The organism is Streptomyces sp. NPDC048506 (assembly GCF_040651315.1).
GTDB lineage: Bacteria > Actinomycetota > Actinomycetes > Streptomycetales > Streptomycetaceae > Streptomyces.
Map to the genome: position 1 here is coordinate 1 of NZ_JBEZIX010000056.1, position 57,671 is coordinate 57,671.

43 protein-coding genes and 6 pseudogenes (1 of these 49 running past the window's edge) are annotated in these 57,671 nt (G+C 69.5%); 27 read left to right on the plus strand and 22 right to left on the minus strand.

Annotated elements, in window-relative coordinates:
• Window positions 1–128: 128 nt before the first annotated feature.
• Together AB0C96_RS34560 and AB0C96_RS34565 are read right to left on the minus strand one after the other, a co-directional pair.
• Entirely contained in the window at window positions 129–950 is an 822-nt protein-coding gene (locus tag AB0C96_RS34560) for a polyphosphate polymerase domain-containing protein (RefSeq protein WP_362923080.1), read from the minus strand.
• Entirely contained in the window at window positions 947–1,579 is a 633-nt protein-coding gene (locus tag AB0C96_RS34565) for a DUF4956 domain-containing protein (RefSeq protein WP_362923082.1), read from the minus strand. Before AB0C96_RS34565 ends, AB0C96_RS34560 begins: the two co-directional genes overlap by 4 nt.
• Before the next feature lie 260 nt (window positions 1,580–1,839).
• Here AB0C96_RS34565 and AB0C96_RS34570 point away from each other — a divergent pair.
• Window positions 1,840–1,929, plus strand: a pseudogene (locus AB0C96_RS34570) (IS630 family transposase); the annotation flags it as partial.
• Between the two features lie 3 nt (window positions 1,930–1,932).
• On the opposite strand, the gene AB0C96_RS34575 reads toward AB0C96_RS34570, so the two are convergent.
• Window positions 1,933–2,586 (minus strand): methyltransferase domain-containing protein, encoded by a 654-nt coding sequence (locus AB0C96_RS34575; RefSeq protein ID WP_362923083.1) that lies wholly within the window; start codon window positions 2,584–2,586, stop codon window positions 1,933–1,935.
• Between the two features lie 322 nt (window positions 2,587–2,908).
• Window positions 2,909–3,760 (minus strand): class I SAM-dependent methyltransferase, encoded by an 852-nt coding sequence (locus AB0C96_RS34580; protein ID WP_362923084.1) that lies wholly within the window; start codon window positions 3,758–3,760, stop codon window positions 2,909–2,911.
• Window positions 3,761–4,128: 368 nt separating this feature from the next.
• Between AB0C96_RS34580 and AB0C96_RS34585 the strand changes: the two genes are divergently transcribed.
• The 3 genes from AB0C96_RS34585 (at window position 4,129) to AB0C96_RS34595 (ending at window position 7,716) form a co-directional block, all read left to right on the plus strand.
• On the plus strand, window positions 4,129–4,833 hold the full coding sequence (locus AB0C96_RS34585; RefSeq protein ID WP_362923085.1) for a response regulator transcription factor: 705 nt from the start codon (window positions 4,129–4,131) through the stop codon (window positions 4,831–4,833).
• A gap of 136 nt (window positions 4,834–4,969) precedes the next feature.
• Entirely contained in the window at window positions 4,970–5,629 is a 660-nt protein-coding gene (locus AB0C96_RS34590; RefSeq protein WP_362923086.1) for a DUF4255 domain-containing protein, read from the plus strand.
• Window positions 5,626–7,716 carry an ATP-binding protein gene (locus AB0C96_RS34595; protein ID WP_362923088.1) on the plus strand — a complete coding sequence of 697 codons (2,091 nt, stop codon included), beginning with the start codon at window positions 5,626–5,628 and terminating at the stop codon, window positions 7,714–7,716. The genes AB0C96_RS34590 and AB0C96_RS34595 overlap by 4 nt, the downstream gene beginning before the upstream one ends.
• Before the next feature lie 56 nt (window positions 7,717–7,772).
• Here AB0C96_RS34595 and AB0C96_RS34600 read toward each other — a convergent pair whose 3' ends face one another.
• Entirely contained in the window at window positions 7,773–9,119 is a 1,347-nt protein-coding gene (locus AB0C96_RS34600; protein WP_362923089.1) for a hydrogenase expression protein, read from the minus strand.
• Between the two features lie 205 nt (window positions 9,120–9,324).
• Entirely contained in the window at window positions 9,325–12,201 is a 2,877-nt protein-coding gene (locus AB0C96_RS34605; RefSeq protein WP_362923090.1) for a BTAD domain-containing putative transcriptional regulator, read from the minus strand.
• Window positions 12,202–12,493: 292 nt separating this feature from the next.
• On the opposite strand from AB0C96_RS34605, the gene AB0C96_RS34610 reads away from it, so the two are divergent.
• The 13 genes from AB0C96_RS34610 to AB0C96_RS34670 all read left to right on the plus strand — a co-directional run bounded on the left by AB0C96_RS34610 (window position 12,494) and on the right by AB0C96_RS34670 (window position 29,354).
• Entirely contained in the window at window positions 12,494–13,762 is a 1,269-nt protein-coding gene (locus AB0C96_RS34610; protein ID WP_362923092.1) for a hypothetical protein, read from the plus strand.
• Between the two features lie 287 nt (window positions 13,763–14,049).
• On the plus strand, window positions 14,050–15,633 hold the full coding sequence (locus AB0C96_RS34615) for a DUF4157 domain-containing protein (protein WP_362923161.1): 1,584 nt from the start codon (window positions 14,050–14,052) through the stop codon (window positions 15,631–15,633).
• Window positions 15,634–15,723: 90 nt separating this feature from the next.
• Entirely contained in the window at window positions 15,724–17,301 is a 1,578-nt protein-coding gene (locus AB0C96_RS34620; protein WP_362923094.1) for a phage tail sheath subtilisin-like domain-containing protein, read from the plus strand.
• A 109-nt stretch (window positions 17,302–17,410) separates the two neighbouring features.
• A complete protein-coding gene (locus tag AB0C96_RS34625; protein ID WP_018087540.1) occupies window positions 17,411–17,854 on the plus strand; it encodes a phage tail protein in 444 nt (147 codons plus the stop codon).
• Window positions 17,854–18,267 carry a hypothetical protein gene (locus AB0C96_RS34630; protein ID WP_362923096.1) on the plus strand — a complete coding sequence of 138 codons (414 nt, stop codon included), beginning with the start codon at window positions 17,854–17,856 and terminating at the stop codon, window positions 18,265–18,267. Before AB0C96_RS34625 ends, AB0C96_RS34630 begins: the two co-directional genes overlap by 1 nt.
• Window positions 18,264–18,422: a DUF6760 family protein gene (locus AB0C96_RS34635; protein WP_164764585.1), complete on the plus strand. Its 159-nt coding sequence runs from the start codon at window positions 18,264–18,266 to the stop codon at window positions 18,420–18,422. Before AB0C96_RS34630 ends, AB0C96_RS34635 begins: the two co-directional genes overlap by 4 nt.
• A 3,330-nt stretch (window positions 18,423–21,752) precedes the next feature.
• Window positions 21,753–22,190 (plus strand): phage tail protein, encoded by a 438-nt coding sequence (locus AB0C96_RS34640; RefSeq protein ID WP_362923098.1) that lies wholly within the window; start codon window positions 21,753–21,755, stop codon window positions 22,188–22,190.
• A gap of 1 nt (window position 22,191) precedes the next feature.
• Complete coding sequence (locus AB0C96_RS34645) at window positions 22,192–22,998, plus strand: LysM peptidoglycan-binding domain-containing protein (protein ID WP_362923100.1); 807 nt, start codon at window positions 22,192–22,194, stop codon at window positions 22,996–22,998.
• A 29-nt stretch (window positions 22,999–23,027) separates the two neighbouring features.
• Window positions 23,028–24,947: a VgrG-related protein gene (locus AB0C96_RS34650; protein WP_362923102.1), complete on the plus strand. Its 1,920-nt coding sequence runs from the start codon at window positions 23,028–23,030 to the stop codon at window positions 24,945–24,947.
• Between the two features lie 74 nt (window positions 24,948–25,021).
• Window positions 25,022–25,462 carry a GPW/gp25 family protein gene (locus AB0C96_RS34655; protein ID WP_362923103.1) on the plus strand — a complete coding sequence of 147 codons (441 nt, stop codon included), beginning with the start codon at window positions 25,022–25,024 and terminating at the stop codon, window positions 25,460–25,462.
• Window positions 25,462–27,480: a putative baseplate assembly protein gene (locus AB0C96_RS34660; RefSeq protein ID WP_362923105.1), complete on the plus strand. Its 2,019-nt coding sequence runs from the start codon at window positions 25,462–25,464 to the stop codon at window positions 27,478–27,480. The genes AB0C96_RS34655 and AB0C96_RS34660 overlap by 1 nt, the downstream gene beginning before the upstream one ends.
• Entirely contained in the window at window positions 27,477–28,034 is a 558-nt protein-coding gene (locus AB0C96_RS34665) for a phage tail protein (RefSeq protein WP_362923107.1), read from the plus strand. The genes AB0C96_RS34660 and AB0C96_RS34665 overlap by 4 nt, the downstream gene beginning before the upstream one ends.
• Before the next feature lie 3 nt (window positions 28,035–28,037).
• Window positions 28,038–29,354 carry a hypothetical protein gene (locus AB0C96_RS34670; protein WP_362923109.1) on the plus strand — a complete coding sequence of 439 codons (1,317 nt, stop codon included), beginning with the start codon at window positions 28,038–28,040 and terminating at the stop codon, window positions 29,352–29,354.
• A gap of 187 nt (window positions 29,355–29,541) precedes the next feature.
• On the opposite strand, the gene panD is transcribed toward AB0C96_RS34670, so the two are convergent.
• Complete coding sequence (gene panD, locus AB0C96_RS34675) at window positions 29,542–29,961, minus strand: aspartate 1-decarboxylase (protein ID WP_362923111.1); 420 nt, start codon at window positions 29,959–29,961, stop codon at window positions 29,542–29,544.
• A 481-nt stretch (window positions 29,962–30,442) separates the two neighbouring features.
• On the opposite strand from panD, the gene AB0C96_RS34680 reads away from it, so the two are divergent.
• On the plus strand, window positions 30,443–31,003 hold the full coding sequence (locus tag AB0C96_RS34680; protein ID WP_362923112.1) for a TetR family transcriptional regulator: 561 nt from the start codon (window positions 30,443–30,445) through the stop codon (window positions 31,001–31,003).
• A gap of 32 nt (window positions 31,004–31,035) precedes the next feature.
• Complete coding sequence (locus AB0C96_RS34685; RefSeq protein ID WP_362923114.1) at window positions 31,036–31,302, plus strand: DUF3703 domain-containing protein; 267 nt, start codon at window positions 31,036–31,038, stop codon at window positions 31,300–31,302.
• A gap of 266 nt (window positions 31,303–31,568) precedes the next feature.
• Here AB0C96_RS34685 and AB0C96_RS34690 read toward each other — a convergent pair whose 3' ends face one another.
• Window positions 31,569–31,826: a transposase gene (locus AB0C96_RS34690; protein ID WP_362923116.1), complete on the minus strand. Its 258-nt coding sequence runs from the start codon at window positions 31,824–31,826 to the stop codon at window positions 31,569–31,571.
• 531 nt (window positions 31,827–32,357) lie between these two features.
• On the opposite strand from AB0C96_RS34690, the gene AB0C96_RS34695 reads away from it, so the two are divergent.
• Together AB0C96_RS34695 and AB0C96_RS34700 are read left to right on the plus strand one after the other, a co-directional pair.
• The gene (locus AB0C96_RS34695; protein WP_362923118.1) at window positions 32,358–33,752 is read left to right on the plus strand and encodes an FAD-dependent oxidoreductase; all 1,395 of its coding nucleotides are present in this window, start codon (window positions 32,358–32,360) and stop codon (window positions 33,750–33,752) included.
• A 259-nt stretch (window positions 33,753–34,011) separates the two neighbouring features.
• Window positions 34,012–34,131: a DUF6004 family protein gene (locus tag AB0C96_RS34700; protein WP_362923120.1), complete on the plus strand. Its 120-nt coding sequence runs from the start codon at window positions 34,012–34,014 to the stop codon at window positions 34,129–34,131.
• Window positions 34,132–34,375: 244 nt separating this feature from the next.
• On the opposite strand, the gene AB0C96_RS34705 is transcribed toward AB0C96_RS34700, so the two are convergent.
• Entirely contained in the window at window positions 34,376–35,962 is a 1,587-nt protein-coding gene (locus tag AB0C96_RS34705; RefSeq protein WP_362923122.1) for a serine/threonine-protein kinase, read from the minus strand.
• 354 nt (window positions 35,963–36,316) lie between these two features.
• Window positions 36,317–36,442 (minus strand): hypothetical protein, encoded by a 126-nt coding sequence (locus AB0C96_RS34710; protein WP_362923124.1) that lies wholly within the window; start codon window positions 36,440–36,442, stop codon window positions 36,317–36,319.
• 227 nt (window positions 36,443–36,669) lie between these two features.
• On the opposite strand from AB0C96_RS34710, the gene AB0C96_RS34715 reads away from it, so the two are divergent.
• Entirely contained in the window at window positions 36,670–37,215 is a 546-nt protein-coding gene (locus AB0C96_RS34715) for a GNAT family N-acetyltransferase (protein WP_362923126.1), read from the plus strand.
• A 177-nt stretch (window positions 37,216–37,392) separates the two neighbouring features.
• On the opposite strand, the pseudogene AB0C96_RS34720 reads toward AB0C96_RS34715, so the two are convergent.
• From AB0C96_RS34720 to AB0C96_RS34730, 3 genes and pseudogenes are all read right to left on the minus strand, one after another.
• Window positions 37,393–37,602, minus strand: a pseudogene (locus AB0C96_RS34720) (transposase); the annotation flags it as partial.
• Between the two features lie 207 nt (window positions 37,603–37,809).
• On the minus strand, window positions 37,810–39,309 hold the full coding sequence (locus tag AB0C96_RS34725; protein ID WP_362923128.1) for an MFS transporter: 1,500 nt from the start codon (window positions 39,307–39,309) through the stop codon (window positions 37,810–37,812).
• A 158-nt stretch (window positions 39,310–39,467) separates the two neighbouring features.
• Window positions 39,468–41,021 (minus strand): FAD-dependent oxidoreductase, encoded by a 1,554-nt coding sequence (locus AB0C96_RS34730; RefSeq protein ID WP_362923130.1) that lies wholly within the window; start codon window positions 41,019–41,021, stop codon window positions 39,468–39,470.
• A gap of 307 nt (window positions 41,022–41,328) precedes the next feature.
• Between AB0C96_RS34730 and AB0C96_RS34735 the strand changes: the two genes are divergently transcribed.
• Window positions 41,329–42,762, plus strand: a complete 1,434-nt coding sequence (locus tag AB0C96_RS34735) for an aminotransferase class V-fold PLP-dependent enzyme (protein WP_362923132.1) — start codon at window positions 41,329–41,331, stop codon at window positions 42,760–42,762.
• An 18-nt stretch (window positions 42,763–42,780) separates the two neighbouring features.
• On the opposite strand, the gene AB0C96_RS34740 is transcribed toward AB0C96_RS34735, so the two are convergent.
• Window positions 42,781–43,212 carry a CRISPR-associated endonuclease Cas2 gene (locus AB0C96_RS34740; protein WP_362923134.1) on the minus strand — a complete coding sequence of 144 codons (432 nt, stop codon included), beginning with the start codon at window positions 43,210–43,212 and terminating at the stop codon, window positions 42,781–42,783.
• 573 nt (window positions 43,213–43,785) lie between these two features.
• On the opposite strand from AB0C96_RS34740, the pseudogene AB0C96_RS34745 reads away from it, so the two are divergent.
• A pseudogene (locus tag AB0C96_RS34745) lies at window positions 43,786–44,163 on the plus strand (transposase); the annotation flags it as partial.
• A gap of 91 nt (window positions 44,164–44,254) precedes the next feature.
• On the opposite strand, the gene AB0C96_RS34750 reads toward AB0C96_RS34745, so the two are convergent.
• Window positions 44,255–45,001, minus strand: coding sequence for a phosphotransferase (locus AB0C96_RS34750; protein ID WP_362923136.1), 747 nt, complete (start codon window positions 44,999–45,001; stop codon window positions 44,255–44,257).
• A gap of 730 nt (window positions 45,002–45,731) precedes the next feature.
• Between AB0C96_RS34750 and AB0C96_RS34755 the strand changes: the two genes are divergently transcribed.
• Complete coding sequence (locus tag AB0C96_RS34755; protein ID WP_362923138.1) at window positions 45,732–47,276, plus strand: FMN-binding glutamate synthase family protein; 1,545 nt, start codon at window positions 45,732–45,734, stop codon at window positions 47,274–47,276.
• Window positions 47,277–47,398: 122 nt separating this feature from the next.
• A complete protein-coding gene (locus tag AB0C96_RS34760) occupies window positions 47,399–48,205 on the plus strand; it encodes an alpha/beta fold hydrolase (RefSeq protein ID WP_362923140.1) in 807 nt (268 codons plus the stop codon).
• Between the two features lie 487 nt (window positions 48,206–48,692).
• Here the strand turns inward: AB0C96_RS34760 and AB0C96_RS34765 are convergent.
• Window positions 48,693–48,901, minus strand: a pseudogene (locus AB0C96_RS34765) (IS110 family transposase); the annotation flags it as partial.
• A 320-nt stretch (window positions 48,902–49,221) separates the two neighbouring features.
• The gene (locus AB0C96_RS34770; protein ID WP_362923142.1) at window positions 49,222–49,815 is read right to left on the minus strand and encodes a TetR/AcrR family transcriptional regulator; all 594 of its coding nucleotides are present in this window, start codon (window positions 49,813–49,815) and stop codon (window positions 49,222–49,224) included.
• Between the two features lie 100 nt (window positions 49,816–49,915).
• Between AB0C96_RS34770 and AB0C96_RS34775 the strand changes: the two genes are divergently transcribed.
• Window positions 49,916–51,139: an alpha/beta fold hydrolase gene (locus tag AB0C96_RS34775; protein WP_362923144.1), complete on the plus strand. Its 1,224-nt coding sequence runs from the start codon at window positions 49,916–49,918 to the stop codon at window positions 51,137–51,139.
• A 193-nt stretch (window positions 51,140–51,332) separates the two neighbouring features.
• On the opposite strand, the gene AB0C96_RS34780 is transcribed toward AB0C96_RS34775, so the two are convergent.
• From AB0C96_RS34780 to AB0C96_RS34800, 5 genes and pseudogenes are all read right to left on the minus strand, one after another.
• Window positions 51,333–52,949 (minus strand): metallophosphoesterase family protein, encoded by a 1,617-nt coding sequence (locus AB0C96_RS34780; protein WP_362923146.1) that lies wholly within the window; start codon window positions 52,947–52,949, stop codon window positions 51,333–51,335.
• Between the two features lie 152 nt (window positions 52,950–53,101).
• Window positions 53,102–53,743 (minus strand): annotated as a pseudogene (locus AB0C96_RS34785) (response regulator transcription factor); the annotation flags it as partial.
• A gap of 170 nt (window positions 53,744–53,913) precedes the next feature.
• Entirely contained in the window at window positions 53,914–54,720 is an 807-nt protein-coding gene (locus tag AB0C96_RS34790; protein ID WP_362923148.1) for a hypothetical protein, read from the minus strand.
• A gap of 648 nt (window positions 54,721–55,368) precedes the next feature.
• A pseudogene (locus AB0C96_RS34795) lies at window positions 55,369–55,471 on the minus strand (IS5/IS1182 family transposase); the annotation flags it as partial.
• Between the two features lie 289 nt (window positions 55,472–55,760).
• Window positions 55,761–57,671, minus strand: the 3' portion of a protein-coding gene (locus AB0C96_RS34800; protein WP_362923150.1) for a phosphocholine-specific phospholipase C. 123 nt of this gene lie beyond the right edge of the window; 1,911 of the gene's 2,034 nt are visible here — the last part of the coding sequence; its start codon lies beyond the right edge, outside the window; its stop codon occupies window positions 55,761–55,763.

The window sequence follows — 57,671 nt, forward strand, 5'->3', positions numbered from 1 at the left end:
TTTTTGCCCCACCCCCGGGTCTAGTTTGCGCGGGGGTACGGGGGCTTGTCGCGGGGGGGGCGGCGGTGGGGGATGGGGGCCGCCCCGCACGCGCCCGTCAGCCGCCGCCACTACGGGAGGGGGGACGGCTACCTTGCTCCAGCCTCGAACGCCCGGCGCGCCGCGCGGCGCCAGCGGTTGGCGGGGAGAGACGGATGTAGCGCGGCGAGTGCGCCGCAGTACTTGGTGAAGACGGCCGGGTGCAGACCGTGGGTGTGCAGGACCCGGTCCGCGTCAGTCAGGTGCCCGGTCGATTTCGTCTCTACCAGTACGAGGTCCGTGTCACAGTGCACGGCCTGTTGCGTCCTCAGGTCGATGCAGACCAGTCCCGCGTCGCAGGTGATGCGCTCGCCGTCGCCCACGAAGGTCGCACGGAGGTAGTCCGTGCTCAGGGAGGGATGCAGTGTGGCGGGCGCGGCGATCGCATAGGCCCGGTCGAGGGTTGTTGCGAGGAATGCCTGGTGGGCGGCGTCGAGCGGGGTGTCCGATCCGGTGAGGGGTCGACGGTGCTTGACAGTGTCGCCGCGGCGGCCCTTGAGCTTGATCTCGTACTGCCGCTCGCCGGTGTCCTCGTAGACGCGCTCGCGGATCTTGAAGCGGAGGCGGCGGCCCTGGCGGTGGTCGTGGAAGGACCGGAGGCCGGGGGTGTCGTAGTAGACCGAGTGATAGCGGAAGACGCGACGGCCGTCGATGGCCAGCGCGCGTAGCGGCCGGCCGCGGCGCTGTGGCGCAGTGAGCCGGCCGACCACGTGCGCGAACGTCTCTGCCGGTACCAGATAGCTGCGGTCGAAGCGCGCGAGCAGGGCGGACCGCTCGTTGACCTCTGCGAGGGACATGGGGTCGGCGTCGTGGGCCGCCTCGTTGATGGCCTGTACGGCCGCGGGGGCGAGCACCGCCGTCCCGGCCGTCATGCCGCGTCCAGGACGGGCGCGGTCGGACGCACGAGGTCGGCCCCGGCCGTCTGCTGGCCGACGGCCCTCGTCGCGGCCTCGCGGTAACGGACGTCGACGACCATCAGATCGCGCACGAAGTCCACCTCCACGACCGCCCACTTCACTGGTTCGCCCAGGCGCCGCGCGAGGTCGGCTCGGAGCGGGGCGGGGTCGCTGTGGACGGTGTCGAGGGTGACGACCGTGCGACAGGCTCGGGCGAACAGCCGCGGGTGATCCGCTGCGTAGACGACCAGCAGGAGCACGGCGCTCAACACGGCGGCGAGGCCGAACGCCAGGTGCGGCAGCCCGCAGATGAGTCCGAGGACGAGCGTGGTGAAGTAGTAGGCGACTTCCTCGTGCTGGACGGAGTCGGAGCGGAGCCTGATGATCGACAGGACTCCGAAGAGGCCGAAGCCGACCGCCATGCCTCCGCTGCCGCCCACTGCGGCGAGCGCCACGACGACGGTGAACAGGGCGACGTTCAGGGCCAGATACGCCGGCACGAGGTCACGGCGTCGGTGCCTCGGATAGTAGATCGCGAACGTCAACAGGCAGATGGCGGCGAGGTCGAGCCCCAGATGGGCGACGATGTGACGCATCGAATCCATGGTTCCACTCTCTGTGAAGAACGGAGGAGAGCCAGACCCTAGGGAAACTCCAGGTGAACAGTCACCCCCTCCTTGAGGAATGTTGGCGGATCTTGGCAGTTACTGTTGGTAAGTGTCCGAATGCACATCACGGCTTGCCCGTTCGGCGCTCGCCGCCGCGGACGGCGCCCCCCTCTGCGGCCGGGACGACCCACCGCCTGCACGGCGCCCAACGGTCAAATCGACGCGGTGGTCGATGTGTTCCGCGCGCTTGCCCGGTCCGGCGGGCGATGATGCTGCAGCGGACCAAGACGTGGAAGGAGTCCACCGACCCCGACTTCGACGCCAAGCTGGACCGGATCGAGTACGCCCCTTCAGGGCCTTTCGGGCTTGCGGGCCAGGAGGCAGGCGCGCGGCCTGTTCACCCGTCCGCCGGGCTCCTGCTCCAGTCTCGCGGTGACGACGAGTCCGGCCTGCTCCAGCAGCTCGACCATGCGGTCCAGGGGCAGGAGGTACGACTCGTAGGACACCGGACGGCCATAGCCGTGGGTCGGCTGCAGCCGCTCATTGCCGACATAGTCTCCCCAGAGCAGACAACCACCGGGCGCGAGCGTGCGGTGGAACTCGGCGAACACATCCGGCAGCCACTGCGGGGGCGTGTGATGGGTGGAGTACCAGGCCAGGATGCCGCCGAGCTCGTCGTCCCTCGTCTCCAGCGCGGTCATCGAGCCCTCCGTGAACCGCAGGTTCGGATAGGCGTGCCGGGCCAGCCCGACCATCTTCGGCGACAGATCGACGCCGAAGACGGACACCCCCAGCCCGGCCAGGTGCGCCGTCACGCGTCCGGGACCGCACCCCAGGTCCGCGACCGGCCCCAGACCGGCCGTCCGCACCAGTTCGGCAAACCCCGCCAGCATCGCGCGTGACAGCGGGTCCATCTCGGATGGAGGCGGGACGCGTTCGACGTAATCGGCGGCGACCGTGTCGTACGACTCGCGGACGGCGGTCAGAAAGGAGAGCTCAGCCATGCGGGCGACCCTAGACCAGGCAACTGACAGGCCGTGGCACGACCTTCAGCTGATCTGCGCGACATCCACCGCTGTAGACGCCCAGCCGTCACACCACGCCGGTGATCGTTTACGGTCACGGCACGATGTGCCGTGACCGGACCTCGTGGAGTTGGTCCGCCACCTCGCCGATTCCGACCCCGTGGACCACGTACGGCACGACGCCCGGGCCCTTCTTGAAGGGCTCAAGCTGCACGGCGAAACCGACTGACGGGGCGGCATGGAACATCTCCCCTACATGCCCCTGTGCTGGAGCCGATAACGCTCAGAGCTCGTAACACTTTCACAACCGCCGGACGCGCAGCACGCCGGTCAGCATCGGGAGGGTGAACTCGCCGTCGGCGGTCTCCAGTCGGCTCGCGAGATAGGCGCGGGTCCGGCCCAGCGCGGCCTCCCGTTCCTGCTCCGGCATGACCAGCATTCCCGCCTTGGTCGCGAGGGTCGCGACGAGGGAGTCGGCGGTCCGACGCTGCCCATGCGGGAACTCCGCTTGTTCCGGCGAGTCGAACCGGGCGTCCCCGCCCGTCTTGGGGAGGTGCATGCCGGCTGTCTCGGCACGCCAACTGGTGGGCACGTCGCGCGGGCCGATGGACGCGCTCCCGCTGACCCGTGCGAGCCCGGCCACCCAGTCGACTCGGTCGTCGAAGACGTTCCACAGGCCCGCCAGAACCCCGCCGGGTGCCAGGACCCTGGCGATCTCGGGTCCCGCGACGTCCATGTCGAACCAGTGCATGGCGTTGCCGGACAGCACGGCGTCGACGGACGCGTCCGGGAGCGGTATCGCCTCGGCGCTGCCCGGCAGGGCGCGCACGGCCGGGAGACCGCGGCGCAGTTCGGCCAGCATCGCCGGGTCGGGCTCGACCGCCACGACGTCGACGCCCAGCGCGACCAGCGTGCCGGTGAGCTTGCCGGTCCCGGCGCCGAGGTCGAGTACCCGCGGGCCGGGCGCGGGTTCGAGTGCCCAGCACACCGCGGCCTGCGCGTAGTCAGGGCGGTGCTCGGCGTAGGCGCCCGCCGCCGCGCCGAACGACGAACTGTGAAGCAGCCGTTCGTCTTTCTGCAACTTCTGCTCCATGAGCGCGCGGCCACGCGTGTGGTCCTGGTGTTGCTCCGTGCCGTCGTCGGTCCGCCTCAACACAGCTCCTGTTGTCAGCGATCCGTGTCAGGTGCACGGACCGCGGATGGCCGGCCAGGGTTGACATGACCGGGGCGGCACAAGCTATCGGCTCGATGTATCGAACCGATACATCATCAAGGTATGTACTGGGGCGCTTCGGCGCAAGGGTCCACCTCTGCTGACCAAGGATCAGAGCGAGCGCGCAGGCGGTTGGCCGGCGAGTCGGCCACCGCGAACCCGATGGGGGGCGATTCGGTGGGCGTGACTCTCTTTGCCTGGGGCGCTCAGGGTGTTCGTTTCCGGCGTTGATCACCCGGTAAGCGTCTGTTGATTACCTTCGCGCATTCTGCGGCAGTCGGTAAAACGGGGCGAGACGAGGGATTTAAGTGCTGGATACACGTGTCACGGTGTCGGTGCACGCCTCCGACCCGCTCAGTCGGGCCGGAGTCGTCAGTCACCTACAGCACCAGCCCACCGTCGAGATCGTCCAGGACCAGGGCGGCGCGGCGGTCAGACGGGCGGAACAGGCGGAACGTGGGAGGGAGAAGGAGAAGGAAGGTGATGGGGAGGCGGTCGGGAATGTGGCGATCATGCCGATCGACCAGTTCGACGAGATCGCAGCGACCGAACTGAGACGGCTCGTACGGGGTGGTGAGCAGCGGGTGGTGCTGATTGCCCGGGATCTGCGCGAGCCGGAGCTGATGGCGGTCGTGGAGTACGGCGTACGGGCCATCCTCTGGCGTCATCAGACCACCCCGCAGCGGTTGTTACGGGCGGTGCAGAGCGCGGCGCGCGGTGAGGGAGACCTCCCGCCGGACCTCATCAGCAGGCTGCTCACACAGGTGGGGCAGTTGCGACGATCGGCGGAGACATCCGCCCCCGCGGGGCTCGTGCCGACGCTCGGTATGGCGCCGCGCGAGGTCGATGTGCTGCGGCTGGTCGCCGAGGGGATGGACACCCGGCAGATCTCCCAGAAGCTCGCCTACTCCGAACGCACCGTCAAGAACATTCTGCACGCCCTGATGACGCGGCTTCAGTTGCACAACCGCGCGCACGCTGTCGCGTACGCGCTGCGAGAGGGATACATCTGATGGGGGCGGAAGCCGACACGCAAGTGGGTGCGGTGGCAGAGACAGGTATGGATGCGAGAGCCGATGGCGAAGCAGCGGTGACGGAATTGGTGGAAGAAGTTCAGGCAGCGGCGGGTCGTCGGGCGGGGGAACGGGCGTGATTCACGAAGTCGATGAGGCGATGCGGTCCGTGCTGCGCGGCGGAGTACTGCCGGACGGCGCCGGGGACGTCGCGTTCGAGGCGCCGACCCGCGACTGGGCGGCGCGGCGCAACGCGCCCACGCTCAATGCGTATCTGTACGACATACGCGAGGACGTCGCACGCCGTGAGCGCGGGGCGATCTCGGAACGCGGCGCCGATGGTGTGGTCGTGCGCAGACATCAGCCGCGACGCTGGTTCCGGCTGTCCTACCTGGTCACGGCGTGGACCACACGCCCGGAGGACGAGCACCGGCTGCTCTCCGCCACGCTGGGGTGCCTGCTCTCGCACGAGATCCTGCCGGTGGCCGCGCTGTCGAACGCGCTCCGCGCACTGGAGGTGAGCATCCCGCTCACCGCGGCGGTGCCGCCGCCCGAGTCCCGCTCGATCGCCGACATCTGGTCCGCGCTCGGCGGCGAACTCAAGCCGTCCCTGGACGTGGTGATCACCGTGCCCTTCCCGGTCTCGCCCGCGTACGAGGTGGCGCCGCCGGTCACGGAGGGCGCGGTCACGGTCGTCCGCGGACTCGACGGCGTCCCGGGCGACTCCCGGCCCCGGATGCTCCGGTCCGCTCCAGGTGCCCGGCCGTCCGCAAGGGGCAGCGAGGAGGAACGGTGAGCGGCACAACGGTGATCGAGAGCGCCGGCGGCGCGCTGATCGGCCGGCTGGCGGGGTTGCGGGAGCGGGTGGCCGGACTGGTCGAGCGGCGCAGCGCCGACGATCCGACGGCTTCGGACCCGCTGCGCGGGCTGTATGTGACCCCGGATACGGCCAGAAGGCTGGCCGCGCGGTCGCCGGCGGAGGGCATGGGCGCGGCGTACTCGGGCGAGGGGTGTGCGCGGGGGGCGTATGCGGGCGGACCGGAGGGCGAGGCCTCGGGCCCCTGGGACCCATCGGATCGGGCGGCCGCGCTCGCCGAGCGGTTCGGGTTGTCGAGCTTGGACATGCATGTCCTCCTGGCCGCGCTCGCGCCCGATGTGGACCGGAGCTTCGAGCCGCTGTACGGCTACCTCAACGACGATGTCGGGCGTCGCCGTGCCACCGTCTCTCTGGCGCTGGACCTCGCGGGCACCGGCCCGTACGACCCCGCGGCCCGCGCCCGTTTCCACCCTTCCGCGCCGCTGCTGTCCGGTGGGCTGCTGGTCGTCGAGGACGAGGACCGACCGCTGCCGGGACGGGCGCTGCGGGTACCGGAACGGGTGGTGGCCCATCTACTGGGGGACAACGGCCTTGATCCTGAACTCAGCGGCGACGAGGTCGAGTTGCTGGAGGTGAGGCAGCGAGCGGCCGGCTGTGCCGGCAGCGGAGCCCGCACCGAAGCGCAGGCGTTCGCCGGGCGACTCGCCGTGCTCGCGAGCGAGCGGCCGCTCGCCGTACATCTCCGGGAGCGCCGGCCCGGTACCGCCGCCGAACCGGTGACCGACGGGCTGCGGAGCGCCGGCCTGCCCGTGCTGCGGTATCGACCGAATGGTCACCATGGTGACGGTGCGGGCCCGGCGGGTGCGCTGCTGCGGGAGGCACGGCTGCGGCGGGCCGCGGTCGTCGTGGGACCGCTGCCGGAGCGGCCCCACGCGCTCGTCAGGGCGCTCGCGGGCGGGGACGTGCCGGTGGTCTTCTTCGGAAGCGAGCCGTACGACCCGGGCTGGGCCCCGGATTCGGAGCTGTTCGCGCTGGACGCACCGGACGACGGGGCGGCGACCGGCGAGGCCTGGAGCACCGAACTCGGCTCCGTGGGCGGCGGCTTCGACCTCGCTGCGGCCGTTGCCCCGTACCGGCTGGGCGCCGCCCAGATCCGACGGGCGGCCCGGGCGGCCTCCGCCCTCGCCGCCTTCGACGGGACGCCGGTGACCGCCGCCCACATCCAGCACAGTGCGCGACAGCAGTCCGCGCCGCTGCTGGACCGGCACGCCCGGCGCGTACGGCCCGCCGTCGGCTTCGACGGTCTCGTCCTGCCGCCCGAACCGCTGGCCCTGCTGCACGAATTGGTGCAGCGGGCGCGGCATCGGGAGAAGGTGCTGGGCGAGTGGCGACTGCGCACCGGCGGTGGGCGCGGCAGGGGCGTGGTGGCCCTGTTCGCCGGGGAATCCGGTACCGGAAAGACGCTGTCCGCCGAGGTCGTGGCCGGCGAACTGGGTCTGGATCTCTATGTGGTGGAGCTTTCGGCGGTGGTGGACAAATACGTCGGGGAGACGGAGAAGAACCTGGAGCGGATCTTCTCCGAGGCCGACCGCACCGACGCGGTGCTGCTCTTCGACGAGGCCGACGCCGTCTTCGGCAAACGCTCGGAGGTCAAGAGCTCGCACGACCGGTACGCGAACCTCGAAAGCGCGTACCTGCTGCAACGGCTGGAGGCGTTCGACGGGATCGCCGTACTGACCACCAATCTGCGCGCCAACATCGACGATGCGTTCACCCGGCGGCTGGACCTGGTGGTCGATTTCCCGTTCCCGGATGCCGGGCAGCGGATCGCCTTGTGGCGTTCCTGTCTTGCGGCCACCCCCTGCGTGGACGACCTCGAACTCGATGCATGCGCCGGCGAGTTCGAGCTGTCCGGCGGCGCGATCCGGTCGGCCGCGGTGACCGCGGGCTATCTCGCGGCGGGGCGCGGCGGGCCGGTGACGGCGGCGGATGTACGGGCCGGGGCGCGGCGCGAGTACCGCAAGATGGGGCGGCTGGTGCCGCACGCGTCGCCGGTGTGGAACTGAACCTCCTGGTGTGGCCGGGGCCGGCCGGGCGATGTCCCGGCCGGCCCCGGCCTGCCTCACGGCCCTTCGGCGATCTTCCAGTCCTGCCGGTCATCGGACCCGTCGGTGCACTTCCAGGACACCGCGCCCTTGTCGTTCTGTAGGTCGGTCAGGCATTCCTCGTTGCGCATGTTGACGATGCGGGTGCGGCCGTTGCCCGCGTCCACCAGCCGCCACTTCTGCTGGGGCGGCAGCTGGCCCGACTTGAGCTGCTCGGGGTCGGCCTTCCAGAGCTCGACCTCGTTGGTGTTCTCCTTCAGTTGGGCAACGCTGCCCGGGGCGCTGCCCGGCTCCAGGGCGACCGTGTTGTCCTCGGCGTAGTGGTGGATGATCCACCACTGGTTGCGGCCGAACTGGTCACCCGTCCACTGGGGGCTCTGGCCGATCTGCGTGCCGTCCGCCTGGCTGCCCCGGTTGGCCTGGAGGTACCAGCCACCGTTGGCGTTGGACCGGATGGTCTGCGCCTTCGGGCCCTTGTCCCCGCCTTCGTCCTTGGGGGGCTCCTTCTGAGGCTCCTCGGGCTTCTCCTCCGGGGCCTTGGACGGCGGCGGTGGCGGTGGCGTTGGCGGCTTCTGCTGCTTCTCCGGGAGTTTGCGGGACACACCGGGCTTCTCCCGTGCGCTCGTCGACACATTGGGCACCGATTTGAACCAGAGCGCCACAAAGGCCAGCGCCGCCACGAGCAGCAGCGAGAGCACCGCCATCGCCCAGCGCGGCAGCACGGACGGCTGGAGATAGGTGCCGCGCAGGTCGGTCGGCTCCGGGGCCCCGGCTCGCAGCACGGAGACGGTGAAGGGGTGCTTGCTGGTTCCGCCGACCCAACTCACCCTGCCGGGCCGGATGTTGAGCTGGGCGAAGGCCGCGCGGCCCGGCACGGCCTGGACCGATGTCGGCTCGGGCACAACGGTGAGGGCGTCGCCGTTCTCACGGCCGGACAGGGAGACCGTCAGCGGCTGGTTGCCGAGGTTGTCGACGGCGACCGCCGCTGTGGCACGCCATCGGCCGCGTACGGCCAACGGCACCAGCTCACAGCGGAGTTCGGTGAACGGCCCCACCGTGACCTGTCCCTCGGCGACATCGCGGATCTCGGGGTGCTCGGCCGGCTCGACGCGTATGCCGAAGGGCGTGGGACCGGCCACGGCGTCCGACGTGCGCGGTGGCGCGAAGGCGACCTCCGCCGTGCCCTCGGCCCCGGGATACAGCCGCAGCACGTCCGGCTCCACTCGTGTCCAGCCCGCCGCGGCGCCGACCGGTTGCAACCGGTACTCCTCGACGGTGTCGCCCGTGTTGCGTACCCGCAGCCTTACCCTCGCGACGGAACCGGGGTCGACGGTGATCGCGGCCGGTTCCAGTGAAGTCCACATGCTCACCAGGGCAGTCAACCGGTGGCGCCGGGCCCGGGTCAGCGTGCGCAAGGGCAGAGCCGGGGGCAGAGCCGGATGTCCTTACGGCTCCCTACGGCTCCTTACGGCCCCGTGCGCATGCACGAGCAGCCGGCGCGCGGCGGCACGGGCCGCTGGTCGAATCCGCCCGGCAGCTCGTACGCGCGGCGTCAGCTCCGCCGTCCTCTCACTGCCGGAGTACGGCCGCAGGGTCGCGGGCTCGATGCGGGACCGGCCCTACGGTGCCCCGTCGAACGAGCCCAGGCGCTCCTCGACCGTGTCCCTCGTAGTGCGCACACTCGGCCGGGCGGTGGCACGGGAGCCGGGATCCACCGTCACAGCGGCCCGGTCCGGAGCGGGCCACGACGTCATACCCGCAGGCTAGGGCCGCTTCCGTCGTCTCTGGTGGTACGGAGGTGCCGCCCCAGGGGCACCGGCTCGTGCCTCGCCGGCCATCCCTGGGGTGGCCTCTGGGGTGGCCTCTGGAGCGGATCGCGCCCTGCGGGAACGCGGACCGGATGCCGGAGCAGATTCCGGAGCGGAAACCGAATGCCATCCGGGATCGGTTCCCGGGGCGGATCCTGGAACGGCGCCTCCTCGACGTTCCGCAGGGGCCGGGCTTCTTTCGTCGCCTCGGCGCGGCCCCTCGCCGTTCCAGCAGGAGGTGCAGGGCGCGCGCCGTGGCCTCGTCGTCGCCGTGCCGCCGGGCGCTGTCCACGGCGCGGTGAACGAGTGGTTCGAGGTCGCGGTGGAGCGTGGTGCCGCTGAGCGCATGCGACCAGGCGGTGAGGAGATCCACCGCGGACCCCAGCAGCCCGGGTGCCGCGTCCAGGGCCCGTTCCACGGCCGTGTACAGCCGCGTGTGGGCGCGGCGCAGCCACTCCCGCGCGGTGTCGGCGTCGGCCAGCGGCCGGCCCGGGGAGTCCGGGCGGCGCGGCTGATCGGGCGGGACGCCGTGCGGCCTGATCAGCCGCACCGCGTGCTGCGCGGTGGCCAGCAGATGGTCGAGGAGACGATGCTGCGCTGCCTCCCGCTCCCCCTGGCTGTCATGCCGCTCGCCCAGCCGCCGGGCGAAGAGACCGACCAGATCGTGGTACCGGTAGCAGTCGTCGCCGTACAGCTCCACGAGCCCGGCATCGACCAGCGTCTCGACCGCAGCCTCCGCCTCGTCCTCGGTCGTGTCCAGCACCGCGGCCGCGGCACCCCGGCAGAAGGTCGGCATGCCGCACAGGGCGAAGGCCCGGAAGGCGTGCGCGAGGCCGGGACCCAGCGCCTCGTAGTCGGCCCGGAAGGCCGCCTCCACGCCCAGGTCACCCAGCCGTAGCTCATCCAGCCGCCGCTCATCGCCCAGCCGGGCCACGAGGTCGGCCATGGCCCGGCCCGGCCGGGACGCCAGGCGGGCGGCGGCGATGCGCACGGCGAGCGGCAACCCACCACAGGCGGCGACCAGTTCGCGCGCGGCAACCGGCTCGGCGGCCGTCCACTCCGCCCCCACGATCGCACCGAGCAGTCCCAGTGCCTCCCCTTCGTCCATCACCTCCACGTCGACTCGGTGGGCACCGGGCAGCGCGAGCGTCCGCCCGCGGGTGGTGACCAGCACCGCGCACCCCGGTGCCCCGGGCAGCAGCGGCCGCACCTGGGTGCTGTCGCGGGCATTGTCGAGAAGGACGAGGACCCCGCGGTCGGCGATCAGCGAGCGGTACAGGGCGGCCTTCTGTTCCACCCCATCCGGTACGGCGCACTCCGCGACGCCGAAGGCGCGCAGGAAGTGCGTCAGAACGGCGCCGCTGTCGGCCGGAGCCGGGCCGGTGCCCTGTAGGTCCACATACAGCTGCCCGTCCGGGAAGTGGGCCCGCACGGACTGCGCGACATGCACGGCCAGCGCCGTCTTGCCGACCCCGCCGAGCCCGTTGAGCGTGGCGACCACCGGTGCCCGTCCGCCGGATGCCGCGCGCAGCGCCGAGGCCAGGTGGGCGACGGTCTCCGTACGCCCCACGAAATCGGCGATGTCGGGCGGGAGCTGGGCCGGTACGGGAGACGGTGTGCCGGTGTGTGAGGTGTCCCGGGTAGGGCGGGGCGGGCGAGGCCGGGGGTTACGGCCATCACCTGCACGGTCATGATCCGGGCGGACGCGATCAACGGGAGGGCCGGCACCGGGCCCGGACCTCGGACCGGGATCAGGCCCACGGCCTCCCGACCCAGTACGCAACTCCGCGTACAGCACGTGGAGTTCGCTGCCGGGCTCGGCGTCGAGTTCGGCGGCGAGGGTGCGGCGGGTGGCCGCGTACACCGCAAGGGCCTCCGCCCTGCGGCCCGCGCGGTGCAGGGCCCGCATCAGCAGGGCCTGGGCCCGTTCGCGCAGCGGATGCTCGGCGGCGAAGGCGCGCAGTCCGGCGATCGGGTCGGAGATCGAGCCGGTGTGCCCACCCAACTCCACTGCACAGTCGAAGAGATCCTCCCGAGCGGTGACACACAGTTCGGTGAGCCGGTCGCGCTGCCGCTGGGCGTACGGCCCGGGCAGCCCGGCCAGTGCCACGCCCTCCGGGAGCGCGAGCGCAGCTCTCAGCTGCTCGTACGCGCCCGCGGTGTCGCCCGCCCCCCGCAACCGGCGCGCCCTGACCAGCCGCTCCTCGAAACCGGCCGAGTCCAGCGCCTCGGCGGGCACCCGCAGTGCGTAGCCGCCCCCGCAGGACACCAGCAGTTGGGCGGGCTGTCGGGGCTTGCGTTCCGGCTCCAGCAGGCCGCGCAGCCGAGAGGCGTACGTCCGCAAGGTGCCCACCGCTCGCGGCGGCGGCCACTCGCCCCACAGTGCGTCCACCAACTGCGCTACGGATACCGGCCGGCCCGCGTGCAGAAGCAGCACCACCAACATGGCGCGCTGCTGTGGCGGGCCCAGATCCAGCGGACGGTCCCCCCTCCAGGCCCGCACCGGGCCGAGCACCTGAAACCGCAACCCGTCGTCCCGGTTCGGGCTGCTCGTCTCCTGTGCGCCCTCGAGCTCGTCCGGTTCGTCCGCGTCGCCGCGCACTGTCTGCTCGCTCCCCTGTCCCTGTCGATCTCCCACGCCGCCCCTTCGGACCTGCGTCGATGCACCAGCTCTATCGAACGTAGCTCAGCGCACGGACACCGATTCCCGGAAAACGTCCGATACTGAACCAACGGCCGATCCCGCCGATTTCTCCCACCGCCAGGACTTCTCGTAGGTGCACGCGGGCGCTTCGCCGGTGCTCGCCGACGCCCACCGGTGTTCGGCAGGGCAACCGTCCTGCCCGTTCGACTCCCCTTCCGCCTCTGGATGTGCTGCCCCGCTCCGGCTGAAAATCGGTGGTGGGGCCGCCCAGGACGGACCACGGACCATGGACCGACGAACCACCGGCCGCCAGAACGGAGCCCTGGTGCACGCACACGAACGGCGGGCCACGGGAGGAGAGTCGGCGCCGCGGACCGCGGCCCGCGGTCCCGAACGCCCCGGCACGTCCGCCTCAGCCCTGTCCACCCACCGGTCGGAGGCGCTGCGCACCCTCCAACGGACGGCGGGCAATGCAGCGGTCGCTCGCGCGCTGGCCCCGACGCCGGAGAACGCAAAGGACCCACACCAACTTCAGCGGTACGCGGGCCCACAGCACCTTCAGCGGTACGCGGAGGGAGCGGCCGCCCACGGCTTCGACAAGGTCTCCACGCACGGCGGCATCGCCATCCGTGGCCGCTACGAGGCATACGCCGACGCAGACATGATCAACGCCGCCGCACACAGCCTCGACGCCCAGGACCAGGTGCCGATCACCCTGGAGCGCGGGGCAGCGGTGCAGGTCGGTGAGCGCACCCTGTACCGGGTGCTGCCCGTGTACAAGGACGAGGCCAGGGCCGCGGCCGCCGCACGGGCCGCGGGCCGGAGCCCGGAGGGAGCCGGTCACGAGCCCGTACGCGGGGACAGTGCGGCACAGCGCGGCGAGAAGCGTGCCGCCTACCTGCGGTCCCTGACCGACCCCCCGGAAGTCGGGCAGCTCGTCGCGCTCACCCGGCGCATCGTGACGGCGCTCCAGGCGCGGGCCGAACCGCGCAGCTCCACCGTCGACGGCCTGCGGTCCGAGGCCATGAAGCTGGCGATGGCCACGATAGGCGGTGGCTGGATCGCCGCGCGGTTCCCCTACCCCGAACGCGCCGGCCGGGAGGGACTGACCGACCTCGCCGTCATCATGCCGAGCCTGACCGCCGACTTCCTCGCCGGACTCCCCGCCGTCGAGAACCAGGAGGCCCAGGTGCACGAGCTGCTCATCACTCTCCCCAACGACTGCAAGGCAGCGGCCGCCCAGCTCATCGGCACCCCGGCGGACGGCGGCCTCAGCGTGCGGCGTGACGCACCCGCCGTCGGTGAGAACCACTTCGTCGACCTCACCGGGGCGGCGCCGGACGGCTGGGCGAACCACTTCGCCGCCGTCATCCTGCGCGACGGTCCCGACAGCCTGACGTACGAGTCGGCCGCCGACCGCGGCAGTGCACTTCAGCACGGCAAGTCCCTCGGCTACTTCGCGCTGTACGGCCGGGCCGGGACCGACCAGTCCTTCGACACGGTCATCCGCGCCGAGAACCTGGCCTACGCGGCTCGATCGGCACCCCGCACGTGACCGAACGGGCAACGCGCGCTGCCCCCGACGGGGCCCGTTCGTCTCTACAGCCCGGCCCGCCCGTCGGCCAAGGTCGAGAGCGTAGGGAGCAGAGACAGCAGCAGTGGTGACGGGGGAGGAACGTCGTGCGGGCACAGGACCGGCAGCCCGGCTCGGGGAGCGACCGCTCGGGGGCGGCGCACGCCGGCCGCACGGCGTCCGCCCCCGCTTCCGATGCCGCCCGCCGGGCAGCGGCCGGCGAGGCGGAGCGTCTCACACCCGAGGCGGCCGCCGTCCTCCAGCGGGTCGTGGGCAACGCGGCGTTCTCAGCCGTCGTCGCCGGCCCGGAGCAGCACCAGCACCACGCGGGCTGCGGACACACCGCGCCCCCCACCGTGCAGCGCTCGCCCGTCCAAGACGTCCTGCGCACACCCGGCCGCCCGCTCGACGAGCCGGTCCGCACCGACATGGAGTCCCGCCTCGGCGCGGACTTCTCCGACGTGCGCGTGCACACCGACACCTCCGCCCACGAATCGGCCGCGTCCGTCGATGCCCATGCGTACACCTCCGGTTCGCACATCGTCTTCCAGCGCGGCCGCTACGACACGTCCTCCGCGGCGGGCCGCCATATGCTCGCTCACGAGCTGACCCACGTCATCCAGCAGCGCAACGGCCCGGTCGCGGGCACGGACCGCGGCGACGGGACGAAGGTGAGCGATCCGTCCGACCGGTTCGAGCGGGAGGCGGAGGCGAACGCGAGCCGGGTGCTTTCCGCAGATGTGCAGGCGCCTTCCGCAGATGTGCAACGGACGGCCGGCACCGCGCACGCCCCGGACCGCGGCACCACGGGCGGGCGTCGTCCCGTGCAGCGAACGTTCAACATGGTGAACAAGCCCATCACTGCCGCCCAGGACGTCCACCCCCTCGCACCCCTCATCGCCAAGGGCAAGGCACGCCATACCCGGTGGACGGACGAGTTCAAGAAGAAGGTCCGGGACGAAATCATCAAGATGGCGGGCGATGAGCGGGACTTCGGTCGATTCACGTCGTACGGAGAACTCTTGGATGACGCCGAGAGGCGCGTCCAGGAGGCAGCGGCAGCCCACCTTCCTCCGGTCGTTCCCACCGCCGTCAAGACCGGTTCGTCGAATCCGGATCACATGGAAGTGGACCTCTCCGAAGGCCAGCAGATCCATCGCCTCGCCGAGGTCCGCCGACGACTCTCCTTGCGCGGGACGGAACAGCATCTTGATGGGTTCCGCAACCGCCAGGAGATGGTGAGGCCGTTCAAGCACAAGCCGACCGGAGAAACCTACTCCATCGGCCATACCGGAAACTTCGTCCTGGGCGGCCCCGAGGAAGGCGAGTACAAGGCACTTTTCGAACGCACCAGGAACAGCACCGGCCTGTCCGATGTGGAACTCGCCAAGCACTTCATCCGGGCCCTGACCGAGCCGGGGTACGACTTCGACGGAGTGAGCGAGGACGGTCGTAGGTACTGCGCGAAGGTGGTCGCCATCATCCAGGGCGCCGAGTTCCGCCGTGCCGCGGCCAACCCGACCGTGGCGATCGCCGCCTTCAACCAGGTCGTCACCGGCGCTGCCGGAACGCTGTACGAGGCCCTCAACAAGTACGCCGTCTTCGCCAAGGCCAAGGGGAACTCCGCCACCGGCGGCTCCAAGGACTCCCAATTCCACCGTGACACGGATGTGGACCAGGAAGACGGGGACTTCAAGGAGCGAGCGATCAACGAGTACCAGGCACTCGCTCAGCTGGTCTCCGCCAACGGCTTCGACCCGAACGACGAGAAAGAGTTCTACAAGGGGTGCGACAAGATCGCGGCCACCTCGATGAGCGCCTTCACCGCCACCTTCGAGTACGAGATGTCCTGACCCTCATCGCCATCCCTCGTTTCATGTGCCATCGCAGGGCACGAGAAACAACCGAGCAGACCACTTCGCACATCCAGGGAGTATCAGAACATGCCCACCTACCTGTCCCCCGGCGTCTACGTCGAGGAAGTCGCCAGTGGATCGCGGCCCATCGAAGGGGTCGGGACGTCGGTGGCTGCCTTTGTAGGCCTCGCTCCCACCGGTCCGCTCAATGACCCGACGCTGGTGACGAACTGGTCCCAGTACGTGGCCGCCTTCGGGGAGTTCACGGATGGCTACTACCTCGCACACTCCGTGTACGGGTTCTTCAACAACGGGGGCACGGCCGCGTATGTCGTGCGGGTCGGAGGATCCGGCGACGCGGAGTCCCGGACCGCCGTGGCCCCTGAGGCGCCCAGGGCGCTGACGGCCGGGGAGCCGACCTCGCTCGGGTCCTTCAAGATCTCGGCGATCGCGGCTGGTTCCGCCCATGGCGGGGCGCTCACGGTCGAGGTGCAGGACGTCGAGGGCGAGGGCAACGCCGACCGGTTCAAGCTGGTCGTCAAGGATGGCGACAGGGTCGTCGAGAGCTTCGACGTCAGCGCGAAGAAGAGCTCGCGGAACTATGTCGTGGCCCAGGTTAAGCAGCGTTCCAAGGCGATTGTCGTCGAAGAAGCCGTCCCGGCCGGGCAGGTGACGAAGCCGGACCCGCAGAGCGTCACGCTGGCCCCGCCCACCCCGGCGCCCGCGGCCCCCGCCGGGAACGGTGCGGTCGAGCGGCTCGCCTCCGGCCAGTTCATCGGCGACTCCGCCGACCGCACCGGCTTCGGCGGCCTGGAGGCGCTTGACGAGGTCAACATGGTGGCTGTGCCCGATCTGATGGCCGCCTACCAGCAGGGACTGATCGACCTGGAACAGGTCAAGGCCGTCCAACTGGGCCTGATCGCACACTGCGAGCTGATGGGCGACCGGATGGCGGTCCTGGACCCGCCGCCGGCGCTCAACGCACGCGACATCCGCAGGTGGCGCCAGGAGATCGCGGGCTACGACTCCCGCTACGCCGCGCTCTACTACCCGTGGATCAAGGCCTTCGACCCGGCCACGGGCCAGACCCGCACCATCCCGCCGTCCGGACACATGGCCGGCGTGTGGGCCCGTAACGACTCCGAACGCGGCGTCCACAAGGCCCCGGCCAATGAAATCGTCCGCGGGGCGGTCGACTTGGAGCTTCAGATCACCCGCGGCGAGCAGGATCTGCTCAACCCGATCGGCGTGAACTGCATCCGGGCCTTCCCCGGACGCGGAATCCGGGTGTGGGGCGCGCGGACCATGGCCTCCGATCCGGCCTGGCGCTACCTGAACGTACGGCGGTACTTCAACTACCTGGAGGAGTCGATTCTCATCGGCACCCAGTGGGTGGTGTTCGAGCCGAACGACGAGGCGCTGTGGGCCAGGATCCGACGCAACATCTCGGCGTTCCTGGTGAACGAGTGGCGCTCCGGCGCATTGTTCGGGCAGCGGCCCGAGGACGCGTTCTATGTGAAATGTGACGCGGAGACCAACCCCGTCGAGTCCGTCGACCTGGGACGGGTCGTGTGCGAGATCGGCATCGCGCCCGTCAAGCCCGCCGAATTCGTGGTCTTCCGGTTGGCCCAGTTCTCGGGCGGCGGTGGGGAGTTGGAGGAGTAGGCAGGTCGTCAGTCGCAGCCAAGCTCAACGCCTCCGGCCCTTCCCCTCCCCCGTCCACCCTCCTTCTTCCCCGTCACCATTCTTTCTTGCCCTACAGGAGTGAACCGCCTTGTCCCTTCAGCCCGGTGATGCCCTCACCTCACACAACTTCGGCCTCCAGATCGACGGCGTGATGGTCGAATATCTCCAGGAGGTCAGCGGTCTGACCATGGAGCAGGACGTCATCGAGTACCAGCAGGTCTCGGCGGACGGAAAGCCCGTCGTGAAGAAGATGCCCGGCACGAAGAAGGCCGGTGAATGCACGGTCACCCGCGGCATGACGCAGAGCGGTGCGTTCAGCGAGTGGATCAACAAGTCCATTGCGGGCGACATGGGTTCGGCCCGTAAGAACGCCACGATCATGATGATGGACTACCAGAACAACCCCGTGAAGCGTTACAACATGCGCAATGCCTGGTGCAGCAAGGTCGAGACCAGTGGGGTCAAGGCAGGCGACGCCGCCGCACTGACCGAGCAGGTCACCATCGTCTTCGAAGAGCTGGTCATCGAGTAATGCGACGCGAGGGCCCGGCGGGGGCGCAACAGCAACGCGAGCCACTGCGTACGGAATTCGAGTTCGAGTTGCCGCGTGGATTCGTGGACGAGTCCGGGACCGTACACCGGAACGGCGCGATGCGGCTCGCGACGGCACGCGACGAACTGATCCCGCTGCGTGATGTGCGCGTGCGCGAGAACCCGGCGTATCTGTCGGTCGTGCTGCTGGGCCGGGTCATCACCCGGCTCGGGACGCTCGCATCCGTGCACGACGGGACGGTGGAGAACATGTTCGCCTCCGACCTGGCCTTTCTCCAGGACTTCTATCGGCAGATCAATGCGGAGGGGCACACGCGCGCGGCGGTGTCCTGCCCGCACTGCGAGGAGCCCTTCGAAGTGGAACTGGCCGGGAGCCGCCTGGGGGAATCGTGACGTACGCGACCGGGCGTATCGAGGAGGAAGTCGCCTATCTCGCCTACCACTTCCACTGGGGCATCGACGACATCCTCGACCTCGAACACGCCGACCGGCGCGCGTACGTGTCACAGATCGCCGCCCTGGTGGAGCGGGCTGAACGGGAGCAGTGACTGAGGATGGGGTTGTTCAGGTGGCGACGGGGGTCGCGGAGTGCCCAGGACACGCAGCGTGCGCATGAGTCCGGGGTCGGGGCGGCTGCGGACGCCTCTGCGGGGAGCGCGGACGGTGGCGGCGATGGCGGCTGGTCCGCCGTGCCGCCCATCCAGCGGGTCCTGGGGGCGCCGCGCACCGTCGCAGAGGCCGGCTTCGCCGCGTCGCTGAGCGCACACCGCAACCCCTCCTTCGGAGGGGAGCTGGGGCATGACGTCGGTGCCTCGGCACCCAGTGGTGTGGTGCGCGATGCGCTGGTGCCCATCGCCGGCCGCCCCGTCGACCTCGGGCTACCGGTCCTGCGGCTTCCCGTAGCAGGGCGGGTGGATGAGCCGACGGTCGGGAACGCGGGGTCGGCCTCCGGATTCGCTGCCGCGCGGCAGGTGAGCGCGGGTGCGGGGGGAGGCGCGGGCGCGAGGCGTGGTGCAGGTGCAGCTGCGGGTGCGGGTGCGGGTGCGCGGCAGGGCGTCGGGGCACGTTCCGGGCCTCAGCGCGGGCCCGGAGGTGGGACACAGCTGACGAGGACCCAGGGTGCGGCACGTACCGAGAACCGAGGTGCGGCACGTGTTGATACCCGAGGAACGGCACTTGCCGAGACCCGAGGATCGGCACCTACTGCGACCGGAGGAACGACACTTACTGAGACCCAGGAGGCAGCACGTGACGACACCCGAGGTGCGGCCGCGGTACAGCGGGCGACGTCACCTGGTGCGGCGCGTACCCCGACGGTTGCCGCACGCGCTCCTCGTCGGCCCGCTTCGGGGGGCGAGAAGTCCTCCGCGGCCCCGCGGAACGACACGCTGAGCGCAGCGTCGGCCGTGTCGCCGAACACGCCGTCGGTCGCCTCGGCGGCCGGGCCTTCCGTCGCTTCATCGGTCAGGCCTTCGGCCAGGCCTTCCGCCACGCCGTCTGTCACGCCTCCTGTCACGCCTGCCATGCAGTCCCGCATGCCATCGGGCGCCCTGCGCGATGGACGGCCCGGGTCGACCGTGGCCGAGCCGGCATCCGGGGGTGTTGGCGATGCGGGTGGGGGTGGCACGGTCCGGCCCGGTTCCGAGGTCGCGCCCAGTACTACGGCCGTGCCGAGTAGCAGTGGTGAGGCGGCCGCCCGCTCCACGTCGCGCGGGGGGAGGTCTGTCCTCCTCCCCTCAGCCCTGCCCGTAGCAAGGCCCGTACGGAAGGCCGTCGACGCGCGGTCACCGCTCACGTCGGCCGGCACGGTCGCGATGCCGCCGCGTCGGCTGCGGACAGCCACCTCGTCGCGCGCGGGGAGCAGCGACACCGCCCCCTCTCCCGCCGACACACCTTTGCAACGCACCGAAGCACCAGCGTCGACGGCCACGACGGATCCGGCAGCGGCACCTACCGCTGCACGACCCGACGTCCCCCAACGGGTCGTACAGCGGCGGGCGGCCGGCCCGCTCCGACCGATCGCCGCCAACCAGAACAGCTCGCCGGAGGCCGACCTGAGCACGGACGCGGCGTCTGGTACCAGCACGGCGCCGAGTGGTGACGCGACTCCGCAGGCTCCCGGCACAACAACGAGCGCAAGCCCTGCTGCGAACCCACGACCGGTTTCACCCAGGTCCGCGCCCGGGAGCAGGCCCCCACGCGCGGACGCCGGCAACAGCGGTCACGCAGCCCCGAGCTCAGCACCGACCCCCGCCGCGAGCCCGGCCCCGAGCGACGGCGCCCGAACGCGTCGGCCGGTCCAGCGAGCAGTTGGACGAGCCACCGACCGGCGCGTGCCGCGGACCACAGGAACCGGTGGAGCAGGTGGAACCGGTGGAGCAGGTGGAACCGGTCGAACAGGTGGTCAGCGTCTGGGACTTGGCGCTCCGCTGCTCCCGAGTGCGGGCACCACACACCCGGTGACGGACGTTGCAGCCGACGCGCAGCCGGTCCGGCCTTCGGCTGACGATGTCCGTACGCCGGGCCCCGGTCAGCCCTCGCCATCCGCGGTCCGACGGAAGCCACTGATCGGCGCACCCACCGAGTCCACCGCGATCCGTCGCCAGGGTGCTGCGCCGACGCATACACCCGCAGCGGCGGCGACTGCGACACCAAACGCGACGTCGACACCGGCCCCCGCCCCCGCCCCGTCCCCGGTGCAGCGTTCCGCGACGGCCGCCGAAGGTGCCACCCCCGTAGGGCCGTCGACAATGACACGTACATCGAGGGGCCGTGCACCGGGAGGCCGCCGTACATCAGAGAGCCACACACCGACCCCCCGTACGCCGGAATCCCACACACCGGAATCCCACAGGTTGGAATCCCACACATCGGATTCCCGTACTCCGCACTCCAACCCACAGGAATCCCCTACGCCGACGGTCCGAGTGCTGACCGCGAGCTCCCCCTTTCCTCCTCTCGCCGCTCCCCGCGCCGCCCGCCGAGCGCCGCTCGCCTCGGCACGTGCACTGGCCCCAAGCGCCCGGCAACGACCCACCGGGCAGCGGAGGCCGGAGTCCGTCGGCCCCACAGCGGTGCAGCGCTCAAGCGTGCATGCCGACGGCCCCGCACCCGCCATCCCCCTCCGCCCGGTGGCAAGCACGGACGGCGCCGCGAGCACGGCCGGCACAGCAGGACCGGCGCCCCGGCGAGCCGGGGGTGTGCCGGCCGTCGCCCTACAGAAGCCGGCCTCGGCGCCGGCACGGACACCGAACCCCATGCGCACTCCGACTCATACGGTCCGGACCTCACCGGCTCCTACGGTCCGGACCGCACCGGCTAGCTCGGTCCAGACCGCTCCTGCTCGTAACGTCCGTACCGCACCGGCCGCCCCCGGCATGCCCGTGGTGCGGCATGCGCCCACTGCTCCCGGTGCCCCGGCTCCGGCTCCGGCTCCGGCCACAACTTGGGCCCCGCGACCCCTCGCGCCGGCCGCCCCACCCAGACGATCGCCGTCAGGCACTCCCCCCGGGCCCGCCCCAGCGGGAACCCCCCGTCCGATCCAGCGCGCAGCCAGTTCTTCCACGACCGCCCCCACACCATCAGCACCCGCAGGAGCCGCCCCGAAGACCGCCCCGAAGACCCCTCCCACAGCCACCACAGCCGCCACAGCCACCGCCGCAACCACCACCTCCACCGACCCCACCGACCCCGCCGCGCTGGACGCCCTCGCCCGCCGGCTGGTGGCTCCGCTCTCCCGGCTGCTCCGTGCCGAGTTGCGCGGCGACCGCGAGCGCATCGGCCGGCTACGCGATCACGGGCGCTGATCCGCCCCGTCCACCAGCCGACCCCGCAGACCATCACCGACCACCACCACTTCACCCGAAAGACCATCCACCATGCCCCAGGCCCAGGACCCCGGCTCCACCGTCTTCTTCAAGCTGACCATCGACGGCCAGGACCTCGGCCTGTTCAACGGCTGTGACGGCCTGGCCTCCGAGGTGCAGGTGGAGCAGTGGCAGGAGGGCGGCAACAACGGCTTCGTCTGGCAGTTGCCCACCCGTGTGACGTTCTCCACGATCCGTCTCACCCGCCCCCTCACCGCCGACACCTCCCGCGTGGCCGCCTGGATCTCGTCCCTCGCCACCGGCATCAGCAGGCCCACCGCGCAGATCGCCGCCCTTCGCGCCGACGGCTCGGTCGTCGCGCAGTGGGGGCTGGTGGAGGTGCTGCCCGTGCGCTGGCAGGGGCCGAGCCTGGACCCGGCCAGTCCTGGTGTGGCGACCGAGACGCTGGAGATCGCGCACCACGGATTCACCGACGCGGGAGGTGCCTGAGATGGCCGCACCGACCGGTGGGAAAGCGGGCGCGAGCCTCGTACGGGCCGCCCTCGCGATCCACCAGCCCCCCACCGACCTCGGCGGCTCCATCGGCGGCCGCATCGGTGAGGTGGAGTTCCAGTTCAATCCGACCCAGTTGCAACTCGGGCGGGAGGCGGAGTGGCACACCCAGGCCGCGGTCGCCTATATGCGGGGTGCACCGCCCAAGTTCACCGGCACCCGGCCCGCCACGCTCCAGCTGGAGGTGTTCCTGGACGCCTCCGGCACACCGAATTCCGGAAAGGTGCAGAAGCAGATCGAACTGCTGCTGTCCTGCTGCGAGGTGACGGCACAGAGCGTCAATTCCAAGCGGCCGTCGCCGCCTTGGGTGCGGTTCTCCTGGGGGTCGTTCAACACGGTTCAGTTCGTGGCGTACGTGACGAGCGTCAGCGCCACGTACACGCTCTTCAACCCCACCGGCGAGCCGATCCGCGCCACCTGCACGCTGTCCCTCACCGAAGTGGCGATGCCCACCAAGGGGCAGAACCCCACCTCCGGTGCGCTCTCCGCACGGCGTATCCACCGCACGGTCGCGGGTGACTCGCTCGCCTCGCTGGCCTGGCGGGAGTACGGGGACGCCACTCGTTGGCGGCTGATCGCGGAGGCCAACGAGATCGACGATCCGATGCGGCTTCGGCCGGGCACGGAGCTGCTGCTGCCCGCCGCCGACGAAGGCCATCCCGAAGACCAGTCCCCGAGCAGTCCCGCACACGGTCCCACCGGCCGCCCCACCGGTCACCCGACATCCCACGAGGCCGCCCGATGATCAGCGAGAACCTGCGATGAGTGAGAACGATGAGTGAGAAGACGTACACCAGCGTCGTGCACGCCGAGATCGGCGGCGCACCTCTGCCCGACAAGCTCGCCGCCCTGCTCACCGCATGCTGGGTGGACGCGAGCGTCAATGTGCCGTCCGCCTTTCAGCTCACCTTCAGCGACACGGGATCGGACATCCTCAAGACCTTCCCGCAGCTCAAGGTCGGCGCGAAGGCGGTGCTGTCGCCGTTCACGGACGGGCAGCGCGGCACGCCCATGGTGACCGGCGAGGTCACCGCTCTCGAAGTGGACGCGGATGCGAGCGGCAAGTCACTGGTCGTTCGGGGGTACGACCCGGGGCACCGGCTGCTGCGCAACCGCCGCGTCGCGGGCTACCCCAACATGACCGCCAGCGACATCGTGCGCCGTCTGGCCGGCCTCAACGGCCTCTCCCTCGGCAAGGTGGACGCCACCCTCACCGTCTACGAGCTGGCCACCCAGCCCAACATCACCGACTGGGACTTTCTGACCCGCCTCGCCCAGGAGAACGACGCCCATCTCTCCTTCGACCCGAAGGGCAGGCTGCTGTTCGGCAAGCTCACCCCGGCCGCGTCGGCACCCGCCGACACCACACCCGCCGCGCAGAGCCCGTACGTCCTGGAGTTCGGCCACAACGCGCTGCACAGCCGCATCGCCGTCACCGCCGCCGGGCAGGTCGACAAGGCGGGCGCGCGCGGCTGGGACATGCGGGCCAAGCGTGCGCTGTCCGCGCAGTCCCCGGCCACGGCGAGCAAGGACATCGTCGCGGACATCGCTCCGGCGGCGCTCAGCAAGCCCTTCGGGGCGGCCGAACTGACTGCCACGGGCACGCCGTTCACCACTCAGGCCCAGGTCACCCATGCCGCGCGTGCGCTGGCCGACGATGTGGCGGGCTCCTTCGCGGAGCTGGAGGTGGCGGTGACCGGCAATCCTCAGCTGAAGCCGGGCCAGCCCGTCGCGCTCAAGGGCGCCGGTTTCCCCTTCGAAGGGAAGTACACGGCGACCGGCGTCCGCCATGTCTTCGAGTCCGGGCGGCAGTTCACCACCTGGCTGACCGTCTCGGGGCGGCAGTTCCGGTCGCTGTACGGGCTCGCGTCCGGCGGCGTGGATCCGGCGCCGCCGATGCCGGGCGTGGCCATGGCGCTGGTCAGCAATGCCAAGGACCCGCTGAAGCTGAGCCGGGTCAGGCTGCGCTTCCCCTGGCTGTCGGACACGTACGAGAGCGACTGGTGCCGGGTCGCGCAGCTGGGCGGCGTACGCGGCGGCGGTCTGATACTGCCCGAGGTGGGCGACGAGGTGCTTGTCGCCTTCGACCGGGGCTCGCTGGAACATCCGTACGTCCTGGCCGGGCTGTACAACGGCATCGACAAGCCGACGCCCAACACGGACGGGCTGCAACCGGTGGACCCGACCAGCGGCCGGATCAACTGGCGCTCCATCGCCTCGCGCAGCGGTCACACCGTCGAGCTCGTCGACGCCAAGTCCCGCATGAAGAGCGGCATCAGGCTTCAGACCGGCAACGGCAAGCTCACCGTCCACATGGACGAGACGCGCACCCAGGTCACCATCCGCAGCGACGGCTCCGTCTCCATCACCGGGACCCGGAACGTGAGCATCAAGGCGGGCGGCAATCTGTCGCTCACCGCGGGGGGTTCGCTGACGATGAGTGCCGGCGGGGCGGTCGACATCAAGGCGGGCGCGAAGTTCGGCGTCACGGCGGGCGCCGTGGCGGACATCAACGCGACCGGCGCCGTCAGCCTCAAGTCGGCCGGCGCGGTGACCGTCAACTCGGTCGGCGCGGTCTCCGTCAGCGCGGTCGGCGCGGTGGCCGTCAACGCGGGCGCCGCGGCAGCCATCAGCTCGCCGGCCACGGTCGCCTTGAGCGCGCCGGCCGTCCTGCGCAACGGCATTCCTTTCTAAGGGCTTGAGGGGCTTGAGGGGCTTGAGGGAGTTGAGGGAGTTGAGGGACATGCATCTCAAGGGGGTCACCGGACATGAGTGAACAGTTCGTCGGCGCGGGCTGGACCTTTCCGCTCCGTACGGACGCGGGCGGCGGCATCGCGCTGGCCCGCCGCGAGCGCGAGGTCGAGGAGTCGATCCGGCTCGTTCTCGCCACCGCGCCCGGCGAGCGCCCGATGCGGCCGGAGTTCGGCTGCGCCGTCCACGACATGGTCTTCGCGCCGGTCAACGAGGCGACGGCCGGGCGCATCCGCTACGAGGTGCGGTCCTCGCTGGACCGTTGGGAGCCCCGTATCGAGGTCCAGGACGTCGAGGTCAGCCCGGCGCCCGATGATCCGTCCGTGCTGTTCATCGACGTGCGCTACAGCGTGCGCGGCACCAACAATCCGCGCAGCCTCGTCTTCCCCTTCTATGTGATCCCGTCCACGGAGTCCGCCTCCACCGGATCCCTCGCGTCCACCGAAAGCGAAGCCTGATGGCCCTGCCCGCACCCCATCTCGACGACCGTCGCTTTCAGCAGTTCGTCGACGACGCCAAGCGCTATATCCAGCAGCGCTGCCCCGAGTGGACCGACCACAACGTCTCGGACCCTGGAGTGACCCTCATCGAGGCCGTCGCGCACATGGCCGACCAGATCGTCTACCGGCTCAACCGGGTGCCGGAGAAGAACCATCTGGCCTTCCTCGACCTGCTGGGCGTCACCCTCTTCCCGCCCTCCGCCGCCCGCGCCGACGTCACCTTCTGGCTCTCCGCTCCGCAGCCCGAGCCGGTCGTGCTGCCCGCCGGCACGGAGGTGGCCACCGGCCGGACCGAGACCGAGGAGGCGGTGGTCTTCGCCACCGAGGACGATCTGACCGTGGTCCCCTGCGAACTGGCCGCCGTACTGCGGCAGGAGGCAGGGACCACGCCCGAGGACTGTAGTCAGGACGTCTTCGCCGGCAGCGATGTGGCCGTCTTCGCGGCCGCCCCGCAGCCGGGCGACACCCTCCTGTTCGGGCTGTCGGCGGCGGTGCCGCGGTGCGCGGCCGTACTGCTGCTGGACAGCCGGGTCGACGGCGTCGGCGTCGATCCGCGCCAGCCACCGCTGCGCTGGGAGGCATGGACCGCCGACGGATGGGCGGAGTGCGAGGTCTCGGAGGACTCCACCGGCGGCCTCAACCGGCCCGGTGAGGTCGTGCTGCACATCCCGGCCGGACACACGGTCTCCCGCGTCGGCAGGACGGACGCCGCGTGGCTGCGCTGCCGGGTCGTCGAGGCCGCGCCCGGCCAGCCGTTCTACAGCGCCTCGCCGACCGTACGGTCCGCCTCCGCGTTCACCATCGGGGGAACGACGACGGTCGCACACGCCGTCGTGGTCCAGGACGAGCCGCTCGGCGAGTCCGCGGGCGTGCCCGGCCAGCGGGTGCGGCTGGCGCATGCGCCCGTTGTCGCCGACCGCCCGCCGCTGCGACTACAGGTCTCGGACGGGGACGGCTGGCAGGAGTGGCAGGTCGTCCCCGACTTCGCGTCCTCCGGCCCGCACGACCGGCACATCACGCTGGAGGAGGCGACCGGCGAGATCGCCTTCGGCCCCTCGGTACGCCAACCGGACGGCTCGGTAAGGCAGTTCGGGGCGGTTCCGGCCAAGGGCTCGGTGATCCGGGCCCCGTACTACCGCACCGGCGGCGGGCGGTCGGGCAATGTGGCGCGCGGCGCGATCCAGGCGCTGCGCAGCTCGATCCCGTACGTGGCGCGGGTGGAGAACCGCGAGGCGGCGCGCGGCGGGGTCGATGGCGAGACGGTGCAGGAGGCGAAGCTCCGCGCGCCGATCACGCTCCGGGCCCAGGAACGGGCCGTGACCGCCCGCGACTACGAGGAACTGGCGCGGCGCGCGGCCCCCGAGGCCGCCCGGATCGCCTGTCTCGCGGTCGATCCCGCCGAGCCCTCGACGGGCGCCGCGAGCGCGTCGGGTGCCGTGAGCCCGGCGGGTGCGGTGGCCGGCCAGTCCGGCGAGAACGCCGTCCGGGTCCTGGTCGTCCCCCAGGCCGTCCCCGACCGCGGCGGCCGGCTCCGCTTCGAACAGCTGGTGCCCGGTGAGGAACTCCTCGGCCGCGTCACGCAGTTCCTCGACGAGCGCCGGCCGGTGGGCACCCGCCTCGCGGTCGGCCCGCCCTTCTACCAGGGCGTCACCGTCGTCGCGACGCTGCACTCCTTCCGTGCGGCGAAAGCCGACCGCGTCCGCGCCGAGGCCCTGGACGCGCTCTACGCCTACCTCGACCCGCTGACCGGCGGAGCCCATGGCGACGGCTGGCCCTTCGGCCGCCCGCTGCGCTCCGGTGAGATCTTCGCGGCCCTACAGCGCGTCCCCGGAGTGGAACTCGTCGACGAGGTCCTCCTGCACCCCGCCGACCCGCTCACCGGCCGCCGCGGGGACGCCACCGACCGCATCGAACTCGCCCGCTCCGCACTGCTGTTCCCCTTCGACCACCGCGTCCGCGTGATCGAGGCCCGATGAGGGGCACACCCGCGGGGATGGCCTCGCCGCACCCACTGGGCGGGCAGCTCCCCGCGGTCTACGCCGACGACGACTTCGCCCAGCGCTTCGTCGAGGGCCTCGATGTCGTCCTCGCCCCCCTCTTCAACGTCCTGGACTGCCTGGAGAGCTACTTCACGCCCGCCCTCGCACCCGAGGACTTCGTCGACTGGCTGACCACCTGGGTCGGCACCGAACTCGACGGCACGGAACCGCTGGCCACCCGCCGCCGCGCCGTGGCCACGGCCGTCTCGCTGCACCGCGTGCGCGGCACCCGACGCGGCCTGTCGGAAGCCGTTCAACTGGCCTTCGGCGTACGCCCGGAGATCATCGAGAGCGGCGGGGCGACCTGGTCCCGGCGTCCGCTCGGCCCCTTCCCGGGCTCCCCGTACCCCGGCCTGCGGGTCACCCTGCGGGTCCGCGACCCCTCCGCCGTCGACCCGCACCGTCTGCACGCCGTCGTCGCAGCGGCCCGCCCCGCGCACCTCCCCTTCGCGGCCGAGGTGACCCACCTGCTCACCCCTGAAGGAACCTGACCCATGCCCACCGACCCCACCCTCTGCCCCGACTGCGGCTCCCCCGCCCCCCAGACAGGCCAGTCCTTCTGCGACTCCTGCGGGGCCTTCCTGCGCTGGGACCGTCCGGCGCCACCCTCGCCCACGGCGACTCCCGGGCGTACGGCCGCCGCGGCCCCTCCGACTCCCACGGCCCCCGCCGCAAACACCCCGGAATCCGCCCCCGGCCAGGGCACCCCGGACCCCCGTACGCAGTCCGGCTACACCACACCCACTCCCCCGACTACTCCAGCTCCCACTCCTCCCCATACTCATACTCCTGCTCCCGCCACCGGCCACGGCGCCCACCCGGCCGGCGTTCCGCAGCAGGGCGCAGACGCTGCCCCGACCGTCCCGCTCCCGTCAGCCGCCGCGAACCACGGGGACATGGGCCGGTCCCCGTCCGGCCCGGACCGCCAGGACGGCCCGGCCGCCCCCCGTCCCGCCGATGAAAGGGGCGTCTCCGAAACCGGCATCCGCGCCCTACTGGTCCCCGTACCGGGCTCCTCCCCCACCCCGCCCCCCGAGTCGCCCGGAGGCGTGCTGCCGGGCCGTCCCGACGTGGCCCGACCCCAGGTCCGCACCCCGCACGCGACCCCCGAGCACGGCGCACCGTGCCCGAGCTGTGGAGCGCTCAACGCGCCACGCCGGCACTTCTGCCGGAGCTGCGCCAGCCTCCTCGCCGACACCCCCGCGCCCCAGGCCGCCGAAGGCCCGTACGCCGGGGAGCGGCCGCGGCTGAACCGCGACCGCACCCGGTGGATCACCCGGGCAGTGGTGGCGGCGGTGATCGCGGCCGTCGTGGTCGGGGGAATCATCGGGGGGCCGCCGGCCGCGCGAGCCGTACAGGACCACTTCGCCAAGCGCGTCCCGGTACCCGCCGCCACCTGGAAGGCCTCCCACTCGGGCCCCAAGCACGATGCGAAGCTCGCGTTCGACAGCTACTCCAACACCTGGTGGGGGACGGGCTATTCGGGAAACTCTGACGGCCAGTACCTGGAGGCCGGCTTCGGCCAGCCCACCGACCTGCTGAACATTCTGATCACCCCCGGGGCCTCCGCACGCACCCCGCAGGCCACCGACCCGGCCCGTCCGCACGATTTCGACCTGATCGTGACCGACTCCGCGGGCAAGCAACACATCTCGCACCCCCGGATCAATGACGGCGGGGTACAGAAAATCGATGTGGCCGTACGGGATGCGATGACCGTTCGGCTGGTGCTGCACACCGCGTACGGCGCCACGGATGCAAGGCAAGTAGCCATCGCCGAGCTGGAGTTCTTCGGCCGGTCGGCGCAGTAGACGGTGGGAACGGGGCGGCTGCGGTCCGCGGCCGCCCATCCCGCCCCGGACTGAGGATCGTCCCCTCGCCACGGTGCGGGAAAAGGAGCAGCGACTCGGACGCCGCCCCACCGGGACACGCCATGCTCGGCCGGCCCCAGGCCCCAGGACCACCTGGGGCCTGGGCCTGGCGCCGGCCTCAGGCCCCTCAGACCACCGAGGCCCTCGGGCTGCGCGATGTAGCGCTGCCGGGCACCGGCTCGGAGGCATCGGCACCCAGAGCGACGATCCGGTTGTCCGCATCGACATGCACGACCTTCGGACGCAGCACGCGCGCCTCCGCATCGTCCACCTGGGCATAGCTGATCAGGATGACCAGATCCCCCGGGTGCACCAGATGCGCCGCCGCCCCGTTGATGCCGATGACACCCGAGTCCCGTTCGCCCTCAATGACGTACGTCTCAAGGCGGGCCCCGTTGTCGATGTCGACGATATGGACCAGCTCGCCGGGCAACAGGTCGGCAGCCTCCATCAGCGCGGCGTCGATGGTGACCGACCCCACGTAGTGCAGATCAGCTTCGGTCACCGTGGCCCGATGGATCTTGGACTTGAACATCGTGCGCATCATCGAGGTACTCCCGAATCTAGGCTCCCTGCCTGCGTTATTGCAGGTCAAGGGCGGTTTCCCCACCCTACAACGAGTCGCATGTCCGGGCAGCAATCCCCAGGTTTTGCAGGACTCACGCTTACCACTTGCCAACTTCCCTGACGCGCCGTCAGGGCGGATGGCGAGGGCTGCACCACCCCATCTACTCCCCTACCGCGACGACATCGCCAGCCTGAGCAACGCTCCCCGGAGGATCGGCTGAAGTGGATCACTGGCAAGCCGTAGCCTGCCCCGCCCGCCGGGGCGGGGCTCACACGCCGCGGCGGGCGCGGATCGGGCAGGAGATGCAGCGCCTTGCGAGCTGACGGTGAGGGGTCGTGTTCTGCCGCCGCCCCGCATCCACGCTGCAACCCCTGCCTGACCAAACTGATTGCAGTCACTGCATTTTTTGCATAGTCTGCAAATCATGAGAGCGAGTGGACGACGGCGAGAACGGCAGCGGGTGGCCAAACGCGCGGCGATCCGTGCGGCGGCGGTGCGACTGGCTCTGGAGCACGGGCTGGAAGCGGCGACAGTGGATGCCATTAGTGAAGCCGCCGACATCTCACCTCGGACGTTCTTCAACTACTTCGCCACCAAGGACGAAGCGTTCTCCATCGAGCCGCATCAATGGACGACCGAGGAGATCGTCGGGGAACTGCGGGACCGCCCGGCCGGCGAGGCGCCTGCCGAGTCGATGCGCGCGGTGATCAAGGCGATGGCGGAAGCCGCAGGCTTCGCGCACTTCGCCCAAGAATGGGAACTGCTCCAGGAGTTGTACCGCCGACACCCCGAACTGTTCGCACGGATCCGCGTCACCCAAGTAGACGCCACGATCACAGCGCTGACCGACATGCTCGCGGCTCGGATCGGCACCGACCCCACCCAGGACTTGTATCCCGCGATGCTGGTGAACGCCTCTTTCGCGGCGCTACAGACCGCCGAAAACCTCTTCCGTACCCACGGCGGCGCCCTGGACGCGCTCATCGACGAAGCATTCAACCTGCTGGTGCGCGGACTGTAGCCAGCGCCCGGCCAACCTATGGAGGCACCGACATGGCGGAACACACCTACGACGAGGAAATGGCTCTGGGGAGGCAGTGCCTGCAAGACCGAGACTGGCCCGGCGCCTACCGGCATTTCGGCAAGGCGCACGGACTGGGTCACGACGTCCGCAGCCAGCATCTCGCCGCGCACCGCGGGATGCTCACGGCCGGATGGAAAGCACACAGCCCCACACGCGTAGCCCTCCAGTTATTCCTGTGGACAGCCGCGTTCCTCTTCGAGCGAGGCACCTCAACCGCCCTGCCGCGCTCCTCCTGAAGGCCGTTCACGGCGAACGCTTCGACGTGCTTGTCTTCCCGTGAAGGCCCACCCGGCCTGATGGCAGGCAGGCCCTCACTACGCCCGATGATGCGCGACTTCGGTGGCGCCGGTGTTCCCCCAGGCAAAGCACTTCGATGCTCCCAACGCAAGGACTCGGATCACGGATCGTGGAGTTGCGCAGCCTGCCGGGGCTGGGGCGAACCTGGCACCAACGAAGTCAACCCCCGATGGACTTCCGGAGCTGACCACTACTGATGTTTTCGTTAGTTCGGTGGGTGTGGTGGGTGGATGGTCAGCCCTGTGTGGGTGAGGAAGGACCAGGGGAGTTGGTCGTTTTGACTGATGCGGTGGATGCCGCGTTCGGTGGCGTCGGCGACGTCCGCGAGGTGGTCGCCGGCGAGGTTGGCGAGTTCGCGTGTCTTGATCGCTGACCACAGCAGTTCCACGGGGTTGAGCTCGGGTGCGTAGGCGGGGAGTCGTTCCAGCGCCAGCCAGTCCTGTTCGGCGACCCAGGCACGCATGTTCCGGCTCCAGTGGGCGGACAGTCCGTCCCAGACCAGTACCACCTGTTCCCCGGTGTAGAACGTTTTGACAGGAGGTCTTCAAATGGCTGGAGCAACAAAAGATCCATTAGACATTTCACCGGCCCCGCCCTTTGCAATCTACTCAATCCCCCCTCCACATCAATGGCCAGGGCTGGCGGGCCACAGCGGACTCGTCGGCAGCTACCGCGGCGCCAGCCGCCAGCCCGGCCTATAGCAACCTTGCAGTCCAGTTCTCCCATGAGATGGCTCGATCCGCCGCGGCTTTGCTCCCTCTCTTCGACGTGTAGGTACTCACCTCAAACCACCTCCAGTGCCGACTTTGGGCCGGGAGTGGTGCAGCATTGGATCTTGGTGGATAAACCAGCAGCTGTGGACAACTCGACCACCCTCAGGAGTGGACGCTCGGGGTTGCGGCCTCAGGGAGTCGGTGTTGATGTTGAGGTGCCAAAGACACTGCCCTCAGAGCCCTCTCGGCCGATGCCCAGACGCCCTGGAAAGGAAGTAGGCATGGAAGGCGCACACCACAGTCTCCACGCTGATGTCCTGGTGATCGGCTACGGCAAGGGGGGCAAGACGGTGGCCGCGAAGCTGGGCCACCTCGGGAAGCGCGTCGTGCTCGTGGAGCGGTCGGACCGGATGTACGGAGGTACCTGTCCCAACGTCGGCTGTGTGCCGTCGAAGGCACTCGTTCACCACGCTATGAATCGCCGGCCGGAAGACCCGGCGCAGGAGTGGTACGAGCGTTCCGTTGCCAAGGTCCAGGCGGTGACCAAGATGATGCGCGACGGCAACTACGAGGGGCTGAACGGCATGGAGACCGTCACGGTCATCACTGGTCAGGCCGCATTTGTCGACCCCCGCACCGTCGCAGTCCAGGCGGGCGGCGAACACCGTACGGTCACCGCCGACACCATCTTGATCAATACCGGCGCCGAGCCGATCATCCCCGACATCCCCGGCCTGCGCGACAGTCAGTACATCGTCACCAGCACCGAACTGATCGAGACCACCGTCCTGCCCGAACGACTGACGATCATCGGTGGCGGATACCTCGGCCTGGAGTTCGCCGCGATCTACCAACGGTTCGGCTCACAGGTGACCGTGCTTGAGGCCGCCCCCAAGATCCTGGGTCGGCTCGACGACGACGTCGCCGCCGTCGCCCAGGACATCCTCACCGACGAGGGCATCGACATTATTACTGGCGCCCAGGTGAGACATGTCCGTGACGGGGACGGCGGCGCGACCGTCGTCTACGACATGGACGGCCACCAGCACTCCGTAACGGCCGACGCGATTTTGGCTGCCACCGGCCGCGCCCCGGCCACCCGTGAGCTCGCCCTGGAGGCGGCTGGGGTCCGTACCACCGAGCGGGGCGCGGTCAAGGTCGACGAGTACTTGCGAACCAGCCAGCCGCACATCTACGCCCTCGGCGACGTCAACGGCGGTCCGCAGTTCACCTACATCTCCCTCGACGACAGCCGCATCGTTCTCGACCAGCTCCTCGGCGAGGGGAAGCGCTCCGCGGCGGACCGGGTGGCCATCCCGCACACACTGTTCATGACCCCGCCGTTGGCGACCATTGGGCTGACCGAAAAGGAGGCTCGCGCGGCCGGACGCCGGGTGAAAATCGCCAGCCAGCCGGTCGCCGAGATCACCGCCATGCCGCGCGCCTACATCGTCGAGGACCCCCGCGGTGTCATGAAGTTCGTCCTCGACGCCGACACCGACGACATCCTCGGTGCCACTCTGCTCAGCATCGACGCACAGGAACTCATCAACACCGTCGCACTCGCCATGCGGCACGGAGTCAAGGCGGCCGAACTCCGCAACGCCGTCTACCAACACCCCACCTCCACCGAAGCCTTCAACGACGTACTCGCCACCATCGTCCGAGCCGACTGACCACAAGCTGCTCAAATCTCGGCCTCCCTTGGATGTGCTGCCGCCCGGGCGGAGCCACCTTCCGCCTCCAGAAGAGCAGCCACGGTCCGCCGGTGGGTGCAGGGCGTTCGACGGCTGCCCCCGATCGGGTGACTTCGCTGAGCTTGCCTATAGGACTGCGGCCCGATACGCCACTCTTGCCACGATTGGCCCGAGTGTCGCCCCGGTTCACTCAGGGCGACTCGTCCAAACAGTGCAGGTAGCCGGAGTGAGCCGCGGCATGGAGACGTACGAATCGCTGAACTTGGAGCCCAAGCCGATCCGCCCACACATCCTCGCCGCCGCGACGACCCCAGACCTGGCCTTCGATCGGATCGGCGCACATTGCGCACACGGCTGAGCCACGCCGCTGCGGGGGTGGAGCCGCTGCTCGCAGCGCCCGTGCCGCCCGGGTCTCGACCGACCCGTCAGGCCGCCCGCGTCACGGTGACCGGCGAGAGCGGCGTCACCACGTACGACCGCAGATCGTCCGGAGTCGCCCTGTGCTGCTGGCCCTCCTGCCCCCGCGTACGGGGATCTCGCTGTTCATGCGCGGAAGCGTAGGGCCGTCATGTGCGCTCGGCCAGCCGGGCGGTGCGGCGGGGTCAGGGGTCGGGGATGTCGTACGGGTCCTCGTACAACCCGCCCGCGTAGCGCTTCAGGGCGTCGTGGAGCTCCTCGGGGTCGACAGTGCGCGGGCTGGTGGCGTCGTCCCGGTAGACCCAGAGGCCGCCGCCCTCCCGCCCTTCGGCGCCGTGCATGGTGCGCCAGGCCGCGGAGGGCTCGTTGGCCGGACGGAACCACACGGCGAGGGCAGCGGGTTCCGTCCCCTTCGGGTGCTCGACGGCGATGCGCTCCAGCGCGCCCCACCGGAGGGTGAAGGTCCTCGGTCCGCGCGTTTCGAGGGTGCCGTCCTCGGCGACGCGGTACTGCTGGTTCCCCCGCCAGCTGCTGACGGTGAGACCGTGCGCGTCGAGGGTGACCACGTCCGACTTGGCGCGGGCTCCGGCGATCAGGCCCACCAGCCAGCAGACGAAGCCGAGGAGGCCGCTGAGCACCGCGGCCCCCAGCGCGGCGTTCCCCAGGCGGTTGTGGCCGACGAGTTCCAGCGACCCCAGGCTCAGGATCGGGGCGGGGAAGGTGAGGGCGGAGAGGACCGCGCCGATCCCGAAGCCCGCGTACGATCCGATCTTCCCCGCAGCCAGCGAGTAGGCCCTCACGATCCCGCCCTGTTTGTTGGCGACCGTCACGGACTCCCCCGGCGGGACCTGGTCCCAGGGTTTCGTCTTCCGCTCGGGAGGGTTCGCGACCGTCACGGACTCCCCCGGCGGGACCTGGTCCCAGGGTTTCGTCTTCCGCTCAGGAGGGTTGGACGGCGGGGTCAGCAGCTCCCGCGCCGCGTCCACGGTGGGGCGCCGGGCCGGGTCCTTCTCCAGGAGAGCGAGGAGCAGCGGGGCCAGCGCTCCGGCCCGCTCCATCGGCCTCGGCTCCTCCGTCAGCGCGGCGGTGGGGTTCTCCGGGCGGAACGGCAGGACGCCCTCCAACGCCTCGTACAGCATCACGCCCAGCGAGAAGAGGTCGGCGCGGCCGTCGCTCTCGGCTCCCTGCCAGCGTTCCGGTGCCATGTAGCCGGGCGAGCCGATGACGAGGGTGGTGCGGGTGAGCCGGGGGTCGGTCTGCGCGACGGCGATACCGAAGTCGGCGAGCAGGACCGAACCGTCCGCGGCGAGCAGCACGTTGGCCGGCTTGACGTCGCGGTGCACGACGCCGGCCCGGTGCGCGGCGCCCAGCGCGCCGAGCAGCGCCTCGGCGACGCGGGCCGCCCGCTCCGGATCCAGCGGGCCGTCGTCCCTCAACTCCTCGGCGAGGGAGTGCCCGTCGACCCACTGCATGACGATCCAGGGAACGCGCCACGGGCCTTCGTCGACCTCGACGACGTCGTACACGGTGACGATGTGCGGGTGGTCGCGCAGCCGGGCGGCGTGCCGGGCCTCGCGGGCGGCGCGGGCCAGCAGCACCGCGCGCGCCTCGTCGGGCAACGCCCCGTCCAGGCGCACCTGTTTGACCGCGACGTCCACCCCGAGCACCGGATCGTGCGCCTGCCAGACCTGGCCGAAGCCGCCGGCACCAAGCAGGCGGGTCAAGGTGTAGCGTCCGCCGATCGCCGTGCCGGGCCGTGCCTCCGCTGCCATCGCTCTCCCAACTCCGGTCCTTCGCCGCGGATCGCCGTGGTACGGCGGGGAACAGGATAGGGACGCTCTCCTTGTCGGGGGCGGCTTTCACAGGATCGCTACGCGGCGCCGTCATGCAACGGAGGGTTGCACTGGCGGACGCGCACTTCGCCGCCGCGGCAATCGATCGCAGTACCTGGCCGCAGCACTGCTTCACGGACGTCGCCCAAGCAAGGGCAGGAGCCTCGGCCAAGCCTGCTCCGAGCGGTTCCCGGAGGCACTGTTGTCGTTGTTGTACGCGCCCATGCCCGCCCGCTTCAACTGGCCTGCACGGTCGTGTGATTGCCTTGCGCACGTGTACGGCAACGCTGCCGATCATCCGGACCGGGTGCGCCGGAATCCGTCGGACATGACGGCTGCGGAGTGGGCGGCCATCCGGCCGTTGCTGCCGTGCCGGCCCGGCTCCAGGGCAGAGGCGGACAGCCGGAAGGCCACTGCCACCGCCAGATGCTGTGGTGCGGATCCGGGCTGACATCGTGACCGGGTACCGGCTGGTTGGGGACCATTCGGGCTCCTGACGAAACGGCTCGTGGGCGCGCTGTCGATGGGTTGAGAGCCCGCTCGCGTTTCGCGCACTGGGTAAGGGTTTTCGTATGTTCCCTGGGCACTGGCAGGATGTCGCGATGGCTTCGATCTCACCTGTACCTTCGGTCGTTCCCGCCGGCCGGATGGCCCGAAACCCTCAGCCCGTGCTCGGGCTGCCGAAGGGCCTTGAGTTGCGCCCGTGGCACACTCGGGACGCCGAGGTCCTCGTGACCGCCAGCCAGGATCCAGCCATCCGGAAATGGAACCGCCTGGTCGTGGGGTCGTTGGATGACGCGTGCCGGAGGATCGACCGTATGCACGAACGCTGGCGCGCCGAGCAGTCCGCGATCTGGGCCATCGGCCGGGCGCACGGAGGCGAGGCCCTCGGCCTGATCGGGTGGGGGGACATCGACCTCGACGACGGCAACGCCGAGATCGTCTACTGGGTCCTGCCGACGGCACGCGGCGGCGGTGTCGTCGTCGATGCGACGAAGCGCCTCAGCCGGTGGGCCCTTGAGGACCTGGGCCTGCACCGCCTGCGCCTGTGCCACTCGACCGCGAACCCGGCGTCCTGCCGCGTGGCGGAGAAGGCCGGTTACTCCTTCGAGGGCACCCAGCGCAGCGCCCTGCTCCATGAGGACGGGTGGCACGACGAACACCTGCACTCCTTGGTGCAAGGAGACCTGTGAGGCGTCTACAGGTCGTCGCCGGCGTAGGAGAGGTCGAAGCTCTTGTTGGTCAGCGGGAAGTCCGGGACGATCGTGTCGTTCAGGGCGACCGGCAGCGCGGGCCAGTTGAAGAAGGACGGGTCTACGGGCTTGTCCCGCTTGAGGGTGCCGTCGGCGGTGAGCTCGACGCGGGTGGCAGGAGCGTGCGGTGGCAGTGCCGTAGAGGCGTGTGCTGGTGACGGTTTCGCTGTCCGGGGTGCCCCAGGTGTCGGGCCGTCCGAAGACGCACTCGTCGCCGTGCCGAGGTGTGCGGCCCAGGGTGTGCGGCTGCCGGGGCGGGGCGGCCCTTCGCAGGACTCGGTCCGACAGCATCCGGGCCGGCACCTTCACGGGCAGGTCGCCCAGCACGCGGAGCACATGCTCAGAGGAAGACCGCTTCCGCGTACGGCAGTTACCAGACCGAGTGATCAAGTTCGACGCACCATTCGACGTCGAACGTTAAAGATCAAGCTAGGGCCTGCTGCAAAAGTGCTGGTGCGCTGAGCGCAGTCACCAAGGGATGGCTAGGGGCCGCATGTACCGCACCACCCGCCCTTTCTCCCTCTCCTCCTCGGCCTATGTATGGGCGACCGTCAGGTCCTGGCTGATCTCCTCAAGGGAGCGCTGTTTGGTCTCCGGGCATCCCCAGGCGAACACGAGCGCCGCCAGCAGCAGGGGAACCGCGCCGATCAGTGCGGTGGTGGCGATGGAGGGGACGGTGGCCGCGGCGACGGTGAGCGCGAGGATGAGGACGCCGCCTGCTTTGGTCATCGCGGCGGCCAGGCCGGTGCCCCGCGAGCGCAGCAGGGTCGGATACACCTCGGCCGCGTAACCCGTCACCACAGCCGCCAGCGAGCTGACCCCGGCCAGCGGCACCACCAGCAGCAGCGAGAGCACCAGTTGCCGGTCCGCGAGTGCGTCGCCGCCGACCACGAACCCCAGCAGGGGGACCACGGTGATCCCACTCACCGTGACGATGGTCTTGCGGCTTCCCCAGACTCCGTACATCCATGCCGTCAGCACGGTGAACGGCAGGCCCAGCAGGGCGGCGTTGCGTACGACGTAGTTTGATTTGACCGTTGAGTAGCCGAGGTGTTGCAGGTTGGTCGGCACCCACTGCTGGAATCCGTAGGTCATCAGCCCGACGCCGATGCCGAGGACCGTGATCCCGACGGTTGATCCCAGCAGCGGACGGCGGAAGAGCGTGCGGTAGCCGGCCTGCTTGAGAGGCACGAGTGCCTCGGCCTCCTCCGGCTCGGTCCCCTGCACCGCGGCGCCGTAGCGGGCCATGACGGCCTCGGCCTCCTCAGTCCGCCCACGGGCGAGCAGGAAGCGGGGCGACTCGGGGATCCAACGGTTCAGTGCGATGAAGATCAGCCCGGTCGGCAGGCCGATCAGCCACAGGATGCGCCAGCTGTAGGTGGGGATCAGCCATCCTGCCAGCCAACTCGTGATGATGTACGCCCCGGCGATGTTTCCGCCGATGAGCACCATCAGCCAGCCCCGGTGCCGGGCCGGGATGGTCTCGGCTATCAGAGCAAAGGTGATCGGCAGCATGCCGCCCGCGCCGATGCCCATGAGCAGGCACATCACCAGGTTCCAGGTGAAGCCGGGCATGGCGCCGCAGATGCTGGTGGCGACGAAGATCATCCCGGCGAAGACGAGTGAGGCGCGGCGTCCTATCCGGTCGCCGAGCGCGCCCCAGATCCACGAGCCGATCACGGTCCCGGTGATGCCGGCCAACGGCAACCAGGAGACCGGGATGGTGCCTTGCGGATTGGCGGGCGACTTCAGCCCGTACTCCTCGGCGAAGCCCGGGGCCACAAAGGCCAACGAGGTCGGCTTCATCACGTCGATCGTCACCGCGATCACCAGGACAATGACCAGTGCGATATGCGCGGGCCGGATCGGCGCGTCGTCCATCGCCCGGACCTGGATGCCGCCCGAGGAGCGCTGGATCTCCCTGCTGCGCCGAGGAACGAGCCCGTACAACGAGGCAAGCAACCCGGCGACGATCAGCGCCATGCCGATGATCATTGCCGGGTCCGCCGGCATCCCGACCAGCTTGTATCCCATGTCGCTGGCGTGCAGATACATCGGAAAGTGCAGCAGTACCCCGGCGGTACAGGCCAGCGCGCCCGCCCAGAATGCCAGCGGATGTTCGAACCCCCGGCCGGTCGATGCGCGACGCCCGGGCTGTCTGCCCGTCGAACCGGCGAATGCTGAGCCCTTCTTCATCGGACCGCTGCCGGCAACATCTCGGCGACCACGGCACGCACCGGCTCGTGGTACGTCTCGTGGTCGGTCCATTCGTTGTAGGCATGCTCCGGAAGGTGTGTCACCGAGACCAGCTCGCCCGCGCGATAGCGACGCACGACCGGATGCATATAGAGGGACTCATTCGCCGGATCGTCCTCCCACTCCCGGCCGGTCGCGATGTCGAACGGGTCGATCGCCGGGTATCCCGAGCCGTACTCCACATTGACGATGAGGTAGTCCTGGCCCGCACCGAATTCGGGACGGTGCGCGAGCTCGACGGGTACCTCCTCCCGTAGCCGCGAGGTGCCGTCGTCGTGCAGGACAAGGACGTCGCCGAGGAAACCGAACTGGTTCCACAGCCCGGAGCTACGGTTTATCCGCGCGAGCACGGCGTCCGCCACGGCGCTGGCGTCTGCCGGCAGGTCCTGGCCGGGCCATGTACGGCCCTCGTAGCGCTGCTCCAGGAAACGGTGCAGCGCACGGGTGGAGTAGCGGAAGCCGTGCAGGACACTGCTCGTGTATTTCCTGCGGTCGAGTACTTGGGTGATGGTCCCGGCGAAGAACAGGTCGGGTACGGTCGTCGACTCCCACGCGGGTGTCATCTCCGCGAACCGGTCGTTGAGGGCGAGCCGGGGACGGGCGCTGTCGGTGAAGATCGTCGTGTCCATCTTGAAGCCGGTGCACACGATGACCCGGTCGTAGACATGGGTCATGACCTTGGGCCGCCGGAGGTAGCGCTGGGTGACATGGTATTCGGAACCATGCCGCTCGATCCGGTCGATCGTCGCGTCCATCACGAGGTTCTGGGACTTGAGTTGGTAGGTGTCGAGGAAGTTGTTGTTCACTGCCCGTAGATCGCCCGCGAAGTGGGTGCGCCAGGCAAAGGTCAGCGGCTTGGGGCCGAGGACGTGGATGACCGCGGCGTGCGCGATGAGGTTGTCGGCAGTCTCGAAGGCCGAATTTCCCTTGCCGATGATGAGGACCCGCTGGTCGTTGAATTGGTGTGCGTCCACGGAAACATCGTTGTAGGACTCCGCCAATTCGATTCCCGGGATGTCCGGCACATACGGCAGGGCGAGCCCGGTCGCGACCACGACCCGCCTGGCCTGGAACGTTGTGCCGTCCTGCGTGGACACGTGGAAGTGGCCGTCACGAGTGATCCCGGTGACGCGAGTGCCGTACTGGATCCGGACCCCGGTCTGCGCCGCGAAGTCGGAGAAGTAGTCGACGAGCAGGTCCGCGTTCGGGAAGTAGTCCTCGCTGTACCGGGTGAAGCGCAGCTCAGGGTCGTCACTGAGCAGTGAATTCCAGTCCATGCGCAGGTTGAGTTCGGGGTCGCTCCAGCCCGTGTGCGGCTTGTTGATGGAGATCAACTGGCGGTGCCGGGGAAACCTCCGGAAGTAGGCCCCGGGCACGTCTTCGGCCTCAAGTATGAGGTAGTCGCGCCCGGTCTTCTCAAGGAAGTACCCGAGTTGAAGACCGGCGGGCCCAGCGCCAATCACCAGGTAATCAATGGGTTCCGTCATCATTCACTCTCCGTCTGCGCTCGTCGGGGAGTCGCGCAGGGCGCGCTTCAACCCGAAGGGGGTCTGACGTCACGGCAATTGGACTGAGGGTGACCGTACGACCGCCAAGGGTCAACAACCCTTGATATCCACGCCAATTGACCACCCTGTCACCGAGTGGACACGCGTGGGGCCTCCAACGAGTGTGGTTATTGCCGTCGGAATGAATGTACTCGACACGGCGCCATTTGCGCAGCGGGGGTGAACTCGGACTCTGAACGATCTTCTGGACTTCATGCCGCTTTCGGGCGAAGTACCGTAGGGTGTTTCCGTGAGCCACCACTTCCCTCTGGAGCCAGACCGCGCAACCATGGCAGAGATGGGCGGTCTCGTCCTGGATCACGTCATGGATTTCATAACGGAACTGACGGATCGTCCGACGAGCAATCCCGTTGGGCCGGCCGCAACAGCCGGCCTCGTAGCGGACTTTCTCGCAGCACCGCCGGAGCAGGCAGGCAACCTGAAAGAGCTGCTCGGCCGGCTCGGTCTTGCCGCCGATTGCGCGCTGGAGACCGCAGGTCCCGGCTACCTTGCCTATGTTCCGGGCGGCGGTCTCTACACCTCAGCGCTCGCCGAGTTCTACACCCTGGCGGTCAACCGCTACGGCAGCATGGCCTTCACCGCACCAGCGTTGGTTGCGCTGGAAGAGAGCGTGCTGCGGTGGATTGCCCAGGACGTCAGCGGCCTTCCGCCCGGGAGCAGCGGCCTGCTCACCACCGGCGGGTCCATGGCGAACTTCTCCGCCCTGGTGACCGCCCGCCACACCCATCTCGGTGAGGACTTCGGGGCCGGAACGGTCTATGTCACCCCGTTCGCAAACCACTCGCTGACAAAGGCGGCACGGCTGGCGGGAATCCGGGAGCGGAACATCCGCGTCGTGCCGTGCACCGACGACCTCCGGATGGACGTCGAGGCTGCGGCGGCCCTGATCCAAAGTGATCGTGCCGCGGGACTGCGCCCCTTCCTGTTGATCGGTTCAGCCGGCACCACCCACACCGGCACCGTCGATCCGCTTTCTGCCATGGCAAGCCTGGCCCAGCAGGAGAATCTCTGGTTCCACGTTGATGCGGCGTACGGCGGGTTCTTCGGACTCACCGAGCGCGGACGGCGACGACTGGCGGGAATGGAACAGGCCGACTCGGTGGCTCTGGACCCTCACAAGACGCTGTTTCTGCCCTTCGGTACGGGTGCCCTCGCCGTCCGGGATCCGGCCAGGCTCTTCGCCGCACACGAGGGAACGGGTGACTATCTCCAGGACGTCGGCTCCTCCGGTGGGCTGCCCAATTACGCGCACCTGGGTCCTGAACTCACTCATGAGGTCCGCGGACTGCGCGTCTGGCTACCTCTGCACCTGCACGGTGTGTCTGCCTTCCGTTGCGCTTTGAACGAGAAGCTCGACCTCGCCGAACTGGTCTATGACAAGCTGGCCTGCGTCCCGTCACTGGAACTGCCCTGGCGTCCGGATCTCAGTACGGTGGTATTCCGGATCCGGCCACACGACAGCAGTGCTACCGCTGTGGCCGAGGCGGACGAGGCGACCCGCCGACTGCTCGACCGGGTCAACGCAACAGGGCGTGTGCTGCTGTCCAGCACCGTGGTGGGGGGCCGCCAGACCATTCGGATGTGCATCGTGATCCATCGCACGCACAGCGACCGGGTGGCCGAGGCTGTTGAGCTGATCATTGCGGAAGCGCTCAAGAACTGACCAACCGCTCAGCCCGGATCAGCACGGCGATCCACCCCGCGGGAGGTCATGTTGGTACCCCTCAGAGGGGCGATGAGGACCCCACGGTAAAGCAACAGGTCGGACTGCGGCCCCGGAAGGACAGCCGTAGACGAGGACGTTGTCGTAGGAGAGGTCGAGAACGGCCTCGGTGGCAGCCTGGAACCGGCGGAGCTGGGCGTCCGTGAGATGGCCTTCGAAGACGCTGCGCTGTACGTGGTGAAGGTATTTGCGGCAGGTTGGGCATTCGGATTCTCGCGGGCGAAGGGCTACGACCTGATTCGCCGCGGTGAGTTCCCGTACCGAGTGCTGCGCATCGGACGCGGCACACGTGTCGTCACGGCGTCCTTGCTCCGTGTGCTCGAAAGCGGAGAGCCGGAGTACAGCGGTTCCCACGCCGGATGCTGCACACCGTCGTAACCCGTCACGCACAGAAACCCGCCCGAGCAAGAACCGGTGGGACTATGAGGCCCTGACCGGGCATCAAGCGCCCGTCCCGGATCGGTTGGACGCCACTGGACGGTCGTTACCACCTGAGCTCGCTGACCGTGAGCCTCCTCAATCAGCCAGCGAGACTCAGCGAATGCGCCCGCTGTCAGGGGCGGGACAGGAGCACCGATCGCTTGGTGGAAGACACGGATAGCGTCTTCCAGAGGCTCCGACTCGTTCGGCGCGGCTCCCACGAAGGCGTTGATGACGTCTTCGGGTGTTGAGTCCGGCTCGTCCAAGTTCAGGCGGACGCCGGCGGGCGGAATCAGGGGGCGGGAGCGACCCTTGCGAACCTGTGTGGCGTGCAGTTCCCGAAGTTTCGCGACGGATCGCCGGACAGGGTTGTCGAGCGGAAGCCGGCAGGGGTCATACTCGCAGCGGTACCGGCCGGGACGGCCGTACACACCGTGGTTCTTGTGGAAGTAGCCGCTCTGCGTCACCACTGCGGTGAGCTGTTGGCCCGTCTGGTCGTTGCCGAGCCGGAACCCGACAACCATCATCGCCATGCAACGTCCTCCGCTGGCGGCAATCACCACCAGTGGCAACCGCAACGACGTCACCCAACTGATCCCGCTGATCCAGGCCGTCCCGCCCCTCCGCGGCAAGCGTGGCCAGCCACTGCGCCGCCCCAAGCACCTGTACGCCGACCGCGGCTATGACCACGAGGTCTACCGGGACAAGGTCCGCCGGTTCCAGCTCACCCCGCACCTCGCCCGGCGCGGCACCGGGCACGGCTCCGGCCTGGGCGTGTACCGCTGGGCCGGGGAAGGAGCGATCGCGCTGCTGCACTGGTTCCGCCGCCTGCGCATCCGCTGGGAGATCCGCGACGACATCCACCACGCGTTCGTCACCCTCGGCTGCACCGTCATCTGCTGGCGACGACTGCGCACCGCACTTTGTCGAGAGCAAGGGCGGGCGATCGCCCCAGGGGGTGGCCTGCTCGTATGCGTCAGAACGCATACGTAGCGGTCGGGCCCGCGCAGCCTCACATCCGGGATCTCAGCACGTCGACCTCACAGCCCGGTGCGAAGGGGTCGAAGCCGTGCTCGATCAGCCAGCGAACCACCAGCAGGCTTCGCAACGACCACCACGCGCGGATCACGTCGAGGTCGACGTCGGTGCCATAGCCGGCGATGACGTCGTCGAGGTGCTCCTCGTGTCCGAGCGTGAAGGTGGCGAGGTCGTACAGGGCATCACCCCGGCCCGCCTCGGACCAGTCGATGATGCCGGTGACCTCGTCGCCGTCGACGAAGACGTGCGCGATCTGCAGGTCGCCGTGTGTGAACGCCGGAGTCCACGGCCGGAGCGCGGCCTCGGCGACCTGGCGGTTGCGGGTGACCAGGTCGGCAGGCAGGACGTCGTTCGTCACGAGCAACTCGCACTCGCCGTCGAGTTCCGCCGCCAGCGCGACGATGCTCCGCCCGGCCCGGCCCGGCAGGGGCGGCAGCGGCGCGTCGTGCAGCTTCCGGATGGCGGCGCCCGCCGCGGCCCACGCCGCCGGCGACCCGGTCGACGGCCCGCCGAGGCGCCCAAGCGTCGTCCCCGGGAGCGCGGCGAGCGCGAGCACGGGTGGCTTGCGCCACAGGACCTCCGGGGTCGGGACCGGCGCGAGGGACATCGCCTCGACCTCGACGTCGATGCGCGCCTGATCGACGTCCACCTTCAAGAACACGTCACCGACGCGCAGAGTCGCGCGCTCGGAATGGGCGACGACGACTTCGACCTCATCCATGGGCGACCAGTATCCCGGGGATCATCGCCGACGTCGCCAGGTTTATCGCGTGCGATTACGCGGCTGACCACGTCCCGATACCCGGCGGCCTCGTGCGCGACACCGACCGCTGACCAGGTCAAGCCGACCACTTTTGTTGGGAGTCCTTACCCCGCTGTCGGCGAACCGAGCGATCAGGCCGGTTCACCTCGAACACCTCGATTCGGCGTGCCAGCAAGTAGCGGGAGAGGGCGGCTTCGTACTGCCGGACCCTTCCACGTCGGCCCTGCACAGTGTTCGGCCATATCGACCGCTCCAGGTGCAGTTGACAGCGCCGATCCTCATGCCCATGACGCACCAGAACCGAAGAGTTCCGGACTTCCGTCCACCCAAGTCGATCTTGGTGTCGCCGCCCTGCTCGCTCATCTCCCGAACCCCGGGCTCGGCAAGCCGGCCTGTATTTGGCAGCTCTCGACGAGACCGTCCGGCAGCCCTTGCCTCGCCCGGCCGGCGCTCGGACGTTACGCCGTGTTACACGAGCGTCACCGTGCATAGCCTGTTCCGACGCGCCTGGACCACCCACCGCTGGGAAGACCACCCACCCGCGACCCTCTTTCCGGGCGAGCCCCTAATATCACTTGGCGTTCTCCGACGAACGCTGACACCCGCTGGGTCGTGCCCGCCACCCAGCGCCCGGCACGACGACTCCGCCACATGGCAATGGAGTCGAGCATCGAGGAAAGGACCGTTCATGCGCGCCCGGAGCATCGCCACGGCCACCGCAACAGCATTGGCACTGGTGGCCGCTCGTGACCTTGTCCAGAAGAAGCACGCATTGCTCCGGAACTTCCCTGTGCTCGGGCACGCCCGGTACCTGTTGGAGACGATCGGGCCGGAGCTGCGGCAGTACATAGTGACCTCCAACGACGAGGAGCGCCCGTTCAGCCGTGACCAGCGCACCTGGATCTACGCGTCGGCGAAGGGGGAGAACAACTACTTCGGGTTCGGAACCGACAACGACGTCGAGCACATGCAGGGGCACGCCTACCTGAAGCAGCGCACGTTCGCCGGCACGCTGCCCGACACGCACGACCCGCAGGCCCCACTGCCCTCGGCCAAGGTGCTGGGCGGGCCGCGCGGGCGCGCCAAGGCGTTCCGGCCGGCGAGCGTGGTGAACATCTCGGCGATGAGCTTCGGATCGCTCTCCGGCGCGGCGATCACGGCGCTCAACAAGGGGGCGGCGCTGGCGGGCACCCTGCATAACACGGGCGAGGGCGGTCTCTCGCCGTACCACCGCAACGGCGGCGACCTCGTCCTGCAAATCGGTACGTCCTACTTCGGCTGCCGCGACGAGGACGGCAGCTTCAGCATCGACAAGCTCAAGGATGTGGTCGCCGGCGCCCCGGTCAAGGCGATAGAGATCAAGCTCTCCCAGGGTGCCAAGCCCGGGCTGGGCGGAATGCTGCCGGGCGCGAAGGTGACACCGGAAATCGCCGAGATCCGCGGCATCCCGCTCGGCGAGGACTGCGCTTCCCCGTCGCGACACACCGCGTTCGGCGACGTCGACTCGATGCTCGACTTCGTCGAACTGCTCGCCACCGAGACCGGCCTGCCGGTCGGGATCAAGAGCGCGGTGGGCGAGATGGAGTTCTGGCAGGAGCTGGCCACGCTGATGGCGCGTGGTGACCGTGGTGTCGACTTCGTGACCATCGACGGCGGCGAGGGCGGCACCGGGGCGGCGCCGCTCACCTTCTCCGACTCGGTGTCGCTGCCCTTCCGGATGGGCTTCTCCCGGGTCTACGGCGCCTTCGCCGAGCGGGGGCTGACCGACGACCTGACTTTCATCGCCTCCGGCAAGCTCGGCCTGCCCGAGAACGCCGCGGTCGCCTTCGCTCTGGGTGCCGACATGATCAATGTGGCCCGTGAGGCGATGCTGTCGATCGGCTGCATCCAGGCGCAGAAGTGCCACACCGACAAGTGCCCCACCGGCATCGCCACCCAGAGCCCGTGGCTGGCCCGTGGACTCGACCCGTCCTCGAAGGCCACCCGGGCCGCTGTCTACCTGCGGACCCTCCGCAAGGAGCTGATGAAGATCTCGGCGGCCGTCGGTGTCGCCCACCCGGCGCTCATCACGGCCACGGACATCGAGATCATGAACGGCGACTACGAGGCTCGCACCCTGGCCGGCGTCTACGGCTACAAGGACGGCTGGGGCGAGCTCGGCCCGCACCTCGCCGAGGAGATCACCGCACTGCTCACCACCGAGCAGTCCTCCGACCAGAAGCCGACCGCCTGACGCGCCGATCACGGCCGGCACCGCGCTCGCCGCTCCCCTGCCCGGAGCGCGCGCGTGGCGCCGGCCGGTGGCACCCTTGTCTTCCCTGCTCCACGAACAGCCCCTGCCTAGGTGATCACAACATGAGCGAAAAAGTGAGATTCCCGAGCGTCGTCGGCCCCGAACTGGCCGGAGCGATCGACCTGCCGGACGGCGAGATCCGCGGCTGGGGGATATTCGTGCACGGATTCACGCTGGGCAAGGGCTCGCCGGCCGCGTCGCGTGTCAGCAAGCAGCTGGCACGCGAGGGGATCGGCATGCTGCGCTTCGACAACCTCGGGATCGGGGACTCCGACGGCGACTGGGGGGACGGTTCCTTCACCGTCAAGGTCCAGGACACGATCCGTGCCGCAGCCATGATGGCGGAGCGAGGGACTCCGGCAGACCTGCTGGTGGGGCACTCGTGGGGAGGCGCCGCCGCCCTCGCCGCGGCGGCCGAGGCAACCGGCGTCCGCGCGGTCGCCACGATCGGGGCGCCGGTCGATCCCAGCCACGTCGAGCGACAGTACGACGCGGTCGTGGATCGCGTGCTCAGCGAAGGGTCGCACGAGTGGTTCGTCGGCGGGAGGACCCTGGTCCTCAAGCGCGCCTTCGTCGAAGACGTCCGCCAAGCTCACCTGCGCGACCGGATCGGCGAGTTGGACCTACCACTACTCGTCCTGCATTCGCCGACCGACAACACCGTCGACATCGACAACGCCGGAGAGATCTTCCGCGAGGCACGACACCCGCGAAGCTTCGTCTCACTCGAAGGAGCAGACCATCTCCTGACCGCCCGAGGACAAGCACAGCGAGCCGCCCACATCATCAGCGCTTGGGCCGACCAGTACATCCACGCACCACGGCCCGCAGGGGACACATCTCAGGTGGTGAAGAGCTCGATCGGATAGTCCCGCAGGGTGCACCCCCTGGCTGACACCCAGTCAACGGACGCAGACGAGAGAGACGCCCGGATCGGCTCCCCCGAACGACCAGCGAACGACGGTGCCCCGTGGCAAAGGGCCCTCGTCCGCCTCCCCGTCGACGTTTGCTCCGCTGGTACCAAGCGCCGCGTACCAGGGCCGACACGACCCTGACCGCGGCTCTCGCCGAGGTGGGAGCCAAGGAGCGGTCGGCCAGCGCCCGGCTCCACCCGCTCCGCGTAACCGGCCAAGCGTCCCGCCGATCGATTTGCCCACGCGACATCCGTGCCCGTCCGCCTGGAAGGCTCGGCATGGATGACGACTGTCTTGCCGGGTGCTGGTATCCGAATGAGGTTGGCCGGTCCCGGGAAAAGACGGCCCACCGGGCCCGTCCCCGAACGCAGGAACCCCCGCCAGCAAGCCGACGAGGGTTCCTCACGCCTCACGCGGTATCACACTGCCCCTATGACGGGGGTCATGGCTGTGTGAGCCTGACCAGGTGGAACACCTCACGGGCGGCGTAGCGTTTGAGGCATCGGACGATTTCACATCGGGATTTGCCCTCCTTGGTGCGGCGCTCGTAGTGGTCCTGGGTGCGCGGGTCGAAGCGCGGCCGGGTCTGCACCATTCGGTGCGGGGCGGCGTTGGCCTGCCGGTCGCCGCCGCGGTTGGCCGACGGTGACGATGGTGGCCCGAGGGGCTCGATGCCACCGCACCAAGCGCGGGTGATGGCGCGAGTGGTGCAGATGTCGGCAAGGGGTCGCCATCGACCAGGACGAGGTGACGGCCGATGGCACTGATCGTCCACCCCCGCTCCAGCATCCGATGCGCGTCGGCATGACGGTCGCGGGTGCGTTCCACCCTGGACGTGCGCGGCAGTTCCGGGGGCGGCAACAGCACCGTGGATACTTCCGGCGCCTCCTCGACCCTCGGGCGAGCCTTCTGAACATAGAGCTTGACGCGCTGGTCAGGCGCCCAGGCACCGGAGGCTCAGGTACCAGTCCTCAGGCCGAGTCCGGCCCGTCCGAGCTGTTGAGCAGCCTGTCCACGAGGAGTTCGGGGTAGCCGGTGGCCGGCGGGTCGATACCGAAGATCGCTCGCAGGTAGAGCGGTGCGATGAGCAGGTCGAGGATCCGCTCGAGCGGCGGGGGGTTCTCGCCGCGGGCCGCGGCTCGGTCACGGATGCGTTCGATGGCGTGCACGCGGCGTTGGAAGTGGTGCGCACGCTCCTCCTGCGCGTGGGCGCTGCCGGGCATGGACAGGGCGACGGCTCGTACGAGGAGGCGGCCTTCGGGTGTGTGGATGCTCGCGACGCCGGCTTCGGCCCATGCGGTGAGGTCGCCGCGCAGGGTGCCGGTGTCCTTGAGCGGCCAGTCGCGTTCGAGGCGGGTGGTGACCACGTCGGCCAGGAGCGCCTCGCGGCTGCCCCAGCGCCGGTAAATGCTGGTGTGGTTGACGCCGGCACGTTGTGCGATCGCCGGGATGGTGAGGTCGGCTCCTTCCGGGTCGGACACCAGGTCGATGACCGCCTGGTGGACGGCCGAGCGGACCTGTTCGGGGCTCTTGCGGATGCGCGGGGTCGGTTGCTTCGAGGTCACCCCTACATCGTAAGCACAGATATTTGCTTCGTGGCGCTCGGAGGGTCTACGGTTCCGACACAAGCACAGAACTGTGCTTGCGACCTGAGGAGAGTGCGTGATGAAGCAGCTGCTGTTCCCCGACAACCCCCAGTTCTGGTACGAGACCCTGCGCTCGATGAGCCACATCGCCTACGGCGGCGCCGACTTCGGCGAGGTGGTCGCCACCAGCGAGCGCATCATCGAGGGCGACTGCGACAGCTGGCACACCGAGTGGCTCGCGACCGCCGACCGCGTGTCCGGCGAGGCCCAGAAGGCGCTGGAGGCCGGCCACACGGTCAGCGCCCGGGACGGGTTCCTGCGCGCCTCGAACTACTACCGGTCGGCGGAGTTCTTCCTGCACGGCCACCCCTGCGACCCCCGCCACGACCACGCCTACGACCGCAGCGTCGCCTGCTTCCGCGCCGCCGCCGCGCTGTACACCCCCCGGATCGAGCCGGTCCGCATCCCGTACGAGGACACCACCCTGCCGGGCTACCTCTACCGGGCCGACGACAGCGGGGCGCCGCGGCCGACGCTGATCATGCACAACGGCTTCGACGGCACCGCGGAGGAGATGCACTTCTTCGGGGCGATGGCCGGCGTCGAGCGCGGCTACACCGTGCTGGTCTTCGACGGCCCCGGACAGCCCGGGCCGCGGCACCATGAGGGCCTGGTCTTCCGCCCGGACTGGGAGAACGTCATCACTCCTGTGGTGGACTTCGCGGAAACCCTCCCCGAGGTCGACAACAGCCGTATCGGACTGCTCGGTTCAAGCATGGGCGGCGTGCTGGCCCCCCGGGCGGCCGCGTTCGAGCACCGCCTGTCCGCACTCGTGGCCGTCGACGGCGTGTACGACCTCGGCCAGATATCCGTCCGCAACATCCCCGGCGACCGCAAGGCAGCCGAACGCCTCCTGCGCTCGGAGGCCGCCCCCGAACTCGACGCGCGCTTCGAGCAGTTGATGGCTGAGGACGCGACCGCACGCTGGGCGATGAACCACGGCATGTACGTGATGGGCGTGGACACTCCCCGGTCCTTCAGCGCCTCCTACCTCGACTACACCCTCCACAACGGCATCGCCGAGCGGATCCAGTGCCCCACCCTCGTCTGCGACGCCGCCGAGGACGAATTCTTCAAAGGCCAGCCCGAACAGCTCTACAACCACCTGACCTGCCCCAAGACCCTCATGGTGTTCACCGCCGAAGAAGGCGCAGGCGCCCACTGCCACCCCGGAGCCATGCGCCTCTCCCTCGCCCGCATCTACGACTGGCTCGACGACACCCTCCGCACCACCAGCGCCTGAGGCTCCTGGCCCGCCAGGCACCGCCGCGAATCCCCCGCCGTGTCGTCCTCAGCGGGGACCAGCGGGGGACGCCCGGCTACGCCGGTGCGGCGCTGATCCCCATCGGCACCGCCTGTGGGCGGCGGGCCGCGGCATCCGGTGGGCAACCGGAGGCGGCTGCCGCGCCACCACCCTTACAGGGAGGCGCCGTTGCTCAGTGACGGGCGTCCCTGCGGGGGCGTTCCAGGGTGAAGCTGTCCACGGGGGTCAGGTCGCCGTAGGGGCCGTCGAAGGTGTAGTAGGTGACGTGGATGCGGGTGCGGCCGGTGCGGCGGTCGCCCGGGTCGACCTCGAAGGCGGCGAAGCCGTGGGTGTGGACGCGGTCCTGGACGGCGCGCCAGGGGGCGTCCTCGGTGACGAAGACCGCCTTGCGATGGCGGCCCTCGGTCTCCTTGGCCAGGTCGACCACGACGCGCCCCTTGGGCTCCGGGAACAGGTCGTCCTGGGTGGTGGCGAAGTTGCCGCCGCCTCCGATGATCATGTGGACCGTGCCCTTGGCGGTGTCGGCGACATCGGTCCTGGTGGACACCGGGACCGGCGTGCGGGCCTCGTTCGGCATCGTGCCGCGGACCGGTAGCGAGCGCTCGTAGTAGTGCTCATGGCCGCTCAGCACCAGATCGACCCCGTACGCGTCGAAGAGCGGGCCCCATGCCGTGCGGATGCCGAGGTCGCTGCCGCTGCCGCTGCGGCTGCTGGAGATCATCGGGTGGTGCATGAAGACGACGATCCAGTCGATGCCCGCATTCCCGCGCGCTGCCTTCAACTCCCGCTCCAGCCACCGCCGTTGCGCCCCGCCGGAGTAGCCGCGCACATAGGTGTCACCGGTGTCCTGGATCGCCACGTCGTCGTTGGCCAGGCTGATGAAGCGGACCGCGCCGACCGTGAACGCGTACCACAGGCCCTGGATCTCGGGGTCGGTGCCCGTCGGACCGGGCAGCATGAAGTAGGTCTGGTAGCCGGTCAGCCCCAGGGGGCCGTTGCCCTTCTCGTTCTCACCGTTGCCGACACACGGCATCCACGGGCGCAGCCGCGTCGACCGGCTGTTGCCGATGAACCAGTCAGCCCAGGTCGCGACCCGGTTCTGGCCGAAGACGCCGGCCGCGGAGGCATAGCACAGGTCGCCGTTGACCAGGTTGAACAGCGGTCCGACCCGTTCCACCGCGGCCACGATGTCGGCGGAGGCGGGGCTGCCGGCCTGGCTGCTGGTGTAGAGCGGGAAGCGCCCCGAGGGTGACGGGGTGCCGCCCGTCGGCCAGGTGACGACCCGGCGCAGATTGGGCGCGCCCTGGTCGCCGAAGCTGGTGAACGTGAACGCGGTACGCCCGCGCGGCGCCGTGGTGAACGCACCGGTCTCCGGCACGGCGCCGTCGTGTCCGGCCGAGTAGAGGTAGGTGGTGTCCGGCCGCAGTCCGGTGAGCCGGGCGTGGTGGACGTAAACCTCCTCGCGGGTGAGGCCGTCGCGGTAGGTGCGGGTCTCGGCATCGACCACGCTGCCGGTGCCTCCGTCGTGGGTGCCGAGGCGCACCTGCGGGCGGCGTACGGAGCGGGGGCTGATCCAAGAGACCGTCATCTCGCTGGCGGGGTCGGCGCCGAACTGGAGGTGCAGGCCGGTGACACCGGGTACGCCGAGGCGACTCGGGGTGCGCGGAAGCAGGGGGAGCGGCGCGGGCCCCGCCGGGCCGGCGGCCTCGGCGCTCCCCGCGGCGCCGAGGCCGCCGGCAGCCACAGCCGCCGTCGATCCGGTCAGGAGGGATCTGCGTGCGATCGACATGTAACACCCTTGCATGGGAGAGAAGTTGGCCAGTTGCACCTTATGCGTGACCGGCCGGGCCGCAGCCAGTGGATATCGCCCCGGCCCGGCAGGCGGCCCGCCGGAGCGGTCGCACCGCCGGCCCAAGGACGGGGCCGCAGGGTGGTGACGGGCTACCGGGACGGCTCGGCGGTTCTCGCCGAGTCGCCGGGTGAGACGAGTCCGGTCTCGTAGGCGAGGACGACGGCCTGGGCTCGGTCACGCAGAGCCAGCTTGGTGAAGATCCGTGCCTCATGCGTCTTGACCGTCGCCTCGCTGAGCGTGAATGCCTGTGCCAGTTCGGTGTTGGAGAGGCCCTTGCCCATGAGCGTCAGCACTTCGCGCTCGCGTGGCGTCAGCGCGGCCAGGTCCCGGTGGATGGCAGGGGCTTCGACGTCTGGAGCGGGTCTTTGGGCTCCGGAGGCGAAGCGTTCCAGCAGGCGGCGGGTGATGGAGGGGGCGAGGAGTGCGTCGCCGGTGTTGACCAGGCGTACGGCGGCGGCGAGGTGTTCGGCGGTGACGTCCTTGAGGAGGAAGCCGCTGGCGCCGGCGGCGAGGGCGGCGTAGACGTAGGAGTCGAGGTCGAAGGTGGTCAGCATGATCACTCGGCGGTCCGGTGCTTGCGTGCGGATGCGGCGGGCGTCTTCCAGGCCGTCCATCGCGGGCATGCGGATGTCCATGAGTACGACATCGGGGCGGAGTTGGCGCACCGCTGCCATAGCCTCGGCTCCGTCTGCGGCCTCGCCGACCACGTGGGCTCGCTGCCCTGTCAGAACTGCTCCCGCTCATCGCAGAGCACGGAACGTACGCCACACCGTTGCTGTTCTCCCCGGCGCTGTCGTCGTGATTCAGACAGACGGTGGCGTTCGACCCTTGCACGTTTGTGTTGGTGGGGCTGTCCGACCAGCAGTCGGACAGCCCCACCAACAAGACCTTCATGAGCCTTCTAGCCTACGTTCTTGACGAAGCCGCGGACGATGTGCTGGCCCGATCCCACGGCCTGGCTCTGGTAGCCGGACTGGCCAACACAGTCGGTCTCAGCCGGATCCGGGATGGTTACGTTGCCGGTGAGGCCACCCGCGTCGGTGGTAGTGGGGGCGCCGAAGACAACATCAGCGAGAGGAAGCTCGGCGCAGGTGGGTGCGCCCAAGTAGGGCTCAGCGAACCCTTTGCCAGGCCCCCACGTGGGCTTGTCTTTGTTGATGCCACTTTGGAGATTGCCACTTCCGGCCGGCAGCTTCACTGTGCCGATCTTGGTGCTGACGCCGGTGCTGGTGTCGGTCGCTGTGCCGGTCCAGGTGTCGCCATCCTGCTTGACGGTGAGGTTGTAGGGGTGGCCGTACACGGCGTCGAAATCGGCCGCGCAGGAGACGCCGTCCTTTCCGGTGTCGAAGCCACCGTGGCAGGTCGTGTCGGTGGAGGAGCTACCGGGAACACCGACCGAGAAAGTGCCGTGCAGCCGCTCTTTGCCGTCCTTGTCGGGCCGGGGCTGCAACCCGATGTAGCCGCCCTGCTGAAGGTTGGTGAACCAGAACTGCTGGGCGAAGTAGAGGCCGTCGTTGTGGTTGGTGGCTGAATTCACGGTGATGGGGAAGGTGATGTTGGTCAGCCCCGAGTCGGGTGCGTTGGCGATATTCCAGTTGACGTAGGCATTTCCACCGACGTTGGCGAATGCGGACTGCGGGGCAATCAGCGGCAGCAAAGCGGCCGCAACGCCCACGCCGCAGCGACGCAACGTTGTTTGGAGAGACATGATCGGGCTCCTTTTACCTGTGAGTGAGCGTCGGCAGGATTTCCCGGAACGCTCAGCGGTTAGCACTGCGACAGTTACGAGGGTGTGTGACCTCGGCGGCAGTAGCGGCTGATGCGGGCTCGTTGCTGAACGGCTCCACCATTGCCCCCAATTCATCGCCCCCGACCTACGGCCACCCGGTCACACCCTCGCCAACGGCGCTACGCGGTCCACGACTGATCAGCCACGGCCTGCAAAACCGTGTGAACCAGCGACGGCCAAGAAATCTGGCGATTCAAGCGCCCGGGCTAAAGCAGGGCACGGCATGGTCGCCGGCGGCAGATGAGCGGTCGCAGCAGTCATGGGGATGCACTTTCACGCTACACATCCTTTTCCTTTTCTTCTCTTGAGACGGTATCTGCGCACGGAGGGCTGCACATCCGTCAACTGACGGAGGTTCCTTCTCAGAAAAGCTCGGATTATGGAAGGGCGGCTTATTGATCCGAAACGGTAGCTGTTCTGGATCGTTGATCCCTGCGTGAGTGAAGGGCATGCATGGCAGTTGTCGCCGCCGGCGCAGGAGGCCCTTCGGCTGCGGGCCATGAGGTCGGTCACGGCGAGGTGGATCATGGCTGCGGAGCGGGCCGGGAGAGCCTCGTCATCGCGCGTGAGGCGGCGGTGGAACATCAGCCATCCGGTAGGTCCGCTCCACTGTCCAGCGTTTCGGTAATGGAGTGAACTCCCTGTTTCCGGGGGAGCGTTGGACGATATCCCTGTCGATGCCGAGGGCGGCGGCGTGCTCGACGAGGTGCTGGCGGCAGCCTCCGTCCACCGAGACCTCACGGACCGAGGGACGACATCGCCTCGGTCTACTTCGGCTGACCACTCGGCCCACCGCACGCGGCAATCTCAAACAGCGCCGTGTGCAGTGGGCCGCCTGGACTCGCCGGGCAGGTGCGCGGTGGTTCACCGGCCGGGCCGCGTGACCGATGGCGGCGCTGCTGCGTGCGCGAGTGGCGGCGTGGCCTCGCCGCTGGCGCGCGCGTCCCCGCCGAGGCCGGCTATCCGGTGATGCTCGGGCTCCCGGCTTCGATGTGCCCGGTGAAGCGCCGCGACCAGACGGCGTCGGTGTTGATGGTGACCGTGAAGTCGTACCACCCGTCCGCGCGGGAGACGGCGTTGAAGTAGTCCTCCACTTCGGCGCCTCCGGCGACCTGGTAGGTCCAGGGACCGTCGGAACGGTAGTGGTTGGAGGTGACGGTGAAGGTGACGGGCTGGGCGGCGGAGTTGGTCATACGGAACCAGATGGCGGGTTTGCCGGTGTCAGGGGCGGCCGCGTAGCGGCTGTGGACCTCGGCGGCCTTGCCTGCGGCCGTGGCGTTTCCGGCGAACCGGCGCAGGAAGCGGTTGGGGCCTACCAGGGACAGGTCGTACTTGCCGTCGCCGTAGCCCGTGCCGATGTTGAAGTAGTCGGTGGCGGTGCCGCCTGCGTCGACGGTGTACTGCCACGGGACCCGGCTGCGGTAGGCGTTCGGGTGGACCGAGAAGTGCACCGCGTTCGTCGCCGGTGCGCCTTCGTTGGCCATCTTGATCCAGGCCAGGATCTGGCCGCTCGTACCGAATTCGAGCCGGTCGAGGTATCCGTCCGGCTGGTACGGCAGGGCCCTCGCCGGCTTGGTTCCGGGCTCCTGAGCGGGCAGGGCGTTGGTCGTCGGCGTCGGGTTCGGCAGCGGGCCGCAGGTCGCCTGGCCGATGACCTTGGCGGTGCCGGGGAGCGAGGGCAGGCCGTACACCGGAGAGTTGAAGTCGAAGACGCCGGTGAGGTCGCCGGTCACCTTGCGGCGCCAGGCGCTGATGTTGGGGCTGGCCGCGGGCTTGCCGAGGACCGCGGTCCACTTCTCCAGAAAGCGGAGTACGGAGGTGTGGTCGAACACCTCGGAGCTCACCCAGCCACCGCGGGTCCACGGGGATATCACGATCATGGGGACGCGGAAGCCGAGCCCGTACGGCACACCGTTCAGGAATTCGCCGTCGGTTCCCGCGGGTGGGGCCGGCGGCGGGACGTGGTCGAAGAAGCCGTCGTTCTCGTCGTAGTTGAGGAACAGCACGGTGCTATCGAAGACGGCCTGGTCGGCGGCGAGTGCCCGGATCACCAGGTCCACGAAGTGCGCTCCGTCGCCGGGCGGGGCATAGGGGTGCTCGGAGAATGCCTCATTGGCCACCACCCAGGAGACCTGCGGCAGCGTCCCGCCCACGACGTCCGCCTTGATCGCGGCGGCGATGTCATCCGGGGTCGAACCGGTGACGCGGGGGACCGAGGCCATGCCGCGGTCGTGCAGCGGGTCGCCGGACTTGGCGGCCACGAACTTCTTGAAATACGCCAGTCCGTTGTCGCCGAAGTTGTCGTTAGCGTTCTGGTAGACCTTCCAGCTCACCCCGGCGCTCTGTAGAGCCTCCGCGTAGGTCTCCCAGGTCAGGCCGGACTCCTCGCCGCCGTCGTAGCTGGTCGAGTCGACCTTGCCGCTCCACAGGTAGGTGCGGTTCGGGCCCGTCGCACTCAGCGTCGAGCAGAAGTACGAGTCGCAGATGGTGTAGTTGTCGGCGAGGGCATAGTGGAACGGAATGTCGTTACGGTCGAGGTAGCCCATCGTGCGGACGTTGCCGACGCCCGACACCCAACTGTCCAGCTGTCCCTTGTTCCATGCGGCGTGCTGCGAGGTCCAGCTGTGCGGGAGGTCGCCGTTGCACTGGGCGAGAGTCTCCGAGTCGGCGCCGCCGGCCGGAGGCGTGGCGCTCAGCTTCCACGGGTATTGCCGACCGGCGCCGCTGGGCTGGTTGAACACGGGGTAACCACCGGGCAGGGTGATGCCACTGCGGTCGGAGAATCCGCGTACACCCTTGAGCGTGCCGAAGTAGTGGTCGAAACTGCGGTTCTCCTGCATCAGCACGACGACGTGCTTCACATCGGCGAT

Excerpts from the sequence above, each read along its gene's own strand:
- AB0C96_RS34610 (WP_362923092.1), top strand. The coding sequence starts at position 12,494 with ATGGACCGACGAACCACCGGCCGCCAGAACGGAGCCCTGGTGCACGCA.
- AB0C96_RS34700 (WP_362923120.1), top strand. The coding sequence starts at position 34,012 with ATGGAGACGTACGAATCGCTGAACTTGGAGCCCAAGCCGATCCGCCCA.
- AB0C96_RS34665 (WP_362923107.1), top strand. The coding sequence starts at position 27,477 with ATGAGGGGCACACCCGCGGGGATGGCCTCGCCGCACCCACTGGGCGGG.
- AB0C96_RS34645 (WP_362923100.1), top strand. The coding sequence starts at position 22,192 with ATGGCCGCACCGACCGGTGGGAAAGCGGGCGCGAGCCTCGTACGGGCC.
- AB0C96_RS34790 (WP_362923148.1), bottom strand. The coding sequence starts at position 54,720 with ATGTCTCTCCAAACAACGTTGCGTCGCTGCGGCGTGGGCGTTGCGGCC.
- AB0C96_RS34565 (WP_362923082.1), bottom strand. The coding sequence starts at position 1,579 with ATGGATTCGATGCGTCACATCGTCGCCCATCTGGGGCTCGACCTCGCC.
- AB0C96_RS34715 (WP_362923126.1), top strand. The coding sequence starts at position 36,670 with ATGGCCCGAAACCCTCAGCCCGTGCTCGGGCTGCCGAAGGGCCTTGAG.
- AB0C96_RS34685 (WP_362923114.1), top strand. The coding sequence starts at position 31,036 with ATGGCGGAACACACCTACGACGAGGAAATGGCTCTGGGGAGGCAGTGC.
- AB0C96_RS34600 (WP_362923089.1), bottom strand. The coding sequence starts at position 9,119 with ATGTGGACTTCACTGGAACCGGCCGCGATCACCGTCGACCCCGGTTCC.
- AB0C96_RS34620 (WP_362923094.1), top strand. The coding sequence starts at position 15,724 with ATGCCCACCTACCTGTCCCCCGGCGTCTACGTCGAGGAAGTCGCCAGT.
- panD (WP_362923111.1), bottom strand. The coding sequence starts at position 29,961 with ATGATGCGCACGATGTTCAAGTCCAAGATCCATCGGGCCACGGTGACC.
- AB0C96_RS34775 (WP_362923144.1), top strand. The coding sequence starts at position 49,916 with ATGAAGCAGCTGCTGTTCCCCGACAACCCCCAGTTCTGGTACGAGACC.
- AB0C96_RS34780 (WP_362923146.1), bottom strand. The coding sequence starts at position 52,949 with ATGTCGATCGCACGCAGATCCCTCCTGACCGGATCGACGGCGGCTGTG.
- AB0C96_RS34705 (WP_362923122.1), bottom strand. The coding sequence starts at position 35,962 with ATGGCAGCGGAGGCACGGCCCGGCACGGCGATCGGCGGACGCTACACC.
- AB0C96_RS34690 (WP_362923116.1), bottom strand. The coding sequence starts at position 31,826 with ATGCGTGCCTGGGTCGCCGAACAGGACTGGCTGGCGCTGGAACGACTC.
- AB0C96_RS34730 (WP_362923130.1), bottom strand. The coding sequence starts at position 41,021 with ATGATGACGGAACCCATTGATTACCTGGTGATTGGCGCTGGGCCCGCC.
- AB0C96_RS34640 (WP_362923098.1), top strand. The coding sequence starts at position 21,753 with ATGCCCCAGGCCCAGGACCCCGGCTCCACCGTCTTCTTCAAGCTGACC.
- AB0C96_RS34755 (WP_362923138.1), top strand. The coding sequence starts at position 45,732 with ATGCGCGCCCGGAGCATCGCCACGGCCACCGCAACAGCATTGGCACTG.
- AB0C96_RS34560 (WP_362923080.1), bottom strand. The coding sequence starts at position 950 with ATGACGGCCGGGACGGCGGTGCTCGCCCCCGCGGCCGTACAGGCCATC.
- AB0C96_RS34650 (WP_362923102.1), top strand. The coding sequence starts at position 23,028 with ATGAGTGAGAAGACGTACACCAGCGTCGTGCACGCCGAGATCGGCGGC.
- AB0C96_RS34725 (WP_362923128.1), bottom strand. The coding sequence starts at position 39,309 with ATGGGATACAAGCTGGTCGGGATGCCGGCGGACCCGGCAATGATCATC.
- AB0C96_RS34575 (WP_362923083.1), bottom strand. The coding sequence starts at position 2,586 with ATGGCTGAGCTCTCCTTTCTGACCGCCGTCCGCGAGTCGTACGACACG.
- AB0C96_RS34695 (WP_362923118.1), top strand. The coding sequence starts at position 32,358 with ATGGAAGGCGCACACCACAGTCTCCACGCTGATGTCCTGGTGATCGGC.
- AB0C96_RS34660 (WP_362923105.1), top strand. The coding sequence starts at position 25,462 with ATGGCCCTGCCCGCACCCCATCTCGACGACCGTCGCTTTCAGCAGTTC.
- AB0C96_RS34750 (WP_362923136.1), bottom strand. The coding sequence starts at position 45,001 with ATGGATGAGGTCGAAGTCGTCGTCGCCCATTCCGAGCGCGCGACTCTG.
- AB0C96_RS34760 (WP_362923140.1), top strand. The coding sequence starts at position 47,399 with ATGAGCGAAAAAGTGAGATTCCCGAGCGTCGTCGGCCCCGAACTGGCC.
- AB0C96_RS34670 (WP_362923109.1), top strand. The coding sequence starts at position 28,038 with ATGCCCACCGACCCCACCCTCTGCCCCGACTGCGGCTCCCCCGCCCCC.
- AB0C96_RS34655 (WP_362923103.1), top strand. The coding sequence starts at position 25,022 with ATGAGTGAACAGTTCGTCGGCGCGGGCTGGACCTTTCCGCTCCGTACG.
- AB0C96_RS34630 (WP_362923096.1), top strand. The coding sequence starts at position 17,854 with ATGCGACGCGAGGGCCCGGCGGGGGCGCAACAGCAACGCGAGCCACTG.